Source organism: Rhodanobacter sp. FW510-R10 (genome assembly GCF_058781105.1).
Genome location: NZ_JBYSWL010000001.1, coordinates 1264388 through 1322058, shown reverse-complemented (window position 1 = coordinate 1322058; position 57671 = coordinate 1264388). Strand labels below are relative to the sequence as shown.

46 protein-coding genes, 1 other RNA gene, 1 pseudogene and 1 riboswitch (2 of these 49 running past the window's edge) are annotated in these 57671 nt (G+C 68.2%); of the genes and pseudogenes, 18 read left to right on the top strand and 30 right to left on the bottom strand.

The features are described 5' to 3' along the window. Positions 1–1657, bottom strand: partial view of a preprotein translocase subunit SecA gene (gene secA, locus AC3WJB_RS05550; protein WP_492679516.1) — the 5' portion only. The gene continues 1085 nt to the left of window position 1, outside the view; 1657 of the gene's 2742 nt are visible here — the first part of the coding sequence; its start codon is at positions 1655–1657; its stop codon lies off the left edge, out of view. 233 nt (positions 1658–1890) lie between these two features. Here secA and AC3WJB_RS05545 point away from each other — a divergent pair, with 233 nt between their 5' ends. After that, positions 1891–2388 carry a DciA family protein gene (locus AC3WJB_RS05545; RefSeq protein WP_492679514.1) on the top strand — a complete coding sequence of 166 codons (498 nt, stop codon included), beginning with the start codon at positions 1891–1893 and terminating at the stop codon, positions 2386–2388. 79 nt (positions 2389–2467) lie between these two features. Here the strand turns inward: AC3WJB_RS05545 and lpxC are convergent, their stop codons facing one another. The 16 genes from lpxC to rnpB form a co-directional block, all read right to left on the bottom strand. Continuing rightward, positions 2468–3382 carry a UDP-3-O-acyl-N-acetylglucosamine deacetylase gene (lpxC, locus tag AC3WJB_RS05540; RefSeq protein WP_492679512.1) on the bottom strand — a complete coding sequence of 305 codons (915 nt, stop codon included), beginning with the start codon at positions 3380–3382 and terminating at the stop codon, positions 2468–2470. A gap of 338 nt (positions 3383–3720) precedes the next feature. Further along, positions 3721–4902, bottom strand: coding sequence for a cell division protein FtsZ (gene ftsZ, locus AC3WJB_RS05535; protein ID WP_492679510.1), 1182 nt, complete (start codon positions 4900–4902; stop codon positions 3721–3723). Between the two features lie 148 nt (positions 4903–5050). Further along, the gene (gene ftsA / locus AC3WJB_RS05530; RefSeq protein WP_492679508.1) at positions 5051–6283 is read right to left on the bottom strand and encodes a cell division protein FtsA; all 1233 of its coding nucleotides are present in this window, start codon (positions 6281–6283) and stop codon (positions 5051–5053) included. Beyond that, positions 6280–7014: a cell division protein FtsQ/DivIB gene (locus AC3WJB_RS05525; protein ID WP_492679506.1), complete on the bottom strand. Its 735-nt coding sequence runs from the start codon at positions 7012–7014 to the stop codon at positions 6280–6282. Before AC3WJB_RS05525 ends, ftsA begins: the two co-directional genes overlap by 4 nt. Continuing rightward, entirely contained in the window at positions 7011–8009 is a 999-nt protein-coding gene (locus AC3WJB_RS05520) for a D-alanine--D-alanine ligase (protein WP_492679504.1), read from the bottom strand. The genes AC3WJB_RS05525 and AC3WJB_RS05520 overlap by 4 nt, the downstream gene beginning before the upstream one ends. Next, on the bottom strand, positions 8006–9445 hold the full coding sequence (murC, locus tag AC3WJB_RS05515) for a UDP-N-acetylmuramate--L-alanine ligase (protein WP_492679502.1): 1440 nt from the start codon (positions 9443–9445) through the stop codon (positions 8006–8008). Before murC ends, AC3WJB_RS05520 begins: the two co-directional genes overlap by 4 nt. After that, positions 9442–10530, bottom strand: a complete 1089-nt coding sequence (gene murG / locus AC3WJB_RS05510) for an undecaprenyldiphospho-muramoylpentapeptide beta-N-acetylglucosaminyltransferase (RefSeq protein ID WP_492679500.1) — start codon at positions 10528–10530, stop codon at positions 9442–9444. Before murG ends, murC begins: the two co-directional genes overlap by 4 nt. Further along, on the bottom strand, positions 10527–11759 hold the full coding sequence (gene ftsW, locus AC3WJB_RS05505; RefSeq protein ID WP_492679498.1) for a putative lipid II flippase FtsW: 1233 nt from the start codon (positions 11757–11759) through the stop codon (positions 10527–10529). The genes murG and ftsW overlap by 4 nt, the downstream gene beginning before the upstream one ends. Before the next feature lies 1 nt (position 11760). Continuing rightward, entirely contained in the window at positions 11761–12861 is a 1101-nt protein-coding gene (gene mraY / locus AC3WJB_RS05500; RefSeq protein WP_492679496.1) for a phospho-N-acetylmuramoyl-pentapeptide-transferase, read from the bottom strand. Continuing rightward, a complete protein-coding gene (locus AC3WJB_RS05495) occupies positions 12851–14224 on the bottom strand; it encodes a UDP-N-acetylmuramoyl-tripeptide--D-alanyl-D-alanine ligase (protein WP_492679494.1) in 1374 nt (457 codons plus the stop codon). The genes mraY and AC3WJB_RS05495 overlap by 11 nt, the downstream gene beginning before the upstream one ends. Next, complete coding sequence (locus AC3WJB_RS05490; protein ID WP_492679492.1) at positions 14221–15759, bottom strand: UDP-N-acetylmuramoyl-L-alanyl-D-glutamate--2,6-diaminopimelate ligase; 1539 nt, start codon at positions 15757–15759, stop codon at positions 14221–14223. The genes AC3WJB_RS05495 and AC3WJB_RS05490 overlap by 4 nt, the downstream gene beginning before the upstream one ends. Next, complete coding sequence (locus AC3WJB_RS05485; RefSeq protein WP_492679490.1) at positions 15756–17570, bottom strand: peptidoglycan D,D-transpeptidase FtsI family protein; 1815 nt, start codon at positions 17568–17570, stop codon at positions 15756–15758. The genes AC3WJB_RS05490 and AC3WJB_RS05485 overlap by 4 nt, the downstream gene beginning before the upstream one ends. Then, complete coding sequence (ftsL, locus tag AC3WJB_RS05480) at positions 17567–17839, bottom strand: cell division protein FtsL (RefSeq protein ID WP_492679488.1); 273 nt, start codon at positions 17837–17839, stop codon at positions 17567–17569. The genes AC3WJB_RS05485 and ftsL overlap by 4 nt, the downstream gene beginning before the upstream one ends. Then, positions 17836–18783, bottom strand: coding sequence for a 16S rRNA (cytosine(1402)-N(4))-methyltransferase RsmH (rsmH, locus tag AC3WJB_RS05475; protein ID WP_492679486.1), 948 nt, complete (start codon positions 18781–18783; stop codon positions 17836–17838). The genes ftsL and rsmH overlap by 4 nt, the downstream gene beginning before the upstream one ends. A 32-nt stretch (positions 18784–18815) precedes the next feature. Next, positions 18816–19271: a division/cell wall cluster transcriptional repressor MraZ gene (mraZ, locus tag AC3WJB_RS05470; protein ID WP_492679484.1), complete on the bottom strand. Its 456-nt coding sequence runs from the start codon at positions 19269–19271 to the stop codon at positions 18816–18818. Positions 19272–19618: 347 nt separating this feature from the next. Next, positions 19619–19984, bottom strand: an RNA gene (gene rnpB, locus AC3WJB_RS05465) — RNase P RNA component class A. 190 nt (positions 19985–20174) lie between these two features. Here rnpB and dsbG point away from each other — a divergent pair. After that, a complete protein-coding gene (dsbG, locus tag AC3WJB_RS05460) occupies positions 20175–20999 on the top strand; it encodes a thiol:disulfide interchange protein DsbG (protein WP_492679482.1) in 825 nt (274 codons plus the stop codon). Positions 21000–21359: 360 nt separating this feature from the next. Here dsbG and rsmI read toward each other — a convergent pair whose 3' ends face one another. Then, a complete protein-coding gene (gene rsmI, locus AC3WJB_RS05455; protein ID WP_492679480.1) occupies positions 21360–22208 on the bottom strand; it encodes a 16S rRNA (cytidine(1402)-2'-O)-methyltransferase in 849 nt (282 codons plus the stop codon). Between the two features lie 77 nt (positions 22209–22285). On the opposite strand from rsmI, the gene AC3WJB_RS05450 reads away from it, so the two are divergent. From AC3WJB_RS05450 to AC3WJB_RS05410, 9 genes and pseudogenes are all read left to right on the top strand, one after another. Continuing rightward, on the top strand, positions 22286–24178 hold the full coding sequence (locus tag AC3WJB_RS05450; RefSeq protein ID WP_492679478.1) for a penicillin-binding protein activator: 1893 nt from the start codon (positions 22286–22288) through the stop codon (positions 24176–24178). Further along, positions 24178–24540: a YraN family protein gene (locus AC3WJB_RS05445; RefSeq protein ID WP_492679476.1), complete on the top strand. Its 363-nt coding sequence runs from the start codon at positions 24178–24180 to the stop codon at positions 24538–24540. The genes AC3WJB_RS05450 and AC3WJB_RS05445 overlap by 1 nt, the downstream gene beginning before the upstream one ends. Positions 24541–24604: 64 nt before the next feature. After that, the gene (gene dusB / locus AC3WJB_RS05440; protein WP_492679474.1) at positions 24605–25591 is read left to right on the top strand and encodes a tRNA dihydrouridine synthase DusB; all 987 of its coding nucleotides are present in this window, start codon (positions 24605–24607) and stop codon (positions 25589–25591) included. A 347-nt stretch (positions 25592–25938) separates the two neighbouring features. Beyond that, on the top strand, positions 25939–28230 hold the full coding sequence (gene metE / locus AC3WJB_RS05435) for a 5-methyltetrahydropteroyltriglutamate--homocysteine S-methyltransferase (RefSeq protein ID WP_492679472.1): 2292 nt from the start codon (positions 25939–25941) through the stop codon (positions 28228–28230). A 204-nt stretch (positions 28231–28434) separates the two neighbouring features. Continuing rightward, positions 28435–29691: a GGDEF domain-containing protein gene (locus tag AC3WJB_RS05430; RefSeq protein ID WP_492679470.1), complete on the top strand. Its 1257-nt coding sequence runs from the start codon at positions 28435–28437 to the stop codon at positions 29689–29691. 191 nt (positions 29692–29882) lie between these two features. Beyond that, positions 29883–31121 (top strand): methionine adenosyltransferase, encoded by a 1239-nt coding sequence (metK, locus tag AC3WJB_RS05425; RefSeq protein WP_492679468.1) that lies wholly within the window; start codon positions 29883–29885, stop codon positions 31119–31121. Positions 31122–31235: 114 nt separating this feature from the next. Then, the gene (locus tag AC3WJB_RS05420; RefSeq protein WP_492679466.1) at positions 31236–33098 is read left to right on the top strand and encodes an ATP-binding cassette domain-containing protein; all 1863 of its coding nucleotides are present in this window, start codon (positions 31236–31238) and stop codon (positions 33096–33098) included. Positions 33099–33171: 73 nt separating this feature from the next. After that, positions 33172–33801, top strand: a complete 630-nt coding sequence (locus tag AC3WJB_RS05415) for a glutathione S-transferase family protein (RefSeq protein WP_492679464.1) — start codon at positions 33172–33174, stop codon at positions 33799–33801. A gap of 7 nt (positions 33802–33808) precedes the next feature. Further along, positions 33809–34066 (top strand): annotated as a pseudogene (locus AC3WJB_RS05410) (GIY-YIG nuclease family protein); the annotation flags it as partial. A gap of 80 nt (positions 34067–34146) precedes the next feature. On the opposite strand, the gene AC3WJB_RS05405 reads toward AC3WJB_RS05410, so the two are convergent. From AC3WJB_RS05405 to ppc, 4 genes are all read right to left on the bottom strand, one after another. Beyond that, positions 34147–35346, bottom strand: coding sequence for an efflux RND transporter periplasmic adaptor subunit (locus tag AC3WJB_RS05405; RefSeq protein WP_492679462.1), 1200 nt, complete (start codon positions 35344–35346; stop codon positions 34147–34149). A gap of 10 nt (positions 35347–35356) precedes the next feature. Continuing rightward, positions 35357–37723 (bottom strand): ABC transporter permease, encoded by a 2367-nt coding sequence (locus AC3WJB_RS05400; RefSeq protein WP_492679460.1) that lies wholly within the window; start codon positions 37721–37723, stop codon positions 35357–35359. Next, positions 37720–38451 (bottom strand): ABC transporter ATP-binding protein, encoded by a 732-nt coding sequence (locus AC3WJB_RS05395; RefSeq protein ID WP_492679458.1) that lies wholly within the window; start codon positions 38449–38451, stop codon positions 37720–37722. The genes AC3WJB_RS05400 and AC3WJB_RS05395 overlap by 4 nt, the downstream gene beginning before the upstream one ends. Before the next feature lie 195 nt (positions 38452–38646). After that, entirely contained in the window at positions 38647–41355 is a 2709-nt protein-coding gene (gene ppc / locus AC3WJB_RS05390; protein ID WP_492679456.1) for a phosphoenolpyruvate carboxylase, read from the bottom strand. A gap of 105 nt (positions 41356–41460) precedes the next feature. Beyond that, positions 41461–41560, top strand: a riboswitch (S-adenosyl-L-homocysteine riboswitch). Positions 41561–41632: 72 nt separating this feature from the next. Between ppc and ahcY the strand changes: the two genes are divergently transcribed. Next, a complete protein-coding gene (gene ahcY / locus AC3WJB_RS05385; RefSeq protein WP_492679454.1) occupies positions 41633–43075 on the top strand; it encodes an adenosylhomocysteinase in 1443 nt (480 codons plus the stop codon). Between the two features lie 110 nt (positions 43076–43185). Here ahcY and trmB read toward each other — a convergent pair whose 3' ends face one another. Continuing rightward, entirely contained in the window at positions 43186–43893 is a 708-nt protein-coding gene (trmB, locus tag AC3WJB_RS05380) for a tRNA (guanosine(46)-N7)-methyltransferase TrmB (RefSeq protein WP_492679452.1), read from the bottom strand. 196 nt (positions 43894–44089) lie between these two features. Between trmB and AC3WJB_RS05375 the strand changes: the two genes are divergently transcribed. After that, positions 44090–44299 (top strand): hypothetical protein, encoded by a 210-nt coding sequence (locus tag AC3WJB_RS05375; RefSeq protein WP_492679450.1) that lies wholly within the window; start codon positions 44090–44092, stop codon positions 44297–44299. 25 nt (positions 44300–44324) lie between these two features. Here the strand turns inward: AC3WJB_RS05375 and sppA are convergent, their stop codons facing one another. Further along, positions 44325–46202 (bottom strand): signal peptide peptidase SppA, encoded by a 1878-nt coding sequence (gene sppA / locus AC3WJB_RS05370; RefSeq protein WP_492679448.1) that lies wholly within the window; start codon positions 46200–46202, stop codon positions 44325–44327. Positions 46203–46479: 277 nt separating this feature from the next. Beyond that, positions 46480–47877, bottom strand: coding sequence for an MATE family efflux transporter (locus AC3WJB_RS05365; protein WP_492679446.1), 1398 nt, complete (start codon positions 47875–47877; stop codon positions 46480–46482). A gap of 535 nt (positions 47878–48412) precedes the next feature. On the opposite strand from AC3WJB_RS05365, the gene AC3WJB_RS05360 reads away from it, so the two are divergent. After that, a complete protein-coding gene (locus AC3WJB_RS05360) occupies positions 48413–50590 on the top strand; it encodes a primosomal protein N' (RefSeq protein WP_492679444.1) in 2178 nt (725 codons plus the stop codon). A 150-nt stretch (positions 50591–50740) separates the two neighbouring features. On the opposite strand, the gene tatC is transcribed toward AC3WJB_RS05360, so the two are convergent. From tatC to AC3WJB_RS05340, 4 genes are read right to left on the bottom strand one after another with little or no spacing between them, the layout of a single operon-like run. Further along, on the bottom strand, positions 50741–51487 hold the full coding sequence (gene tatC, locus AC3WJB_RS05355) for a twin-arginine translocase subunit TatC (RefSeq protein ID WP_492679442.1): 747 nt from the start codon (positions 51485–51487) through the stop codon (positions 50741–50743). Then, the gene (tatB, locus tag AC3WJB_RS05350) at positions 51474–52007 is read right to left on the bottom strand and encodes a Sec-independent protein translocase protein TatB (protein WP_492679440.1); all 534 of its coding nucleotides are present in this window, start codon (positions 52005–52007) and stop codon (positions 51474–51476) included. Before tatB ends, tatC begins: the two co-directional genes overlap by 14 nt. Before the next feature lie 9 nt (positions 52008–52016). Beyond that, entirely contained in the window at positions 52017–52286 is a 270-nt protein-coding gene (gene tatA / locus AC3WJB_RS05345) for a twin-arginine translocase TatA/TatE family subunit (protein WP_492679438.1), read from the bottom strand. 56 nt (positions 52287–52342) lie between these two features. Beyond that, positions 52343–53032 (bottom strand): lipid-binding SYLF domain-containing protein, encoded by a 690-nt coding sequence (locus AC3WJB_RS05340; RefSeq protein ID WP_492679436.1) that lies wholly within the window; start codon positions 53030–53032, stop codon positions 52343–52345. A gap of 91 nt (positions 53033–53123) precedes the next feature. Here AC3WJB_RS05340 and hemH point away from each other — a divergent pair, with 91 nt between their 5' ends. The 4 genes from hemH (at position 53124) to AC3WJB_RS05320 (ending at position 57489) form a co-directional block, all read left to right on the top strand. Beyond that, on the top strand, positions 53124–54185 hold the full coding sequence (hemH, locus tag AC3WJB_RS05335; protein WP_492683083.1) for a ferrochelatase: 1062 nt from the start codon (positions 53124–53126) through the stop codon (positions 54183–54185). Continuing rightward, positions 54182–55090 carry an alpha/beta fold hydrolase gene (locus AC3WJB_RS05330; protein ID WP_492679434.1) on the top strand — a complete coding sequence of 303 codons (909 nt, stop codon included), beginning with the start codon at positions 54182–54184 and terminating at the stop codon, positions 55088–55090. The genes hemH and AC3WJB_RS05330 overlap by 4 nt, the downstream gene beginning before the upstream one ends. A 115-nt stretch (positions 55091–55205) precedes the next feature. After that, the gene (locus tag AC3WJB_RS05325; protein WP_492679432.1) at positions 55206–55709 is read left to right on the top strand and encodes a DUF1993 domain-containing protein; all 504 of its coding nucleotides are present in this window, start codon (positions 55206–55208) and stop codon (positions 55707–55709) included. 145 nt (positions 55710–55854) lie between these two features. Then, positions 55855–57489 carry an NAD(P)/FAD-dependent oxidoreductase gene (locus AC3WJB_RS05320; protein ID WP_492679430.1) on the top strand — a complete coding sequence of 545 codons (1635 nt, stop codon included), beginning with the start codon at positions 55855–55857 and terminating at the stop codon, positions 57487–57489. A gap of 48 nt (positions 57490–57537) precedes the next feature. On the opposite strand, the gene AC3WJB_RS05315 is transcribed toward AC3WJB_RS05320, so the two are convergent. Beyond that, positions 57538–57671, bottom strand: the 3' end of a protein-coding gene (locus AC3WJB_RS05315) for a putative bifunctional diguanylate cyclase/phosphodiesterase (RefSeq protein WP_492679428.1). It continues 2869 nt past the right edge of the window; the window shows 134 of its 3003 coding nt (coding positions 2870–3003); its start codon lies beyond the right edge, outside the window — the gene reads right to left on this strand; it ends in the stop codon at positions 57538–57540.

The window sequence follows — 57671 nt, the reverse complement described above, 5'->3', positions numbered from 1 at the left end:
CAATGTGCAGGCCGCCGGCAGCCACGACCTTCTCATGCTCGACACGCCAGTGCTCGCGCACCTGCTCGCGCTCGTCCTCTGTCGCTTCCGGCGGCAAGGCGGCGAGCGCAGCGTCCAGGCTGCCGCCCAGCACGATGTCGGTGCCGCGGCCGGCCATGTTGGTGGCAATGGTCACCTGCCCGTAGGCACCGGCTTGGGCCACGATGATGGCCTCACGCTCATGCTGCTTGGCGTTCAATACCTCGTGCGCAATGCCGGCGTCGTCGAGCTCCTTGGACAGCAGCTCGGAAACCTCGATGGACGTGGTACCGACCAGGACCGGCTGGCCCGCTGCATGGCGCGACTTGACGTCCTCGATGACGGCGCGGTACTTGGCCGCCGTGCTGAGGAAGATCATGTCCTGGTTGTCGACGCGGATCATCGGCTTGTGGGTCGGAATGACCACCACGTCCAGGCCGTAGATGCTGTTGAACTCGAAGGCCTCGGTGAACGCCGTGCCGGTCATGCCCGAGAGCTTCTTGTACATGCGGAACAGGTTCTGGAACGTGACCGTCGCCATGGTCTGGTTTTCGCGCTGGATCGGCACGCCCTCCTTGGCCTCGACCGCCTGGTGCAACCCGTCCGACCAGCGCCTCCCGGGCAGGGTACGGCCGGTGAACTCGTCGACGATGATGACCTCGCCGTCGCGCACGATGTAATCCACGTCACGCTGGTAGATGCCCTGCGCGCGCAGCGCCGCATTCAGGTGGTGCACCACGGCCAGGTTCTTCGAGTCGTAGAGGGCGCTGTCCGCGCTGAGCACGCCGGCATCATGCAGCAGCTCCTCGGCGTGCTGCATGCCGGCCTCGGACATGTGTACCTGTTTCTGCTTCTCGTCGACCCAGAAATCGCCGGGACCGTCCTCCTCCTTTTGCCGCACCATGTGCGGCACGATCTTGTTCACCGCCAGGTACAGCTGCACCGACTCCTCGGCCGGGCCGGAAATGATCAGCGGCGTACGCGCTTCGTCGATCAGGATCGAGTCCACTTCGTCGACGATGGCGAAATTCAGTCCGCGCTGATAGCGCTGCTCCTTGCTCAGGGCCATGTTGTCGCGCAGGTAATCGAAGCCGAACTCGTTGTTGGTGCCGTAGGTGATGTCGGCGTTGTACGCAGCCGCCTTGTCGCCCTGGTCCATGCCCGGGTAGACCACGCCAACGGTCAGCCCGAGAAAGTTGTATAGCACGCCCATCTGCGCGGCATCACGCCGCGCCAGGTAATCGTTGACGGTGACCACGTGCACGCCGTCACCGGCGATGGCATTGAGGTAGACCGGCAGGGTGGCGACCAGGGTCTTGCCTTCGCCGGTGCGCATCTCGGCAATCTTGCCCTGGTGCAAGACCATGCCGCCCACCAGTTGGACGTCGTAATGGCGCAGACCCAGCTTGCGCTTGGAAGCCTCGCGCACCACCGCGAACGCCTCGGGCAACAGCTTGTCCAGGGACTCTCCGGCTGCATAGCGCTGCTTGAACTCGTCAGTCTTGGCGCGCAGCTCTTCGTCGCTCAATTTCTCGCAAGCCGGCTCCAGCGTGTTGATGCGGGCGGCAGTCCGGTTGAGTTGGCGCGTGACGCGCTCGTTGTGGCTACCAAACAAGGACTTCAAGGAGCGACTGAGCATCGGTCTTCCGCTTGGGTGTGAGCGCCCGCCGGCTCGCGGGCCAATCGCGCATGTTACTACACGCACTTGTGCCACCCGCGCGGGCGTAGCCTGCAGGCGGCACGACATGGGGCCCGGCGGGCGGGCCCAGCGAATCACGCCGGGTATCTCCGAATGGCGTCGCCACCGCGCCTATTCAAGGGCGGTAAACCACCGCGGCCGTCCCCGGCCACGCACCCGCGTATCATCCCCACATGGAGAAACCCGCCAGCAGTACGCGCGGCGCCGCGCGGCGTGTCCCCAGGCCATCGCGCCCTGCGCCCCAGGCCCTGGCCGAGTGCGGCTCATTCGCGCAACTGGCGCGACGCGCGCATGCCCTGGAAGCGTTGGATCGCGCGCTGCGGCAGACCTTGCCGCTGCCTTTGCGTGACCAGGTCCGCTTCGCCGACGTACGCCAGGGACGCCTGGTATTCCTGGCCAACTCACCGGCCTGGGCGTCGCGCCTGCGCCTGGCTCAGGGCCAGATCCTGGCGTGCGCGCGCGCGATCGGCGTCGCCGCCGCCGCAATCAGGGTAAAAGTGGTGACGCCGTCCACCACGGTGACGGCATCAATAGCGCCGGCCATGTCGATCTCACCGGCAGCGGCAGCGCACCTGCGGGCCGCGGCTGGCGGCCTTCAAGATCCGGAGCTGCGCTCGATGTTCCTCGCGCTGGCCGCGCAGGCCGACCAACGCCTGGCCAAAGATCCCTGAGCTGGCAGCCTGACACGGCGCCAACCGGTGCAATCCAGGATCGAAGCCCCCATGCCGGCTGCCCGGCGCCGGACGCGGCCTAGATGGCCTGGGCCGGATGCGCGTAGGAGATCGGCGACACCGCCGGATCATCCTGGTAACTGACCTCTTCCCATGCCGAGGTGTCCGCAACCAGGGTGCGCAACAGCTTGTTGTTGAGTTCGTGGCCGGATTTGTGGGCGTGGTAGGCACCAATCAGGCTATGCCCGAGCAGGTACAAGTCGCCGATCGCGTCCAGGATCTTGTGCTTGACGAACTCGTCTTCGTAACGCAGCCCGTCCTCATTGAGTACCCGGTAATCATCCAGCACGACCGCATTGTCCATCGAGCCGCCCAGGGCCAGGTTCGCCTCGCGCAGGACCTCGATGTCGCGCATGAAGCCGAACGTGCGTGCGCGGCTGACTTCCTTGACGTAGGAGGTGGTGGAGAAGTCGATCTCGCTGTGCGAGGTGCGCTTGGAAATGATTGGATGGTTGAAGTCGATCGAGAAGCCGACCTTGAAGCCTTCGAACGGGGCGAAGCTGGCCCACTTGTCGCCATCCTCCACCCGGATCGGCTTGCGGATACGGATGAAGCGCTTGGCGGCGTTCTGCTCCTCGATACCGGCCGATTGCAGCAGGAACACGAATGGCCCTGCACTGCCGTCCATGATCGGCACTTCCGGAGCCGAGAGGTCGACGTAGGCATTGTCCACACCCAGCCCAGCCATTGCCGAGAGCAGGTGCTCGACCGTAGCCACCCGCGCGTCGCCGTTCACCAGCGTGGTCGAAAGCCGCGTATCGCCGACGTTGTCCTGGCGCGCGTGGATATCCACGGGCGGATTGAGGTCGGTGCGACGGAACACGATACCCGTATTGGGTGCCGCCGGGCGCAGCGTCATGTAGACCTTGTCGCCGGTATGCAGACCGACGCCAGTGGCCCGTATGACATTTCTCAGCGTGCGCTGCTTGATCATGGGAGGTAGGTCTCGTGGCGGCAACCGATTCGGCGCGGATACTAACACAGTCTTAACCAACCGCAATAGCAAACCGTACTGTACAGTATGACTAAGCGTGACGTGCGTTCATCTTTGCCAGATGGCTGGATGGTCCCAACCTGGAACCTGGGGCATATGGACGATGCGTCGAGGCTGCGGCAGGTTCCCAGCCTGACCGTCGCCCACGTCCTTGGTTCGCCGCTGTGATGCCGAATCTCGTCACCTCCTCGTCACGCCATGGGCCGCACTGCCCGTCGGATGCGTCATACGCGTCGTCTGGACGCCGCCGCTCCCGCGCTGACACGGCGCCCGCCTGATCAGTCGGCCTGCCGCCGCAGGAAGGCGGGAATGTCCAGGTAGTCAAACCCAGGTTCACTTTTGCCCGTCGACGCGGCATCGGTACCCACGCCCGTCTGCGGCCCACGCTCACGTTGCGCGTAATCGACCACCTCATTGCCGGTCCCCGTGCGCAGCAACACCGGGCGCGGACGCTCGATGACCGGCTCGACCAGTTGGATCGGCGGCCGCGCGCGCGAGGCGTCTGCACGATTGAGGCCGGTGGCAACCACCGTCACCCGCACGTCGTCCTGCATATCCGGGTCCATCGAGGTACCGATGACCACGGTCGCGTCTTCGCTGGCAAAATCGTGGATGATGCGCCCAATTTCGTCGAACTCGCGCATCGTGAGGTTGGGTCCGGCGGTGACGTTGACCAGGATGCCGCAGGCGCCGTTGAGATTGACGTCCTCCAGCAACGGGTTCTTGATCGCCGCCTCGGCTGCGGCCTGGGCGCGGTCGTCGCCGCGGGCAGTGCCCGAGCCCATCATGGCCTGGCCCATTTCCGACATCACCGTGCGCACATCGGCAAAATCGACATTGATCAGGCCTGGCGCCGTGATCAGGTCGGCAATGCCCTGGACCGCGCCCTGCAGCACGTCGTTGGCGGCCTTGAACGCGTTCAGCAACGTGACCTCGCGGCCGAGCACGTTGAGCAGCTTCTCGTTCGGCACGGTAATCAATGAATCGACGTGCTGCGAGAGATCCTCGATGCCCTTCAGTGCCACCTGCATGCGCCGCCGACCCTCGAACGGAAACGGCTTGGTGACCACGGCCACGGTAAGGATGCCCTTTTCCTTGGCGAGCTGCGCCACCACCGGCGCCGCGCCGGTACCCGTGCCGCCGCCCATGCCCGCGGTGATGAACACCATGTCCGCGCCATCGAGCATGGCCTCGATCTGCTCGCGGTCCTCCAGCGCCGCCTGGCGGCCGACCTCCGGGTTGGCGCCGGCGCCAAGGCCCTTGGTCACGTTGCCGCCAAGCTGCAGGTGCATGCGCGAACCGCAGGTGGTCATGGCCTGGGCGTCGGTGTTCGCGACCACAAACTCGACCCCCTCGATATTGGCGTCCAACATATGCGCCACGGCATTGCCGCCACCGCCGCCAACCCCGATCACCTTGATGATCGCGTTGGGAGAAAGCTTTTCGATCAATTCAAACATGTCCCGTCCTCCGTCGTTGTTTTATGACCCGCGCCGACCTGGCATCGATTGCGGGCGCCGGGCTGTATCCCTGGAATGCCCTGGCAATGCATCCCGCATCGCCCTGAAACCGGATGGCCGTTGCCGGCCACCATGCCGCCACCACCATTCAAAAATTCCGCGCCACCCAACCGCGCAAGCGGCCAACCAGCGCATCCGTACTGCCGGCTGAAGTGCGGCCGCTACGCTGGCTGCCGACCCGCGCGCCATGCAGCAGCAGGCCGACTCCGGTCGCATGCAAGGGGCTGGTCACCACATCGCCCAGGCCCTCGACCTGCTGCGGCACGCCGATGCGCACCATCTTGTGGAAGATTTCCTCGGCCAGCTCCAACGCGCCTTCCATGCGCGAGGCGCCGCCAGTCAGCACCACGCCGGCCGCGACCAGGCTCTCGTAGCCGGAGCGCCGCAGCTGGTCCTGCACCATCTCGAAGATTTCCTCGTAACGCGCCTGCACGCTCTGCGCGAGCGACTGGCGCGCCAGCCGACGTGGCGGGCGATCGCCGACGCTGGGCACCTGGATGGTTTCCTCCGCGTGGGTCAGCCCGGTTTGCGCGCACGCGTACTTGATCTTGATTTCCTCGGCGTGCGCGGTGGGCGTATGCACGCCATAGGCAATGTCATTGGTCACCTGGTCGCCACCGACCGGAAGCGAGGCGGTAAAGCGGATTGCGCCCTGGGTGTAGATCGCCACGTCGGTGGTGCCGGCGCCAATGTCGACCAGGCACACGCCGAGTTCGCGCTCGTCATCGGTGAGCACGCTCATTGCGCTGGCCAGGCCGGACGGCACGAGGCCGTCGACCGTGAGGCCGCAGCGCTGGATGCACTTGGTAATGTTCTGCACCGCGGCCGCGGCGCCAGTCACCAGGTGCACGCTTGCCTCCAGCCGCACCCCACTCATGCCCACCGGGCGGCGGATGCCGTCCTGGCCGTCGATGCGGTATTCCTGTGATTCCTTGAACAGCACCTTGCGGTCGGCCGGGATGGCCACCGCGCTGGCCGCCTCGAGCACCTGCTCAAGGTCGCCCGCCGTGACCTCATGGTCACGGATTGCAGCGCTGCCGTGCGAGTTGCGGGTTTCCAGGTGACTCCCGGAAATCGAGGCGAACACCGAGCGGATGTCGCAGCCGGCCATCAGCTCGGCTTCCTCCACGGCATGCTGGATCGAGTGCACGGTCGATTCAATGTCCACGACCGAGCCACGCTTCATGCCGCGCGACACGTGGGTGCCAAGGCCGATCACGGTGATTGGCTGCTCGGGCTCGTACTCGCCGACGATCGCCACTACTTTCGAAGTGCCAATGTCCAGCCCGACCACGAGTTGCTTGTCGTTGTGGGTTCTCATGCGGGCGGCGTGCCTCCGGCGGTGGGTGGCGTCGCCGGGGGCCAAAGCACGGCAAAGCCATTGGTGTAACGCAAGTCGGCGTAGACGAAGGTGCGATCGTGGCCGGTCATCAATTGCGGCAACACGTCCAGGAAGCGGTGCAGGCGCGGCGCCGCCTGGGCACTGTCCCCAATCACGACCCGAGCGCCATCACCGATGCGGATGCTCCAGCTGCCGCGATCGGTCAGGGTCAAGCCCTGGACCTGTACCCTGGCGCGGGCAAACGCCTTGCGCGCCTCGCTGTAGAAACTCACCACTTCGGCCAGGCGCGCGTCCGGGCCGCGCAAATCGGGCAAGGCAGGCGCGCCGGCCGGCAGGACGGCATTGAACACGACACCCTTGCTGCTGATCAGTTGCTGCTCATTCCAGTGCGCAAACGGCTGGCGCTCGTGTACGCGCAGCACCAGCGTGTCCGGCCAGCGCTTGCGCACCTCGACCGCCTCGACCCAAGGCAAGGCTGCCACGGCCCGCTGCACCGCACCCAGGTCCAGCGCAAAGAAGCCCTTGTCCACGCGCGGCGCCACCGCGGCACGGATCTGCGCCGCGTCCACATATTTGAAGTGGGCCTGCACCACCAGCCGTGTCACCGGCCAGCTTTGCGCCGCAAACCAGCCGCGCAACACGCCAACCATGGGCAGCGCCACCAGCACGATCGCCAGGCACCAGGCCAGCAGGCGCACCGAGCCCCTCATGACTGGCCTCCAGCGGGGACGGCCTGGTTGGCGGGCGGCGGCAGCACGCTGCGCATGCTGGTCTCGAGCACGCGCCAGCACAATTCCTGGTAGTCCATGCCGGCCACCGCCGCAGCCTTGGGCACCAGCGAATGCGAGGTCATGCCTGGTGCGGTGTTGACCTCGAGCAGCCAGTTCTGTCCGGTGCGGTCGCGCATGACGTCGACCCGGCCCCAGCCGGCACAGTCAAGCGCGGTGAACGCCGACCAGGCCAGCTCGCGCAGGGCCTGTTCCGCGGCACCCTCCAGGCCCGGGCAAAGGTACTGGGTATCCTCGGCGACATACTTGGCGTCGTAGTCGTAGAAATCGGCATGCGGCACGATGTGGATGCTCGGCAGCACCTCGTTGCCAAGCACGCCGACCGTGAGCTCCTCACCCTCGATCAACCGCTCGACCAGCAGCGCCCCGGGGTAGCGCGAGGCCAGGGCTGCGGCCGCATCGAGCTGCGAGTCGGCAAACACGCGGGTCACACCCACGCTGGAGCCCTCGCAGGCCGGCTTGACGATGAGCGGGAAGCCCAGCCTGGCCGCCGCTTCGTGCACGCTCTCGCCGTGCGCGACGGCCACGAATTCCGGCGTAGGCAGGCCCAGCGACTGCCACACCCGCTTGGAACGCGGCTTGTCCATGGACAGCGCCGAACCGAGCACACCCGAACCGGTATACGGCACGCCGAGCGCTTCCAGCGCGCCCTGCAGCACGCCGTCCTCGCCACCACCATGCTGCCCGTGCAGGATGTTGAACACGCGGGCAAAACGCTGCGCCTGCAGCGCATGCAGCAGCGCCGGGATGCCGTCCACGGCCTCGGCATCGACGCCGCGCGCGTGGAGCGCGGCCAGCACGTTGCGTCCGGAGTTCAAGGACACCTCGCGCTCGGCGGAGGTGCCGCCCATGACCACGGCGACGTGGCCAAACTCGCGCGCGTCGGTGACACGCCTGGCGGGAGTCGTGACGTTCATGCGGCGTCCTCCGTCTTCAGGTGGCCGCGGCCGGCCAGTGCCGTTGCCGCCGTGCCGATGTCGCCCGCGCCAAGCAGCAACACCATGTCACCGTCACGCAGCAGGGCGGGCAGGGTCGCGGCGAGTTCGCGTGGATGGTCGATGAACACCGGATCGACCTTGCCGCGCGCGCGCACGGCGCGGGCCAGCGAGCGCCCGTCGGCGCCGGCAATCGGCGCCTCGCCCGCGGGATACACGTCGGTCAGGACCAGGACATCGGCCTCGCACAACACGCCGGCAAAGTCGTCCAGCAAGTCGCGGGTGCGCGTGTAGCGATGCGGTTGGAACACGATCACCAGGCGCCGCCCAGGCCAACCGTCGCGTGCCGCCTGCATCACCGCCGAGAGCTCGCGCGGATGGTGGCCATAATCGTCGACCAGCAGCACCTTGCCGTCGTCGATCGGCAGCTCGCCATTGATGTGGAAGCGCCGGCCGACGCCCTGGAAGCGCTCGAGCGCACGGGCGATCGCGAACGGTTCGACGCCGAGATGCCAGCCAATCGTGGCCGCAGCCACGGCGTTGAGTACGTTGTGCCGCCCTGGCAGGTTCAGCGTGATCGGCAACGGCGGCTGGCCCGGCAGCAACAAGTCGAAATGGGTGCGTGCGCCCTCGGCCCGCAGGTTCTCGCCACGCACGTCGGCCGCGTGCTCGATGGCGTAGGTCAGGGTCGAGCGCGCGGTGCGCTGCGCCAGCTCGGCGACCTCCGGGTTGTCCACGCACAGCACCGCCAGGCCGTAGAACGGCAGGCGATGCAGGAAATCGGCAAAGGCCTGCTTCAGTTCCGCGAAATCCTCGTGGTAGTGGTCGAGATGATCGGCGTCGATATTGGTGATGACCGCAATCACCGGCGACAGCTTCAGGAACGAGCCATCGGATTCGTCGGCCTCGGCCACCAGGTAGGCGCCGGCGCCGAGCCGCGCATTGGCACCCGCCGACAGCAACTGGCCGCCGATGACAAAGGTGGGATCGTAGCCGGCCTCGGCCAGCACGCTGGCGATGAGGCTGGTGGTGGTGGTCTTGCCGTGGGAGCCGGCCACGGCAATGCCGCGGCGGAAGCGCATCAGCTCGCCGAGCATTTCGGCACGCGGCACCACCGGGATGCGCCGCGCCTCGGCGGCCTTGAGTTCGGGGTTGTCGGCCCGGATTGCGCTGGAGACCACGACGGCATCGACGTTGGCGACGTGCGCCGCGTCATGGCCGATGGCAACGTCCACGCCCATGCCGGCCAGCCGCGCGGTCACCGGCGAGGCCGCGCGATCCGAACCGGATACCTCGTAACCCAGCGTATGCAGCACCTCGGCGATGCCGCTCATGCCGGCGCCGCCGATGCCAATGAAATGCACGCGACGGAAGCTCTGCATGACGTCGCCATGCGGCGGCAGGCGGCGCGCGGTCATGCTCCCACCTCCACGCAGGCTCGCGCGATGACGTACGCGGCATCGGGCTTGGCCAGGGTTCGCGCCGCCTCGGCCATGGCCAGGAGCTGGGAGCGGCTGTCCAGCATCGCTTCCAGGGACGCCGCCAGCGCCTCGGGGTCCAGGGCCTGCGCGGCATGCCGGTCTTCACCCATCAGCCGCGCGGCGCCCGCGGCGACCAGGGCTTCGGCGTTGCGCGTCTGATGATCATCCACCGCGTACGGAAACGGCACCAGCAGCGCCCCAAGCCCCACTGCGGTCAGTTCGGCCAGGGTCAGCGCGCCTGCCCGGCACACCGCCAGGTCGGCCCAGGCATAGCGTGCGGCCATGTCGTCGATGAAGGCCAGAAGTTGCACCTCGACCGCGGCCGCAGCGTAAGCCGCTCGTGCCTCGTCCAGGCCACGCGTCCCGCACTGGTGCACCACGTCCGGACGCTGCCGGGGTGGGATCGTGGCCAGCGCGCGCGGCACGGCCAGGTTGAGTGTACGCGCGCCCAGGCTGCCGCCCAGCACCAGCAGGCGTGGGCGGCCGCTGCGCGCGGCGAAACGCTGCGCCGGCGGCGGCACCTGGGCAATCGCCTCGCGCACCGGATTGCCGACCCAGCGCGCGCGCGGCAGCACGTCTGCAAAACCGGTCAGGACCTCCCGCGCCACGGGCGCGAGCAGGCGGTTGGTCACCCCGGCGATGCGGTTCTGTTCGTGGACCACCAAGGGCACGCGCAGCAGCCAGGCCGCGATGCCTCCCGGGCCGGCGGCATAGCCGCCCATCGAGAGCACGCTGCGCGGCCGCAGCTTGCGCAGCACGCGCCAGGCGGCGAACAGCGCGCGAAGCAGCATGACCGGGGCGAGCAGGCGCTTGCCCCAGCCCTTGCCGCGCAAACCGCCGACCGCGATCAGGTGCAGCGGAATCTGTCGCGCCGCCACCACCTCCGCCTCCATGCCGCCGCGGGCGCCGAGCCAAGCCACCGGCACGCCCTGCCCGCGCAGGCGTTCGGCCACGGCGAGGCCGGGGAAGATATGCCCGCCGGTGCCGCCGGCCATGATCAGCACGGGTGCGGAGGCGTTCATGCCGCCTCCAGTTCGCGCGCATGCGAGGCGAGGCCGGCATCGACAGCAGTGACACCGGCCGGCAAGTGTTCGCGCGCCGCGCGGATGTCCAGCGCGCGGTTGATCTCCAGTGTCGCGCGCAGCAGCAGGCCGGCCATCATGCAGGTCAGTACCATCGAGGAGCCGCCATAGCTGATGAGTGGCAGGGTCAAGCCCTTGGTAGGCAGCACGCCCAGGTTCACGCCAATGGAGACGATCGCCTGCAAGGCCAGCATCAGGGATGCGCCAAAGGCAACGTGGGCGGCAAACAGGCGGTTCACCTCCACCCCACGCAGCGCCAGCAGCAGGCCGCGCCAGACCACGAGCGCAAACAGGCCGATGACCAGCAGCACGCCGGCCAGGCCGAGCTCCTCGCCAATCACGGCAAAGATGAAATCGGTGTGCGCCTCGGGCAGGTAAGAGAGCTTGAGCACGCTCGAACCCAGGCCGACGCCATCCCATTGCCCGCGGCCGATCGCCATGAGCGACTGCGTGAGCTGGAAGCCGTCATTGAACGGGTCCTTCCACGGATCCAGGAACGAGGTCAGCCGCTTCATGCGGTAGCTCTCGCCGGTGGCGGCGACGTACAACAAGGGCATCAGCGGCAAGCCCATGAGAAACAAGTACAGCGGCCGGGCGCCACCAAACCAGACCATGGCGATCGTCACCGCGATCACCAGGGTGGCCGAGCCAAAATCGGGTTGCGCGAGCAGCAGCAGCACGATCAGGCCAGCCACCAGCAGCGGCTTGAACAGGCCGAGGAGCCGGGTTTCCACGTTGTCGCGATGGCGCACGAGGTAGCTGGCCACGTACACCACCAGGATCAGCTTCACCGCCTCGACCGGCTGGAACGTGGTGACGATGAGGTTGAGCCAACGCCGCGCGCCATTGATGCGCATGCCCAGGTGGGGTACGAACACCGCCACCAGCAGCACGAAACCAATGGCCAGCAGCGGCAGCGCCCAGGTCTCGAAGCGCTTCAGGTCGATGCGCACCACGAGCACGGCACCGAACACGCCCAGGACGAGGAACACGAGCTGGCGCTTCAGGAAATACAGCGCGCCCAGGTGCTGGCTGTCGGCCACCGCAATCGAGCTCGAGGTGATCATCACCACGCCGATGGCGGCCAGGCCGACCAGGCCGACCAGCAGCCATGCGTCCACGCGGCCGCGCGGTTGCTGGCGTCTGGTGGCTTGCATGGCGTCGAACATCTCAGCGCACCTTCAACGTAGCCAGGCCGATCAACACGAGCACCACCGAGATGATCCAGAAGCGCACGATCACCCGTGGCTCCGGCCAGCCCTTGAGCTCGAAGTGGTGGTGGATCGGCGCCATGCGGAAGATGCGCTTGCCAGTCAGCTTGAAGCTGCCCACCTGCAGCATCACCGAGGCGGTTTCCATCACGAACAGGCCGCCCATCACCAGCAATACGATCTCCTGGCGCACGATCACCGCGACGCAGCCCAGCGCCGCGCCGAGTGCGAGCGCGCCGACGTCGCCCATGAACACCTGGGCCGGATAGGTGTTGAACCACAAGAAGCCCAACCCCGCGCCCGCCAGCGCACCGCAGAAGATCGACAGCTCGCCGGCGCCGGGAATGGAGGGGATGCCCAGGTATTCGGAAAACACCCGGTTGCCCGCCAGGTAGGCAAACACGCCCAGCGCGCCGGACACCAGCACCACCGGCATCACCGCCAGCCCATCCAGGCCGTCGGTGAGGTTCACCGCATTGGAGAAGCCCACCATCATGAAGTAGGCGACGACCACGAAGAACCCGCCCATGGGGACTGCGACCTGCTTGAACAGCGGCACGTACAGCGCGGTCTCGGCGACCGGCAAGCTGCCGAGCACGGCCGGCGCGGTGTGGTAGAGGAACAGCGCGGCGCCCAGGCCGCACGCCGATTGCCAGAAATATTTCCAGCGCGCCGGCAGGCCGCGGCTGTTCTTCAGCACCAGCTTGCGGTAGTCGTCGACGAAACCGATCACGCCGAAGCTCAGGGTGACCGCCAACACCACCCAGACGTAGCGGCTGTGCAGGTTCGCCCAGAGCAGCGTGGCCACGGTCACCGCCAGCAGGATCATGGCGCCGCCCATGGTTGGCGTGCCGGCCTTGACCAAGTGCGTCCGCGGGCCGTCCGAACGCACCACCTGGCCGGCTTTCAGCGCCGCCAGCTTGCGGATCATGGCCGGGCCCATGAGCAGGGACATGACCAGGGCGGTGAGCGCCGCCATGATGGTGCGGAAGGTGATGTACTGGAACACGTGCAAGGCGGTGAAGCGGCCTGCGAGCCAGTTGGCGAGCTCAAGCAGCATGCGCGTCCCCTCCTGCCGCGGTGCCCGCGCCATCCCGCAGCGCCTCGACCACGCGCTCCATGCCGGCCGAGCGCGAACCCTTGACCAGGCAAGTGACTCCGGCATGCAGCTGCGGGCGCAACACGGCCACCAGGCTCGGCTGGTCGACGTAGTGCTCGCCGCCAGCGCCGAACGCCTGCACCGTCTCCAGACCCAGCGGTCCGGTGGCGAACAGGCGCTCGACACCGCGCTCGCGCGCGTGCCGGCCGAGCGCGGCGTGCAGCGCGCGCGCCTCGGCGCCAAGCTCGGCCATGTCGCCCAGCACCAGCCAGTGCTCCCCAGGCGCCAGCAACAAGGTGTCGATCGCCGCGGCCATCGAGCCCGGATTGGCGTTGTAGCTGTCGTCGATGAGCGCCCAGCCACCGGCCGCGGGCTCGCGCTGCAGCCGACCGGGTACGCCCTGGACACTTTCCAGCCCAGCCACGATGGCCGCCAGCGGCACCTGCAGGGCGGTGGCCACCGCAGCGGCGGCCAGTGCATTCATGACGTTGTGCCGTCCTGGCAAGGGCAAATGCAGCTCGACCTCGCCTTGCGGCGTCCGCAACACGAAGCGCGAACCCCCGAGGGTGGAACGAATGTCGCGCGCGCTGATCGCCGCAGCGTGCTCCAAGCCGAAAAGCAACACCTGCCGCCCGGCGGCCAGGCCGGTGAAGAACGCGGCAAAGCGGTCATCGGCATTGATGACAGCCACGCCGTCGCGCGGCAGCCCCTCGTAGAGCGCGCCCTTGATGCTGGCGACGCCCTCCACGCTGCCCATGCGCTCGAGATGGGCTGGCGCGACCAGGGTGACCAGGCCGACATCGGGACGGGCGATGCCGGCGAGGTAGGCAATGTCACCCGGCTTGCCCGCGCCCATCTCGAACACCGCATATTGCGTATCGGCCGGCATGGCCAGCACGGAGAGCGGCAAGCCCAGCTCGTTGTTCTGGTTGCCGGCGCTGACGTGCGTGCGGCCGTGGCGGCGAAGGATCGCAGCCACCAGAGTCTTGGTGGTGGTCTTGCCGTTCGAGCCGGTGATGCCGACCACGCGCACATCGCGTTGGGCGCGCACGGCGCTGGCCAAGTCGCCGAGTGCCAGCGTGGTGTCGCTCACCAGCACCTGCGGCAGCGGGCTGTCAATGCGCCGGCTCACCAAGGCACCGACGGCGCCGTGGGCGGCCGCGGCCGGGAGGAAATCGTGGCCGTCGACGCGTTCGCCGGCAATGGCCACGAACAGGTTGCCTGCGTGCGCCTCACGGCTGTCCAGGGCGAAGCCAACCACCTCGGCATCGCTGCCAAACAGTTGCCCGTGCGCCCACATGGCGATGGCCGAGAGCCGCATCATGCCGACCGCTCCGGGAAGCGGCGACGCAAATCCGCGGCAGCCACCTCAAGGTCGCTGAAATGATGGCGGCCGGTGGCACCGTCCTGGTAGGTCTCGTGACCCTTGCCGGCAATGAGCACCACGTCGCCGGCGCCGGCACGCGCCAGGGCCAGGCCTATGGCCTTGGCCCGGTCGCGCTCGACCAGTGGCGAGGCCGTGGCAGGCATGCCGGCGACGATCTGCGCGACGATGGCGTCGCCGTCCTCGCCGCGTGGATTGTCGTCAGTGACGATCGCCACGTCAGCCAGGCGCGCGGCAATGGCGCCCATCAGGGGCCGCTTGCCGGCGTCGCGCTCGCCACCGCAGCCAAACACGCACAGCAGCCGGCCAGCGCAATGCTCGCGCAGCGCGCCCAGCGCCTGCTCAAGCGCGTCGGGAGTGTGCGCGTAGTCGACGACCACCAATGGCTGGGCGCCGACGCCGCCCAGCCGACTCATGCGCCCGAGCACCGGCTGCAACGCACCCAGCGCCGCGACGATGCGCTCGAAAGGCACGTCCAGCGCGCCCAGGCAGGCGGCCACCAGCAGCAGGTTGTCCACATTGAAGTGGCCAAGCAGGCCGCTCTCGACCACATGCACGCCCCAGGGCGTGTGCAGGGTGAAGCGCAGACCATTGCCGGAGGTGTCGACGGCGCTGGCCTGGATGGCCGCGCCGCTATCGGCGCGCTGGCTCACCGTCAGCAACTCGACCCCGGACGCCAATCCCTGCGCCAGCTCGACGCCAAACGCGTCATCGATATTGATCACCGCCACGCGCAGTCCCGGCCAGGCAAACAGCCGCGCCTTCGCCGCGCCATAGGCCTGCATGGTCCCGTGGTAGTCCAGATGGTCGCGGGTCAGGTTGGTGAACGCGGCCAACTCGAAATCCACGCCAGCCACGCGTTCCTGGGCCAGCGCATGCGAGGAGACTTCCATGGCCACGTGGCTGGCGCCGCGGTCGCGGAAGCCGGCCAGCAGGCCTTGCACGCTGATGACGTCTGGCGTGGTGCGCGCGCTGTCGCGCAAGTGTCCGGCCATGCCGCTGCCGAGCGTCCCGATGCTGGCGTTGGACAGGCCGAGGAAACTGAAGGCCTGGCCCAGGAGCTGCACACACGAGGTCTTGCCGTTCGTGCCAGTCACTCCGAGCACATGCATGGACTCGCTCGGTCGGCCGAAGTAGCGCGCGGCAATCTCGCCCAGCTGCTCGCGCAGCCGACCGATCCACAGCACCGGCACGCCATCGAGCATCGCCGGCAACTCGCCGGAGATTCCGGCGGCACCAGCACCAGGCAGTGGCGTTTCGGCCAGGATCACCGCCGCACCACGCTGCACGGCGCCGGCAGCATAGGCAAAGCCGTGCGCCTGCGTGCCGCCCAGGGCGACGAACGCCTCGCCGCGACCCACCTGGCGTGAATCCAGGCTCAGCCCGGAGATCACGATGCGGTTTGCGCCGGGATTGGCGGCCAACTCGCGATCGGCAATGCCGAGCAGCAACTGGTCGAGATGGCCGAGGCTCATGGCGGGCCTCCATCGACTGGCGCGTCATCGATCGCCGCCTCGCGTGGCGGCGCCGCGCCAGCCAGGCCGCCCGTGCCCTGCAGTGGACCGCCGACGTACCAGCGCCCGATGTTGTCCGGCGGCACGTCGAGCAGGCGCAGCGCCCCGGCCATCACGTGCGCAAACGCCGGCGCGGACACCATGCCGCCGTAGTAGCTGCCCTTGCTGGGATTGCTGATGATCACGACGCCGACCAGGCGCGGATTGCTCGCCGGCACGATGCCGGCAAACGCGGCAATGTAGTTGTTCCGGTCGTAACCGCCGGCGCTGGCCCGGTGCGCCGTGCCGGTCTTGCCGGCGACGCTGTAGTTCGGAATGCGCGCCTCTGGCGCGGTGCTGCCGGGGCCGGTCACCGTCTCCAGCATCCGCACCAGTTCGTGGGCCACCTGCGGCGAGACCACCTGCTTGCCGGGATTGTCGGCGCCATGGATGAAACTCGGCGCGCGCATGACGCCGTCGTCGGCCAGCGCGGCATAGGCGCTGGCCAGCTGCAGCACAGTCACGTTCAGGCCGTAGCCGTAGGCCATCGTGGCCTTCTCCAACGGCCGCCAGCCGTGTCCGACCTTCAGGTACCCGGAGGACTCGCCCGGAAAACCGCTGTTGGTGCTGTTGCCGAAGCCGAAGGCGCGGAAGGTGTCGTACATCAGGCTGGTGTCGAGCTGCATGGCGATCTTCGCCGCGCCCACATTGCTGGACTTGGTGATCACCCCGGTCGGCGTGAGCAGGCCGTAGTTGTGCGTGTCGTGGATGTCGTGGCCCTGGAAATACCAGTGTCCGCCGGTGGTGTCGATGATTGGCGTGGTCGGGGTGAACTTGCCGCTGGACAAGGCCGCCGCCAGCGTGAACGGTTTCATGGTCGAGCCGGGCTCGATGACGTCGGTCATCGCCCGGTTGCGGCGCTCAGCCGGCTTGCTCGCGGCCACGTCGTTCGGGTTGTAGGTCGGCAGGTTGACCATGGCCAGCACCTCGCCGGTCTTCACGTCCAGCACGACGATCGAACCCGAGTCGGCCTGGAATTTCTCCAGCGTGCTGCCCAGCTCGCTGTAGGCCAGGAATTGGATGCGGCGGTCGATGCTGAGCGTGAGGTCGCGACCGGGCTGGGGTGCGCGCAACTGCTCAAGGTTCTCCACCACGCGACCCAGGCGATCGCGGATCACCTGCTTGGAACCAGGCTGGCCGGACAACCAACCGTCGTAGGCCAGCTCGAGGCCCTCCTGACCGTGGTCGTCGATGTTGGTGAAGCCGAGCACGTGCGCGGTGACGTCGCCGGAAGGGTAATAACGCTTGAATTCGCGCTGGCTGTACACGCCCGGGATATTGAGCTGCAGCACCTCGTCGGCCGCCGCCGGACTCATCTGCCGGCGCAGGTATACGAATTCGCGGTCGGCGCGCTGCGCCAGGCGCTCCTTGAGCTCGGCCGCATTGACGCCCAGCGCGTGCGCCAGCGCGGCGACGCGGCTGTCGTCCTCCAGCACCTCGGAGGGATTGGCCCACAGCGAGGTGACCGGGGTGGACACGGCCAACGGCTCGCCATTGCGGTCGAAGATCGTGCCGCGCGACACCGGGATCGGCATCTCGCGCAGGAAGCGGGCATCGCCCTGGCGCTGGTAGAACTGCTTGCGCACCACTTGCAGGTCGAACGCGCGCGCGACCAGGCCAATCGAAGCCAGGCCGAGCATGCCGACCACCAGCACCATGCGCCGGCGGGCATCGGGCCCTTCGCGGCGACGGCCATGGCTGCCCGGCTTGCGCGGAGGCGTATGCCCGATCATCGGTGCAGCAGCCGGATGTCTTGCGGACGCGGCTGCAGCATGCCGAGCCGGCTGCGCGCCTGCTCGTCGATGCGCCGGGGCTCGGCGTAGGTGGCCTGCTCCAGCTCCAGCCGCCCATATTCAATGTTCAGGTCGTCGCGCTCGGCCTGTAGCGCGGTCAGGCGCACGAACAGAACGCGGCTCTCGTGGCGCGTCCACACCACGCCGATGGCACTGGCCAGCACGGCCACCAGGAGGCCGAGCAGCACGATGACGCCAAGCAGCTTCATGCGGCCACCGCCACGGGTAATTTCTCCGCCACGCGCAACACTGCCGAGCGCGCCCGCGGATTGGCGGCCAACTCGGCGGCACCCGGAAAGCGCGCCTTGCCCACCGCCTTGAGCCGCGCCACCGGCGCTGCCACCGGTGGCCCGCGCCGGCGGTTCTGCACGCGGCCCGACTGTGCGCGGATGAACTGCTTGACGCTGCGGTCTTCCAGCGAATGGAAGCTGATCACCACCAGTCGGCCGCCAGGACGGAGGGATTCGAGCGCAGCCTCGAGCCCAGCCTGCAGCGCCGCCAGTTCCCCGTTCACCTGGATGCGCAAGGCCTGGAAGCTGCGCGTCGCCGGATGCTTGCCGGGCTCATGCCAGCCCACCACGCGCTCGATCAGCGCGGCAAGCTGGGTGGTGCGCAGCAGCGGCCGCACCTCGCGCTCGGCGACGATCGCCCGGGCGATGCGCCGCGCATGGCGCTCCTCGCCGTATTCCCACAGCACCTGGGCAATCCCAGCCTCGCTCGCGCGGGCCAGGAAATCCGCTGCACTGGCGCCTGCGCCGGGATCCATGCGCATGTCCAGCGGCGCGTCATGCAGGAAGCTGAAGCCGCGTGCCGCCTCGTCCAGTTGTGGCGAGGACACGCCCAGGTCAAGCAGCACGCCATCGAGGCCCGGAGCCGTGGCCTCCCACGTGCCCAGGCTGGAGAAATTGGCCTGGCACATGGCCACGCGCGGATCGTCGGCAAACTCGGCACGTGCCGCGGCGATCGCCGCCGGATCGCGATCCATCAACAACAACCGGCCTTGCGCGCCAAGCCGCGACAGCACCACACGCGCGTGTCCGCCGCGACCAAATGTGCCATCCAGATATCGTCCGTCTGCGCGCACCGACAGACCCTCCACGACCTCGCCCAACATCACCGGGACGTGTCGCAATGGCTGTTCAGGATTCGCCATGCCGCACTCCCGCTCTCGTCTGACCGCACGCTTCAGAGGCGCAGGTTCGCCATCTCGTCGGTGATTCCGTTCTCGCCGATGACCTGCCGGATCTTGGCCAGGTGTGCCTGCTCGCTCCACAGCTCGAACTTGTTGCCCATGCCAAGCAGCACGGCTTTCTTCTCGATGCCCGTGGTGGCACGCTGGTTTGCCGGCAGCAGAATGCGTGCAGCGCCATCCAGCTCGACCACTGCCGCCGCGCCCACCAGCTTCATCTGCAGGTCCCGATGCGCCATCACCACCTTGGACAGGGCATTGACCTGGTCGCGTACCGGCTCCCATTCCGCATGCGGAAACAACCACAGGCAACCCGGTTCGAACGGGTTGTAGGTGATCACCAGCCGATTGCTGCACTCGCGGGCCACCAGCTCGCGATACGCGGTCGGTATCGTGAGGCGACCCTTGTCGTCCACGGTAATGGCGGTTTCGCCTTGGAACACCGGCTTCACTCCACGAAAACCCACAATTTCTCACTAAAGTCCACGATAACTGTGAGTCAAGCCGAATGTCAAGGAAAATCACTTGTGAATCAATGAGAAAGCCACACCTTTCGGAAGGCTACAGTGCTTTCTCACAACCACCCGCGAGGTGCTTGAATGCACGGACAATTATTTTTCAGAATCCACGCTCCCACGACGCCTCGACGATGGAAACCCATCGTGGGCGACAGTTTCAGTGCATTCTTTTGTGGGAGCCCGCTCGCGACCGCGGGAAGCCCTTGGTGGGCGGGCGATGCCTTTCGGTCACATGTGAAAAGGCATCGCCCTCAGCGGACTCCCACATATACATAAGGAAGAGGTGGAGTCGGCCTGTAAGCCGGGTTCTGTACGTCTTGCGACGCGACAGTCATTCCTCTCGGCCAGGCGTCGCCACCTGGCTCCAGCGACCTACCCGGGAACAACGCGGGCCGCGTTGACGTTCCCCTATTTGGTCTTGCTCCGAGTGGGGTTTACCGTGCCGTACGGCGTTGGCCCCGTACGCGGTGCGCTCTTACCGCACCCTTTCACCCTTGCCTGAGCCCCTCGCGGGGCCATCGGCGGTCTGCTCTCTGTTGCACTGGCCGTCAGCTCACGCTGCCCAGGAGTTACCTGGCACTCTGCCCTATGGAGCCCGGACTTTCCTCGACGCGCACACGGCGCGACGCGACTGTCCGGCCGACTCCACCGCCAGTGTAACGGAATGCCGGCTGCAAAGCCCTAAATGCGCGGCAAACCACCGCGCGGAGCCACTAGTGGCAACAGCTATACTGCACCGTGCCCATCCGGCCTTCCGCGCCGTACCACGCATCGGCAGCAAGGCTTCCCGGTCCCCCATCCCGCTGGCGCTCCAGGCGCGCGCCCCCGTGAGGTTGCATGAAGATTTCCGCGTTTCCCAAGGTCTTGTTGTGGGCCTGCGTGCTATCGGTGACCACGGCATGCAACGGCCAGGCCGGCGCCGCCGGCGAAGCCCGGTCAGTCGCTGCGGCGCCAGCCGCCGCCAGCACCGCGCGGCCGGCAGTGCTCGCGAAGATCGAGGCCCAGGGACTGGAGATCATGGGCGACTTCGACGCCCCGTCCGGCCTGCATGGCTACGCCGGCGTGGCTGGACAGGAGCCGCTCACCGTCTATACCACCGCCGATGGCCAACATGCCCTGGTCGGCGTGCTGGTCGACGCCAAGGGCAACGACGTCGGCGCCGACGCGCTGCGCCGGCTGGTGACGGTGCCCATGTCCAAGCGCCAGTGGGCTGCGCTGGAATCCAGCACCTGGATTGCCGACGGCGCCGCCAACGCGCCGCGCGTGGTGTATGCCTTCACCGATCCGAACTGTCCATATTGCCACCGCTTCTGGGAAGCGGCCCGGCCCTGGGTCGAATCCGGCAAGGTGCAACTGCGGCACGTCATGGTCGGCGTGATCCGGCCGGACAGTGCCAACAAGGTGGCCACGATGCTGACCGCCAAGTCGCCCTCCGCCGCGCTCGTGCGCAACGAGCAGACGTTTGACAAAGGCGGCATCGAGGCTGCCGCCAAAGTGCCGGAAGCCGTGCGTCAGAAGCTCGACGGCAACGAGAAACTGATGCTGCAGATGGGTTTCCAGGGCACGCCGGGTATCGTCTACCTTGACGCAAACGGCGTTCTGCAACGCCGCTCCGGCCTGCCCAGCTCCGACCAGCTGCCGGTGATCCTGGGGCCGCGCTGAGCGCACCCTCGTTCCGCCATGCCGCGCGACGCAGTCGCACGGCAAAGGCGCCGGGTTCCCGTTTGCGCGCACTGCAGTCCGGAACGTTTTTGGGAACTGCTGAGCCAAGGCGACGCCGCTGCCTCTGTTGTCATTACCGTGGAGCAACCCCTCGGCGTCTTTCCCACGAGCCCTCTGTCGTCATTCCCGCGAAAGCGGGAATCCAGGCGCTTTTTTGCATTCCCATCGCCAGCGGGAAAGCACTGGATGACCAGACATTCGTCTGTTGTAAAGCGCTTCCCGCTTTCGCGGGAATGACGCCGGGGAGGGTTGCGTCGCGGGGTGACGGTGTGGGGGGTGACCGGGGTGGCGGTGGTTCCGCTAGCGTTTAGGCTCGGGCTGATCGGTGGTGTACAGCACCTTGCGCGGCGCCCCACTGAGTGCAGCAGCCAGCCGCGCGGCCTTGGCCGGCGGCAGCTCCTCACGCAGCACGGCAAAGATGCGCCGGCCCTCGGCCAACTGCGCGTCGACCTCGTCGCCGCGGCCGGACACCAGCACCACGCATTCGCCGCGCTGCTGGTCCGGGTCGGCGGCGACGCGTGCCGCCAGGGCCTCCAGCGGCTCGCCCAGCACGGTCTCGAACACCTTGGTCAGCTCGCGCGCCAGCACCGCCTCGCGCGCGCCACCAAACACCTCGCGCATGTCCGCCAGGCTCTCGGCAATGCGGTGCGCCGACTCATAGAAGATGAGCGTACGTGGATCGCCGGCCAGCTCGCGCAGGCGGCTGCGACGGGCCGCGGATCGCGGCGGCAGGAAACCCTCAAATACGAAGCGGTCGCTCGGCAGCCCAGCCACCGACAGGGCGGCAATGGCAGCGCAGGCACCCGGCACGGGGATACAGCGGATGCCGGCCGCACGCGCGGCGCGGACCAGGCGAAAACCCGGATCGCTGACCAGCGGCGTGCCGGCATCGCTGATCAGGGCCACCGATTGGCCGCCCAGCATGCGCTCGACGAGGCCCGCCACCGCCTCGCGCTCGTTGTATTCGTGCAGCGCCAGCAACGGCGTGTCGATGCCGTGGTAGAGCAGCAAGGGCCGGCTGTGGCGGGTATCCTCCGCGGCGATCACACTCGCCGCGCGCAGCACCGCCACCGCACGCACCGACAGATCGTCGCGGTTCCCGATCGGGGTGGCGACCACATGCAGGCAACCCGTGGCGACATTCGTCATCCGGCAGACTCGACTCAAGCGCGAGGTGTGATCCGCTATCATCGCGCATTGCCGCCATGACGACCCGGAATCCTTCCATGCGCTTTGCGCGCCTTGCTCAGGCCATCGTCAGCGCACTGGTCATGTCGCTGGTGCTGGCGGCCTGCGCGCCGGTCAGCATGCGGCCATCGGCAACCGAGACGGCCGCCGCGCGGGATGCCGCGGCGCTGGCTGGCCGCGGCCATTTCGACGCCGCGGCCCAAGCCTACCTGGCGCTGGCCGACGCCGACCGGGCCCGAGCCGACCACTATCGCCTGCTGGCCGCGGAAAGCTGGCGCCAGGGCGGCGAGCTGGACCGTGCAGCACCCATCCTGCAGAAGATCGACCGCAGCAAGCTCGCCGGCGACGCACCCCTGCGCCTGGACTTGTTGCGTGCCGAGCGAGCCCTGGACACGCACAACCTGCCCGAGGCGCTGCACCTGACCATCGAGCCAAAGGTGGCCGTGCCCCCCGCCCTGCGGCCACGCCTGCTGGAGCTGCGCGCGCGCGCGCTGGCGGCCGACGGTGACCACTGGGGCAGCGCACGCACCCGCGCCGAGATGCAGGACCAGCTGAGCGGCTTCGACCGCCAACAGAACCAGCAGCAGATCGTCGAGCAATTGGCCATGCTCGGTACCGGCCCGCTCAAGCAGCGCGCCGCCGCCATGCAGGCCGGGGATCGCATGCTGCCATGGATCAATGCCGCCCTGGCCAGCCTTGGCGTCACCGTGGCGCAACCGCCAGCCCAATTGCAGCGTCCGGTCGGCACGCTGCTGCCTGGTGCCAACGCCAATGTGCGCGAAGGCTACAAGGTGCCGGACCACCTGGCCTTGCTGCTACCGCTCGATGGCGCCTATGCCGCGGTCGGCACTTCGGTCGCGGAAGGCTTCTTCGCCGCCTACTTCAATGCCGGACGCGAACAGGCCCCGCGCCCGGCCGTGCGCGTCTACAACACCCACAGCACACCCGAAATGGCACTCAGCGGCTACCAGCAGGCACTGGCTGATGGCGCGCAGCTGGTGGTCGGCCCGTTGACGCGCGATGCCGTGGCCGCATTGTTCAAGCAGTCCAGGCTGCCGGTGCCCACCCTGGCGCTGAATCACCCGGACAATCGTCGCCTGCCCGCCGGCGACGCCAGCGAATTTGGCCTGATGCCGGAGACCGAGGGCGCCCAGGCAGCGGCGCACATGATCGAGCGCGGCTTGCGCCACGCCTATACCATCGTCTCCAGCGTCGACTTTTCCCAGCGCGCGCTAAGCGCGTTCAAGGCCGAATACGCCGCGCGCGGCGGCACGCTGCTGGGCAGCGCCACGTTCGAGAGCGGTGGCACGGCGCTCGCCGGGCTGAACCTGGCCAATGCGCCCGAAGATGCCGGCGTGTTCATCAGCATGCGCCCGGCCCAGGCCCGCGTGCTGGTGCCGCAATTGCGCGCCGCCAAGATCCAATTGCCCGTGGTCGCCACCTCGCACGTCTACGACGGCTCCGACGATGCAGCCAGCAACCGCGACCTGGATGGCGTTGAGTTTTGCGATGCGCCATGGCTGTTCAACGCCCAGCCGGGCCTGCCGCCATTCGGCGACGTCGGGGCGCTGCTGCCTTCCGCGCGGGGCGCCACGGCACGTCTGTTTGCCTTTGGCATGGACGCCTGGAACCTGGTGCCCTATCTCAGCTGGCTGCGCAGCAATCCAGGCAGCTATCTGCCCGGCGCCACCGGGCAGCTCACCTCGGACCAGTTCGGGCGCATCCGCCGCGTGCTGACTTGGGCGGTGTTCGACAATGGCATTGCGCATCCGCTCGACGGCAGCCTGCAAATGGACAATGTGCCGTCGGCCGCGCCGCCCGAACCGGGACAGGTCCCGGCCTTGCCGGTACCGGCGTCCAGCGTGGCACCGCCAGCTGCCTCCAGCGTGGGTGCGCCGCCGCCTGCCGCGATCCCGGTACGCAACGGCTGATGATGCGCGAGCCCAGCGGCGCGGCTTTCGAGTACCGCGCGCGTGCTGCGCTCGAGGCGGCCGGCCTGCAGTTGCTGGCACACAACTACCTGACCCGGCGCGGTGAGCTGGACCTGGTCATGCGCGAGGGCGACACGATCGTCTTCGTCGAGGTGCGCTATCGCCGGCACGCCGGCCATGGCGATGCAACGGCATCGGTGACGGCACGCAAGCGCGGGCGCGTGATCCTGGCCGCGCGGCAATGGTTGGGCGCCCATCCCGAACACGCGCAGCGCCCATGCCGCTTCGACGTGGTGTGTTACGACGGACCCGCGGCGGGCGCGCGGCAGACCTGGCTGCGCGCGGCATTCGACGCCAGCTAGGCTCGGACCCGCATCCCGCGGTTGTGGGAGCTTGGGAAGGACGACCGCGCCGCTACAATGACGCATGCACATCGGTCCCTATCGCATCGACCCGCCCCTCGTCCTTGGCCCCATGGCCGGGGTTACCGACAAGCCGTTCCGCGTGCTGTGCAAGCAGCTCGGCGCGGGCTTGGCCGTGTCCGAGATGACCACGGCCGATCCCAGCCTGTGGCACACCAGCAAGTCGCTGCATCGCATGGACCACGCCGGTGAGCCGGAGCCGGTGAGCGTGCAGATTGCCGGCTACGACCCCGACATGCTGGCCGAGGCGGCACGCTTCAATGTCGCCAACGGTGCGCAGATCATCGACATCAACATGGGCTGCCCGGCCAAGAAGGTGTGCAACGTCTGGTCCGGCTCCGCGCTGCTGCAGGACGAACCGCTGGTCGCGCGCATCGTCAAGGCCGTGGTCGAGGCGGTGGAGGTGCCGGTCACCCTGAAGATGCGTACCGGCTGGGACCGCGAACACCGCAACGCGGTGCACATTGCGCACATTGCCGAGGACGCCGGCATCGCAGCGCTGGCCGTGCATGGCCGCACGCGTGCCGACCGTTATGCCGGCGAGGCCGAGTACGCCACCATCGCGGCGGTAAAGGCAGCCGTGCGCATCCCGGTGCTGGCCAACGGCGACGTGACCACGCCGCAGCAGGCGCGGCAGGTGCTCGCTGTCACCGGCGCCGATGCCGTGATGATCGGCCGCGGCGCCCAGGGCCGCCCCTGGATCTTTCGCGAGATCGCGCATTTCCTGGAGCGCGGCGAGCTGCTTGCGGAGCCCACGCCGGACGAAGTGGGGGCCATCCTGCTGCACCACCTCGAACAGCTGTACGCGTTCTACGGCGAAGAATCCGGCGTGCGCATCGCACGCAAGCATCTGGGCTGGTACGCCAAGGATCGCCCGGAAAACGCCGCCTTCCGCCAGGTGGTCAATCGCGCCGGTTCCGCCAGCGAGCAACTGCGCCAGACGCGCGACTATTTCGCCCTGCTCGCCGGGCAGCCCGCGCTCGCCGCCTGAACGCTTGGTCGCCAGCCACCGTGGCGGCCATCTGACTCACCCTCAGCCCACCCCAGTCCGGCGGCCAGTCTGCCGCCCATTGACTCGCGCCGATACTCGCCGTAATGTCCGCTTTTGCTCCAGATATCTCTCCATCCGCATATACCGATGAATAGGCGAGAGCCCGCGTCGGACCTTCGGCGCTGATGCATCGCTACGGCAGCCATTGAAGGCAAGCCGGCGCGCGACATTCCAGCCTGATCGGCTGCTGCGGTGTCCCGGACAGGGCAGCGGCCGGCGCCGATCCCGGCAAGCACTACCGCCACCCACTCGTTCAACATCGACATCCGATCCCAGAGGAACACTCCATGGCACAGGTCACCTTTCTCGGCTTTCCGCGCATCGGCCTCAAACGCGAACTCAAGCGCGCGCTGGAAACGTATTGGCGCGGCAAGACCGGCGCATCCGACCTGCTCGAAACCGCGCGCACGCTGCGCCGGCGCCATTGGCAGCTGGCCCGTGACGCCGGTGCCGATGTCGTGGCCTGCAACGATTTCAGCCTGTATGACCAGGTGCTGGACACTGCCGTGCTGTTCGATGCCATCCCCCAGCGCTACCGGCCGGCATTCGCCAAAAGCCACCTGGACGGTTATTTCGCGATGGCACGCGGCCGCAAGGACGACACGCTCGACGTCCACGCCATGGAAATGACCAAGTGGTTCGACACCAACTACCACTACATCGTGCCCGAGCTCGATGCCGGGCAGAAATTTGCCCTGCGCGGCGACAAGCCGGTCGCCGAATTCCTGGAGGCCAAGACGCTCGGCCATGTGGCGCGCCCGGTCGTGCTCGGTCCGCTGTCATTCCTGCTGCTGGCCAAGACCGTGGACGGCAGCGCCCCGCTGGCCCTGCTTGATGCGCTGCTGCCGGCGTACGTCGACCTCCTGCAGAAGCTTGCCGCCGCCGGCGCCGAATGGGTGCAGCTGGACGAGCCGTGCCTGGTGCTCGACCAGGATGCGGCGACCGGCGAGGCCTATCGCCGCGCCTACACCGCGCTGGCCGCCGCGCATGGGCCGAAGCTCCTGCTGGCCACCTATTTTGGCGCACTCGGCAATAACCTGGCACTGGCAACCAGCCTGCCGGCAGACGGTCTGCACGTCGACCTGGTGCGTGCACCGGCCCAGCTCGAGGCCGTGCTCGGCGCGTTGCCCGCCCACGCCGTGCTCAGCGCTGGCGTCGTCGACGGGCGCAACGTCTGGCGCAGCCACCCGGATCGGGTCCTGCCCCTGCTGCGCAAGGCACTGGCGGCGGTCGGCAGTGAGCGGCTGTGGTTGGCGCCATCGTGTTCGCTGCTGCACACGCCGATCGATCTTGCCGCGGAAAACGCGCTCGATCCGGCGCGGCGGGCCACCATGGCGTTTGCCCGGCAGAAGATCGAGGAATTGCGCGTCTACGCCGATGCCCTGGACGGTAACACCGCGGCGACCGCGACGCTTACCGAACAGCAGGCCGAACTGAGCGCGCATTTGCAAGCCCCCGGCATCACCAACCCGGCCGTGCGCGCGCGCCTGCACGCGCTCAGCCCGCAGAGCACGCTGCGCCGCTCGCCGCATGCCAAGCGCGCCCTGACCCAGGCCGAAGCCCGCCCGCTGCCGCTGCTGCCCACCACCACGATCGGCTCGTTCCCGCAGACCGACGAGCTGCGCAAGGCCCGCGCCGGACACCGCGCCGGCCGACTCGACGACGTCGCCTACGATGCGTTGCTGAAGCGGGAAGTGGAGCACGTCGTACGCTTCCAGGAATCGATTGGCCTGGACGTGCTGGTGCACGGCGAGCCCGAGCGCAACGACATGGTCGAGTACTTTGGCGAGCAATTGGACGGCTATTTGTTCACCAAGCTTGGCTGGGTGCAGAGCTACGGCTCGCGCTGCGTGAAACCGCCGGTCATCTGGGGCGACATCGCCCGCCCCGCACCGATGACCGTGGCCTGGTCGACCTATGCGCAGTCACTCACCACCAAGCCGATGAAGGGCATGCTGACCGGCCCGGTGACCATGCTGCAATGGTCCTTCGTGCGCGACGACCTGCCGCGCGAGACCGTATGCCGGCAGATGGCGCTCGCCCTGCGCGACGAGGTGCACGACCTGGAGGCGGCCGGTATCGGTGTGATCCAGATCGACGAACCGGCGTTGCGTGAAGGCCTGCCGCTGCGCCGTGCCGACTGGGCCGGCTACCTGGCCTGGGCGGTGGAGTGTTTCCGCATCACCGCCGGCGGCGTACGCGACGCCACCCAGATCCACACACACATGTGCTATTCGGAGTTCAACGACATCATCGAGGCTGTGGCCGCCATGGACGCCGACGTGATTTCGATGGAGACCAGCCGCTCGCGCATGGAGCTGCTCGACGCGTTCGTGAAGTTCCACTACCCGAACGATATCGGCCCAGGCGTGTACGACATCCATTCGCCGCGTATCCCCGACCAGGCCGAGATCACCGACCTGCTGCGCCGCGCGCTTGCGGTGCTGAAGCCTGGGCAGCTCTGGGTAAACCCGGACTGCGGATTGAAGACCCGCGGCTGGCCCGAAGTGGAAGCGGCCCTGCGCAATATGGTGGCCGCGACCCTGCAGCTGCGCAGCGAGCTCAAGCTCTCCGCCTGACTCCGCGCCACCGGAGAATTTGTGGGAGCCCGCCTGCGGGCTCCCACAACCACAACCAGCACGCGTGCGTTCGCAAATCGAGTCACGTAATATCGTGCCAAGGAACCCGCTTGTGCGTGCGTATTCCGCTGGAGAACGCGCTCGATGCATGACGTCATCGACCCTAGGGAACCCAACGCAGTGCAATGGCCACGCGTGGATGTGATGCTGCGTATCCTTGCCACTCGGCTCACCCATGCCGCCGAAGGGCGCTCACCGCCGCTCGACGCAGCCTTGGGCGAGCTGCGCCAAAGCCTGCGCGAACCGCAAGACGAGGAGTCCCTGCAAGCCCAGGTGCACGCGCTGACCATGGCCATGCGCTCGCTGGAGGCGGACCCCTGGCCCCTGCCGGTGGAGGCTGCGCCGCTCAACCAGGCCGACCAGCCCAGCAGCGCCAGAGCGACGCTGCTGGACCTCATCGACCAGCTCGAACCCGACCAGTCCACGTGTGCCGAATGGCACCGGCTGCGCACCGAAATCGCGGCCAGCAGCGATCCGGACCAACTGCCCGCGCAGTCGGCAACGCTGGCCCAGCTGCTCAACCAGACCCAGCAGCAACGGTCGACGCAACTGGCTGCCGTCCAGGTGCTGCTGACCCAGGTGACCACCCAACTGGGCGAATTTGCGCAATACCTCGAGCGCGCCGATGCCGACCAGGCTGACGGCACCACCGCCCGCCAGGCATTGGACCGCAACCTGACCAGCGAGATGGATGCCCTCGGCACGCGGCTGCAGGCGGTACCGGAACTGGACTCGCTGCAGACCGAGATTCAGCAGCGCATGCAGGCGATCTCGGCGCACCTCAAGACCTTCCATGCGCAGGAAGATGCGCGCGCCCGCGTCTGGCAGACCCGTTCGGAGCAGATGGACCACCGCATCCATGAGCTTGAGCGCTCCGCCCAGGACATGGAGATCAGCCTGCGCAAGGAACACCAGCGGGCCACGACCGATCCACTGACCGGGATCGCGAACCGCCTGGTCTTCGAGCAGCGCATGGCCGAGGTGTGCCAGCAGGCGCAGGCAGGCAAGGTCGCCAGCCTGCTGATCCTCGACATCGACCACTTCAAGCGCATCAACGACGACTATGGCCACGCCGCCGGCGACCGTGCCTTGTGCATCGTCTCGCGCCAGTTGGCCACGGTGCTGCGGCTGGGTGACGTGCTGGCGCGTTACGGCGGCGAGGAATTCGCGGTGATCCTCTCTGGCGCGAACCTGAAGATGGCCCGACAAAAGGGCGAGAGCCTGCGCAAGCAAATCGAGACCACGAGCTTTCTAGGCCGGCGGAAACCGGTGCGCATCACGCTGTGTTGTGGGGTTACCGAGGTGCGCGCTGGCGATACCCCGGCCACGGTGTTTGCGCGCGCCGACCGGGCCCTGTACCTGGCCAAGGATCGCGGCCGCAACCGGGTCGAAGCCGAGTGAGGCCTGCCGCGTCATGGCGGCCCGGTCGGCAAGGCTGGCGACGGCAAGCACCCGGGCCCGACCAAATGGAAGGCTGAAACACGACCAAAATCGGCGCCTGTGCCGCCCGCCCCGACGGCTGTAAAGCCGGCCCCGTCGCAGTATCATGGCACCCTCGTATCTTTGTATCCGCAACGAAGGATATTCCCCCGATGTCGAACTACCTGTTCACCTCCGAGTCCGTATCCGAAGGCCATCCGGACAAAGTCGCCGACCAGATCTCGGATGCGGTGCTCGACGCCGTCATTGCCAAGGATCCAGCCGCGCATGTGGCCTGCGAGACCATGGTCAAGACCGGCGTGGCGATCGTCGCCGGCGAAATCACCACCAACGCCTGGATCGACCTCGAGGCGATCACGCGCAAGGTGATCCTGGACATTGGCTACAACTCCAGCGACGTCGGCTTCGACGGCGCCACCTGCGGCGTGCTGAACCTGATCGGCAAGCAGTCGCCCGACATCAACCAGGGCGTGGTGCGCAGCCGCGCCGAAGACCAAGGCGCCGGTGACCAGGGCCTGATGTTCGGCTACGCGACCAATGAAACCACGGACATGATGCCGGCGGCGATCTACTACTCGCACCGGCTGGTCGAGCAGCAGGCCAAGGTACGCAAGGCGAAAAAGTCGCCACTGCCGTGGCTGCGGCCCGACGCCAAGAGCCAGGTCACGTTGCGCTACGAGGACGACAAGGCGGTGGCGATCGATGCCGTCGTGCTCTCCACCCAGCACGATCCAGACGTCAAGCAGAAGGATCTGATCGAGGCCGTACACGAGCTGATCCTGAAGCCGGTGCTGCCGGCGCGCCTGCTGCACAAGGGCACCAAGTACCACGTCAACCCGACCGGCAAGTTCGTCATCGGCGGTCCTGTCGGCGATTGCGGCCTGACCGGCCGCAAGATCATTGTCGACACTTACGGCGGCTGGGCCCGGCATGGCGGCGGCGCCTTCTCCGGCAAAGACCCGTCCAAGGTGGACCGCTCGGCCTCGTACGCCGCCCGCTACGTGGCCAAGAACATCGTCGCCGCCGGCATTGCCGCGCGGTGCGAGGTACAGGTGAGCTACGCCATTGGCGTGGCCAAGCCGACCTCAGTGTCGGTCACCACCTTTGGCACCGGCAAGATCAGCGACGAAAAGATCGAGCAGCTGATCCGCAAGCACTTCGACTTGCGCCCCTACGGCATCTTGCAAATGCTCGACCTGATCCATCCGATGTACCAGGCGACCGCCAGCTACGGCCACTTCGGCCGCGCGCCCAAGCCCAACACCACCTATGAGTGGGAAGCCCTGGAAAACGGCAAGAAGGTGAAGAAGCGCACCGAGCCGTTCACCGCGTTTTCCTGGGAACAGACCGACCGCGCCGAGGCGCTGCGCAAGGACGCCAAGCTGAAGTAAAAAGAGGGGACGTGGCAAATTAAATCACGAACCCGCTGTCCGGCCTCGGCGAAGGCTATCCCCGGGTCCAGTTTGCCACGTCCCCTTTTTTAACGTCCCCGATACAATAGCGGGATGTCCCTGGTCCAACTACTCAACGTCGACTACAGCATCGGCGGCCCGCTGCTGCTCGATGACGTGAATCTCGCCATCGAGGCCAACGAGCGCGTCTGCGTCGTCGGGCGCAACGGTGCCGGCAAATCCACCTTGCTGCAGCTGATCAGTGACGAACTCCACGCCGACGACGGCGAGGTGCGGGTACAGAGCGGGGTAGTGGTTGCGCGCATGGCACAGGAGGTGCCACAGGACCTCGCAGGCAGCGTGTTCAGCGTAGTGGCCGAAGGCCTGGGCGACCTCGGCCGTTTGCTGGGCCGTTACCACCGGCTGCTCGCGCAGGACGACCTGGCCGCCTTGGGCGAGGTGCAGACCCGCATCGAGGCTCAGCATGGCTGGGATCTCGACCGCCGCGTGGAACAGGTGCTGACCCGGCTCGAACTGCCGGGCGAGGCCGACTTCGCAGCACTCTCCGGCGGCATGAAGCGCCGCGTGCTGCTGGCCCAGGCGCTGGTCCGCAATCCCGATGTCCTGCTGCTCGATGAGCCGACGAACCACCTGGACATCGGCGCCATCGAGTGGCTGGAAACCTTCCTCAAGCAGTTCCCCGGCAGCATCGTCTTCATCACCCACGACCGCAGTTTCCTGCGCGCGCTGGCCACGCGCATCGTCGAGATCGACCGCGGCGCGCTCACCGATTGGCCCGGCGATTACGACAACTACCTGCGCCGCCGCGAAGAGCGCCTGCACGCCGAGGCGCAGGCCAACGCGCTGTTCGACAAAAAGCTGGCGCAGGAGGAAGTATGGATCCGCCAGGGCATCAAGGCCCGACGCACGCGCAACGAAGGTCGCGTGCGCGCGCTCGAGGCGCTGCGTCGGGAACGCGGCGAGCGCCGCAATCTCGGCGGAAACGTACGCATGACCCTGGGCCACGCGCATGCCTCGGGCAGGAAGGTGATCGAGCTCGAGCATGTCACCCATGGCTACGCCGGCCGCACGCTGATCGACGATTTCAGCACCACGGTGCTGCGCGGCGACCGCGTCGGCATCATTGGCCCGAACGGCGCCGGCAAGAGTACCTTGCTGCGCATCATGCTGGGTGAACTCGAGCCACAGCGGGGCGGCGTCAAACTCGGCACCGGGCTGCAGGTCGCCTATTTCGATCAGCACCGCCTGCAGCTGGACGAGACGCTGAACGCGGTGGACAACGTCGCCGGTGGGCTGGAATACATCGAGCTCAACGGCCAGCGCAAGCACATCATCGGCTACCTGCAGGACTTCCTGTTCTCGCCCGAGCGCGCGCGCGCGCCAATCACGCGCCTGTCGGGCGGCGAGCGCAACCGCCTGCTGCTGGCCAAGCTGTTCTCGCAGCCATCCAACCTGCTGGTGATGGATGAACCCACCAACGACCTGGACGTCGAGACCCTGGAGCTGCTGGAGGAGTTGCTGGCCGATTATCGCGGCACCTTGCTGCTGGTGTCCCACGACCGCAGCTTCCTCGACAACGTGGTGGCCAGCACCCTGGTGCTCGAAGGCGACGGCCGGATCGGCGAATACGTCGGTTACGTAAAGGGGACGTGGCAGGTCAAATCGCAAGAAGCAACCGTCGGGCCCACCGGTCCGGCTCCCGATTTGGTTTGCGACGCCCCCATTGCCTCCACCAGCAAACGCAAGCGCAGCTTCAAGGAACAGTACGAACTGGATCAATTGCCCCGCAAGATCGAATCGCTGGAAACCGACCTGGCCATCCGCACGCAAGCCATGAACGAGCCGGGTTATTTTCAGCGGGATGGCCAGGCGATCGCCGACGCCACGCAAGCATTGACCGCGGTCCAGACTGAGCTCGACCGCGCCTATGCCCGCTGGGCCGAACTGGAGAAATAAAGGGGACGTGGCAAATTGATGACTTGCCACGTCCCCTTTATTTACGTTTTTCGCACGCAACCAAGGACTCGCCATGTATACGCTTTATTTCAGCCCCGGCTCCGCCAATCTCGTCGTGCACCTCACCCTGGCGGAGCTGGGTGTGCCGCACGCGCTGGAGCGGGTGGACCTGGATGCCGGACAGCAGCGCAGCGCCGCCTACCTGGCGTTGAATCCCAAAGGCGTCGTGCCCACCCTCCTCGTCGACGGCGTGCCGCACAACGAGGCGGCGGCGCTCACCATGCTGCTGCTCGAACGCCACGCCGATCGTGGCCTGGCACCGGCGCCCGGCAGCCCGACGCGCGCCGACTTCCTGCAATGGATGTTTTACCTGGCCAACACGCTGCAGCCGCTGTTCCGCCAGTGGTTCTATCCAGGCGACTACCTGCCCGCCGCCGCCGACCGCATCAAGGAGGCTGCGCGCATCGGCATTGAAAAGGCGTGGACGCACATCGATGCGCAACTCGCGGCCAAGGGTCCGTACCTGCTCGGCGCCGACTTCAGCGCGGTCGACCTGTATGCGCTCATGCTGATGCGCTGGTCACGCAACATGCCACGCCCGGCAACGACCTGGCCGCACGTCGCCGCACTGGCCGCCCGGCTGAAGGCACGCCCATCCTGGAAGCAGGTGTGCGAGGCCGAAGGGCTGGTCGAGTGGGCCTGAGCCACGCATGACGCAGGCGCCGAACGGCGAGGCCTGGGCCGTCTATCTGCTCGAATGCGCGGACGGCCGCGTATATACCGGGATCGCGCGCGACCCCGGGCAACGCTATGCCAAGCACCTCGCCGGCAAGGGCGCGCGTTTCACCCGCGCCAACCCGCCGCGGCGCCTGCTCGGCTGGGTCTGGGTCGCCGACCACGGTACAGCGCTGCGCCTGGAGCTTGCCTGGAAGCATCTGCCGCGCGCGCAGCGCATCGCCGCGCTGCACGCCCATCCTACGATGAACCCGCAAGGACCCGTTTCTACGGCGGATTCAACCCCCTCCGTTCCGGTTTCCGCGGTTTCCGGTCACGGCGACACGGCCAGCGGGCGCACGCGCAGGCCATCGGCCAGGCGGTCGTCCGGATAGGCGATCACCCGCTCGCCCTGGCGCAATCCCGCCAGGATCTCCGTCGAAGCATCGCCCTGCATGCCTGGGGTAACCAAGGTCAGGCGCGCGCGACCGCCCTCCACGCGATATACCGCCCAACGCCGGCCGTCGCGGAACAGTGCGCTGGACGGCACCTGCAGCACGTCGGGTCGACGCGCCACCTCGAACTCCACCTCGACCCGGTAGCCATCGCCCAGTTGCGCCCACTGCGCGCGCGGCGCGGCAATCTCCAGCCAGACCCGCGTGCGCTGCTCCTCCACGCCCAGTGCCGATACCTTGGTGAAACCGCCCGGCTCGATCCGCGTCACCCGCGCCGGCAGCGCGCCTTCGCCGCCCCAGCGCAGGATCCGCGCCGACGAGCCCGGCCGCAGCGCGATCGCCTGTTGCGACAGCGCCTGCACCATCACCTGCAACCGACCCAGGTCGCCGAACTCCAGCAAGGGCTGGCCCGCCTGCACCGGCATGGCGCTCTCCTGGTAACGATGCAGCAACACGCCGTCGATCGGCGCGCGCAATTCGATTTGTTGCCCACCGCTGCGGCCCTGTCCGCGCAGCAGTGCCGCCAGCGCCGCACGCTGCTGGTCGGCCGCGCGTCGCTCCGCCTGCGCCGACGCAGCCCCCGCCTGTGCCCGGGCCAGGCGCGCCTCCGCTGCCTCCAGTGCCGCAACGCTCACCACGCCCGACGCGCCGAGCGTGCGCATGCGGCGCGCGTCGCGCATGGCCAGCCCGGCATCCGCCTGTGCGGCCGCCAGCCGCTGCCCTGCCGCCTGCATGGCAGCGCGAGCGGCCTGTTCTTCGGCCAGCAGACGATCGCGGTTGGCCGGATCCAGCAGGCCGCCCTGCGGTGGCTCGATCGCCCCCACCACCTGCCCGGCCTTGACCGCATCGCCCTGCAGCAGGTCGATCCGCCGCAACGTGCCGGTGATCGGCGCCGACACCACCCAGCGTCGCGGCAACTCGGTGCGGCCCTCCTCCTCGAAGCGCTGCACCAGCGGACCGCGGGTGACCCGCGCCACCTCGAGCGTGCGCGGCGCGGCCTGCAGCGCCCACCACACAACGGCCGCGACGGCGACTGTCGCGGCGGCAGCGATGATCCAGTGGCGGCGTTTCATGCTCATCGGACGGCCCTCATTCACGGGTCTTCAACACGGCAATCAGGTCCAGCCGCGCGATGCGCCGGCGCACCAGCAGCGCGGAGACCACGCTGGCGCCCAGCACCATCAAGCCGGCGAACGCGTAAGTGGCGGTGGTCAGCCGGATCGGGATGCGGAACAGCTCGGATTGGAAGCCCTGTACCATCAGCCAACACAAGCCCCAGCCCGCGGCGAAGCCGAACGGCAGCGACACCACCACCAGCTGGCCCAGCTGGCCCAGCAGCAGCGCGCTCACCTCGCCCTCGGTCATGCCCAGCACGCGCAGGCTGGCCAGTTCGCGGCCGCGCTCGGACAGGCTGATCCGCGCCGCGTTGTAGACCAGTCCGAAGTTGATCACCCCGCCCAGTAGCGCCGCCACCCAAGTGAACACCAGCAGGCTCTCGCCCATGGTGGCGTAGAAACTGCGCACCGAGGCCAGCCGCGAACTGACGCCGGCGACCCACGGGCCCCGGTCCAGCCGCGCATAGAGATCCGACTCGGCGCCCGGCAGCACGCCCAGCAGCACGCCGGAGACCACGTCGCCGTCGCCGAGCAGCCGGTTCAACGCGTCCAGATCCATGTAGCCCTGCGCGCCGATCGACTCGTGTACGAAGCCGGCCACGCGTACACGGCGCACGTGACGATGACCTTCCAGCGCCTGGACCTCGATCTCGTCGCCAGGCGCTAGCGCCAGCATGCCCTGCAGATAGTCGGTCAGCAGCACGCCATCGGCGGATGGAATGATCGGCCGCAGTTGCGCATCCAGCGGCCGGCGCAGGCGCGCATCCGGCGTCAGCCCCTCGATCGTCGTGCGATAGCTGCGGTGGCCGTGCACCAGCCGCACTGGCGCCATCCGCACCGGCTCGGCCAAGCGCACGCCGGGTAGCGCAGCCAGCTCGAACAGCACCCGCCGCGGCGCCGGCTCGATGAAGCTCACCGCCAGGTCGTGGTGCTGCGCGATGCTGAGTTGGGTGTCGACCATGTGGTCGATCGCATCGCCCTGGAAACGACCCACCATGATCACCGCGCAGGCCAACGCCAGTCCCAGCACGGTGAACGCGGCACGACCGGGGCGGCGCTCCAGGTCGCGCAGCGCCATCCGCGCGGGTTGCGACAGCCAACGCTGCAGGCCCAGCCGCTCGATCATGGTGGGTCCGAAGTGTGCCGGCGCCGGCGCGCGCATCGCCTCGGCTGGCGGCAGCCTGGCCGCCGCGCGCAGCGCCATCAACGCGCCGGCGGCCGCGGCCGCCAGGCTCACCGCCACGCCAGTGGCAACCGCCTGGATGCTCAGCCGATAGGCAAGGAACGGAAAGCGGTAGATGCCCTGGTAGACGTGCGCCAGCCAGCGCCCCAGCCCCCCGCCCAGCGCGATGCCGAGCACCGCGCCGAGCAGCGCGATCGCCGCGGCCATGCCCAGGTAATGCAGCGCCAGCGCGCGATGGCTGTAGCCGAACGCCTTGAGCACGCCGATCTGGTCGCGCTGGGTGCCGACCAGGCGCATCAGCACGACGTGCAGCAGGAATGCGGCCACGCCAAGGAAGATCGCCGGGAACAGCCGCGCCATCGTCTGCAGCTGGCGCATCTCCTCCTCCAGGTAGCGCGCCGAGGTCTGCTCGTGGCGGCCGTAGGCGCCCACGCCGCCATAGCGCGCCAGCAGGCGGTCGAGTTCAGGGATCACCGCAACGGCGCGCGCATCGGGCAGCAGGCGCAGCGTCACGTTGTCGAATGCGCCGTCCATGTTCAGCGCCTTTTCCATCGCGTGACGGTTCATCCACAGCACCGCATAGCGCTTGAAGTCGGGAAACACCGCGCCCGGCGGGCTCTGGTAGACGTACTCCGGCGAGGTGCCCACACCCACCACCTGCAGCCAACGCTGGCGCCCACGCAGGGTCAGCCGCAGCCTGTCGCCGACACGCAATGCCTGCGCCGCCGCAAAGGCCTCACCCACCACCACCTCGTTGTCGCGCTGCGGGTCCGGCAGCCGCCCACTGCGCAGCTGCACCCGGTTGAGCAGCGGCTGGCCCCCGTCCAGCGGCAGCGACACCACCTCGGCGCGCACCGGCTCGTCGAAGCCGGGCACGCCCAGCGTGCCCAGCGCCAGCAACCGGACCTGCGCGGCCTGTACGCCGGGAATCGCGGCCAGCTGCGGCAGCAGCGTGTCGGGTGCGCGCTTGAGCGGCGCCCACAGGTCCGCCAGCGCACCTTGGCGGTAGAACTGCTCGCGCGTGGCCGTGAGCGACTCGTAGGTGGACTGCGACATCACCAGCGTGGCGACGCCGCCGGCAATCACCAGCGCGATCGCCAGCGCCTGCCCGCGCAGGTGCCACAGGTCGCGTACCGCCTTGCGGCCCAGCGCACTCACCAGTGCAGCTCCGTTGCCGGCATCCGCTGCGCATTGCGCTCCTCGCGCACGATGCGGCCATCGCCCAGGTACAGCACGCGATGGGCCATGCGCGCGATGTCGGCGTTGTGGGTGATCACCACGGTGGTGGTGCCGAGCTCCGCGTTGACCCGCTCCAGCGCCTCCAGCACGCGCACGCCGGTGGCCGAATCGAGCGCGCCGGTGGGCTCGTCGCACAGCAGCACCGCCGGCCGCTTGGCGATCGCGCGGGCGATCGCCACCCGCTGCTGCTGGCCACCGGACAGTTGTGCGGGAAAGTGATCCATGCGGTCGGCAAGATCCACCCGCGCCAGCGCCTCCTCGGGCGTCATCGGCTGCCCGGCCAGCTCGGTGACGATCGCCACGTTCTCGCGCGCGGTGAGGCTGGGAATGAGGTTGTAGAACTGGAACACGAAGCCGACGTGTTCGCGGCGAAACAGCGTGAGCTCGCGCTCGCTGGCACCCGTGAGGTGATGCCCCTCGTACCAGACCTCGCCGGCCGTAGGCACGTCGAGCCCGCCCAGGATGTTCAGCAAGGTCGACTTGCCGCTGCCCGAGGGGCCCAGCAGCACCACGAACTCGCCGCGGTACAAGTCCAGGTCCACCCCGCGCAGCGCCGATACCTCGACCTCGCCCATACGGTAGGTCTTGGTGAGGCCGCGGGCGCGGAATACCGCCTCCGCGGCAGGCAACGGTGTGGCCAGGGCCATGCGTGCGCTCCGCTCAAGAGCCGCCCGGGGGCAGCAACGAACTCAAGCTAACGGCATCAGGGGCATCGTTTGATGATCTTGGGCAACTCCGATGGTCTGGTCGAGACCGGGCCGGCAAGTGGCTAATTCAACCAGGGGCCAGTTCGATGAATCAATCGGTTGCAGTCCCTGATTCAATTAGCCACGCCCCCTTTATCAGCCGGTGTTCTGCAGGCCCTGGGAGACGCCGTTGACACTGGCGACAAGCGCGTGCAACAGGTCGTCGTCCATGCGGTCGCCGGCGCGCCAGCGCCGCAGCAGGTCGACCTGCAGCAGGCTCATGGGATCGACGTAGGGGTTGCGCAGGCGGATCGACGCGGCCAGGCGCGGCTCGCCGGCGAGCAACGCCTTGCTGCCGCGGAGCTGCAGCAGGCCGCCCCGCGTGCGGTCGAATTCGGCGCGGATCAGGACAAAGAAATCTTCGTGCAGTTCACCGGACAGCGCCGAGAACGCCTCGGCAATGTCCAGGTCACACTTGGCCAGCACCATCTCCACGTCGTTCAGCGCGTTGGCGAAGAACGCCCAGTCGCGCGCCATCTCACCCATGGCCTCGGCACCGTAGCGTTCGAGCCCATGCGCCAGCGCGCTACCCAGACCATACCAGCCGGAGATGATGGCGCGGCATTGGGTCCAGGCAAACACCCAAGGAATGGCGCGCAGGTCCTCCACGCCGTGCATGCTGCGGCGGCTCGCCGGCCGCGAACCGAGCGTCATGCGCTCAATCACGTCGATCGGCGTCGCACTGCGGAAATACTCGACGAAGCCGTCGCGTTCAATGAGCGCGCGGTAGGCCTGGCGGCTGCATGCGGAGAGGACGTCCATTTGTCCGCGCCAGCGCTCTTCGCGCGGCTCGGCGGCGCGCGGACGCACGCTCGCCCGCAAGGTGGCGCCGACGGTCTGCTCGAGGTTGCGCAGCGCCAGCGCGCGGATGCCGTATTTGCGATGGATCACCTCGCCCTGCTCGGTCACGCGCAGGACTCCGTCGACCGCGCCGCGCGGCGCCGACATGAGTGCCGGCATCATGCGCGTGCCACCGCGACTGGCCGAGCCGCCACGGCCATGGAAGAACGCGAGGCGGATATGTGCCGCCCTGGCCACTTCCAGCAGCCGTACCTGGGCGCGCTGCAGGCCCCAGCGCGAGGCCAGGGTGCCGCCGTCCTTGCCGCTGTCGGAGTAGCCCAGCATCACCCATTGTCGGTCGCCGCGCGCGGCCAGGTGGCGCCGGTAGACCGGATCGTCCAGCAGGGCCTGCAGCGTGGCCGGGGCATGCTGCAGGTCATCCACTGTCTCGAACAGCGGCGCGATGTCCAACGGCACGTCGGGCGGCGCATCGTTCTCCAGGCCCGCGCGGCGCGCCAGGGCGAGGACGGCGAGCACGTCCGCAGCCGAGCGCGCCATGCTGATGACGTACAGACCAGTTGGCGCGTCGCCATGCCGGTGCCGGCTGTCGCGCAAGGCGGTGAACACGGCCTGCAAATGCTCGGCCATCGGCTCGGCACAGGGTCCGAACTGGTGCTCGCCATTCGCATACGGCCGCAGCTTCGCCGCACGCGTCGTGGCGTCGCGTCCGGCCCACGCGGGATCGTCCAGCAAGACGGCCAGCGCGTCATCGTGGGCGCGAGAATCCTGGCGTACGTCGAGGCGCGCCAGGTGGAAACCGAACGTGCGCACGCGCCAGATCATGCGCCCGACTACGTAGGTACCAGCGTGCAGCCCGCGGTTCGCGACCAGGCTGCCGGCAATCAGGCGCAGATCGTCCAACAGCTCGTCCGCGGAACCATAGGCGCCCGGCTCGGCCGCGGTCGCGGCACGCAGGCGCGCGCCCATCATGTGCAACAGGCAGCGGTACGGCATGTCGGCGTGGCGCGGCCTTATCCCCGCCGCCGCCCTTGGATATTCGGCCATATAGGCGTCCAGGCGTTCACGCAGCGCCGGCGTCACCGCGACGCGATCGTCGGTCTGGCTGAGCGCCCTGGCCAACGCAGCCACATCTTCGACATAATGCTCAAGGATTTGCGCGCGCTGCGAGGCCAGGCAGGCCGCCAGCGTGTCGGCGCCCACGTTCGGGTTGCCGTCCATGTCGCCGCCGACCCAGCTCGCAAACCCCAGCAGCCGCGGCAGGCGCGCCGCCACGCCATACACTTCGCGCAGCGCATCCTGCAGCGACTCGTACAACGCGGGCACGATGCGGTACAACGGGTTGGCCAGGTAGAAGCCGACGTGTTCGTATTCGTCCTGCACGGTGGGCCGTACGTCCGAGGCCTCGGCAGTCTGCCAGCCGGCGGACAGCGCGACCACGATGCGTTCGGTATCTTTGGCGCGCTCCTGAGGCGTGCGTTCCGGATCGAAGCCGTCAACCAGCGAGCGCACGATGGCCTGCTCCTTCTCCAGCAGCGAGCGGCGTACGGCTTCGGTCGGATGCGCAGTAAACACCGGCTCGACCCACAGGCGGTCCAGCCAGCCGAGCAGCTCGTCGGCACCGACGCCTTCGGCCTTGAACTCCGTCAGCAGGGCGCGCAACGACTCCGGCTGCGGTCCGCTGCCCTCGCGCTGGTAGTCGCGGCGCCGGCGGATGCGGTGGACGCGCTCGGCCAGGTTCACCACCTGGAAATAGGTGGCAAACGCCCGCGCGAGCGCCTGTGCCATCGCCGCGTCCAGGCCGGCCAAGGACGCGGCCAAGGCGCGAATCGGGGCGCCCTCGCGGCGGCGGCGGATGGCCGCCAGGCGCACCTGCTCCACGCGGTCAAACAGCACTTGGCCGCCCTGCTCGACCAGCATCCGACCGACCAGGCTCCCGAGGCGGCTGACATCCTCGCGCAGCGCGTCGTCGGGCGGCAAGAATTCGGCGGTGGCGTCTTCGGCCATGCGAGAGGCTCCGCAAGGAATGTAAAGGACACCGCCCCAGCATACGCGGTGAACTGCATGCCGGATGTCGACCCGCGTCTCCGGCTACAATAGAAAACTGTCCCGCCCGTCGAGGGGCGTTGCGACCATGCGCCCCGCAGTCCATCCTGCGAATCCGCGCCTGGCCAGGCTCGACGCGGCATCTTTCCAACGGCGCCCGGTTGCTCACATGCGAGCTGCCCCTCGGGTCTGGATTCCGGCACCCGTGAAGGCCGCCTCGTACTAACCGGAGAAATGCATGAACGCAGTCACCACCGAAACGCCGTCGCAGGACTTCAAGGTCGCCGACCTCTCGCTTGCCGGCTGGGGCCGCAAGGAGCTGGACATTGCCGAGCACGAGATGCCCGGCCTGATGTCGATCCGCCACAAGTATGCGCCGCAGGCACCGCTCAAGGACGTGCGTATCACCGGCTCCCTGCATATGACGATCCAGACCGCGGTGCTGATCGAGACGCTCAAGGATATTGGCGCGGACGTGCGCTGGGCCTCGTGCAACATCTTCTCGACGCAGGACCACGCCGCCGCAGCCATTGCCGCGACCGGCACGCCGGTGTTTGCCTGGAAGGGCGAGACGCTGGAGGAGTATTGGGACTGCACGCTCAAGGCCATGAGCTTCCCCGACGGCAAGGGCGGCTATCTCGGCCCCCAGCTGGTCGTGGACGATGGCGGCGACGCCACGCTGCTGATCCACAAGGGCTACGAGCTGGAAAACGGCAACACCTGGGTGGACGAGCCCGCCGCCTCGCACGAGGAACAAGTGATCAAGAACCTGCTCAAGCGCGTGGCCAGGGAGCGGCCGGGCTACTGGCACGTCGTGGTCAAGGACTGGAAGGGCGTGTCCGAGGAAACCACCACGGGCGTGCACCGCTTGTACCAATTGGCGGCGTCAAAGCAGCTGCTGGTGCCTGCGCTCAACGTCAACGACTCCGTCACCAAGTCCAAGTTCGACAACCTGTACGGCTGCCGCGAATCGCTGGCCGACGGCCTGAAGCGGGCCATGGATGTAATGCTGGCCGGCAAGGTCGTAGTGGTATGCGGCTACGGCGATGTCGGCAAGGGTTGCGCACATTCCATGCGCGCCTACGGTGCCCGTGTCGTGGTCACCGAGATTGATCCGATCAACGCGCTGCAGGCGGCCATGGAGGGCTTCGAGGTCAACACCGTCGAGAGCACGCTCGGCCGCGGCGACATCTACGTCACCACAACCGGCAACCGTGACGTGCTCACCATCGAGCACCTCAAGGTGATGAAGGACCAAGCGATCGTGTGCAACATCGGCCATTTCGACAACGAGATCCAGGTCGACGCGCTGAACGCGCTGGCCGGCGTAAAGAAGCTCAACATCAAGCCGCAGGTCGATAAATACGAGTTCGCCGATGGCCACGCCCTGTTCCTGCTCGCCGAGGGCCGCCTGGTGAACCTGGGCTGCGCCACTGGCCACCCCAGCTTCGTGATGTCCAACTCGTTCTCCAACCAGACGTTGGCGCAGATCGACCTGTGGCAGCACAAGGACGTCTATACGGCCAAGGTGTACCTGTTGCCGAAGAAGCTGGACGAGGAAGTGGCGCGACTGCACCTGGACAAGATCGGCGTCAAGCTGACCACGCTGACGCCCGCGCAGGCCGAATACCTCGGCGTGCCGGTGGAAGGCCCGTACAAACCCGAGCACTACCGCTACTGACCGCAGGTAAAGGGGACGTGGCGAACTAAATCATCGGCGGAAGCTTGCGCTGGCGCCGTGGCTCCCCATCGATTCAAGTCGCCACGCCCCCTTTATTGCTACGTCTCCTTTTACTGCCTGCGATACAGCAGATCGGTCACCATGTGGCCAAGCTTCAAGCCGCGGCGTTCGAAGCGCGTTTCCAGCCGCCACGGTGGCCGCCCGCCCGCATCGCCGGCCGGCGGCAATTCCCGCTGCCACTCAGGCGCGGCATCGAGCACCTCGACCATGTGTTCGGCATAGGGTTGCCAGTCGGTAGCCAGGTGCAGCAGACCGCCCTTGGCCACCCGCGTAGCCAGCAAGGCAACGAACCCGGGCTGGATCAGGCGGCGCTTGTGGTGGCGCTTCTTCGGCCACGGATCGGGGAACCAGATCCGCACCTCGCCCAGCGCACCCGGCGCAATGTCGTCGCGCAGCACGTCCACCACATCATGGCGATACACGCGCACGTTGTCCGCGTCACGTGCCGCCAGCGCGTTCAACAGCCGGCCGACGCCCGGGCCATGCACCTCCACGCCGATGAAATCGCGCGCACCGTCCTGCTCGCTGGACCAGGCCAGGGCCTCACCGTTGCCAAAGCCAATCTCCATGACCAACGGCGCGGTGCGGCCGAACACTGCCGCGAAATTCCGTGGCGCGCCGGTCGGCTCCAGGCCATAGCGCGACCAGTGCTCGGCAAACGCACGCTCCTGGGCTGGCGTCATACGCCCCTCGCGCAGCACGAAGCTGCGGATGCCGCGATGGCGCGCGGCAAGCTTGGGTTCGTCACGGTCGGTCATGGCTCTGCCTGGAAGTGGGCCCGCAATTGTAAATGGCGCCCGCCTCATCGAGCCCAATGCAAAGGCAACGCCGGGCGCCGTTCCGCCCTCCCCATGGACCGGGCGGTCGCGGCCGCGGGTTCCCCGCGCGCGCCAGTTGCGGGGCGGACCGGCGGATCGCACACTGGATGACGACCGGGCTGACTGGGAGACGCCGATGAAATGCCTGACGCTGGGTTTGTGCGTAATGGCCCTGGTTGCCTGCACGGACAAGCCGCCGCCGGAGCAGCCCAAGCCGCCCCAGCCTGTGAGCAGCACGCCGTTCGACACCTTGCGAGCCACCGAGCAGCGCGCGAAGAACGTGCAGAAGATCGTGGATGACGCGGCCGCCAGGCAACGCAAGGCGATCGACCAGCCGCAGCAATGAGCTGCGATCGTTCAAGGTGTTCCTGCTACAGCCGGCAGAGGCAGTCGGCGTAGATGTTCGGGGTGCCGGGCTTGGCGTGGCGCAGCCAGGCGAGCGGGGGCAGCAAGGCGGGTGCGGCGGCGAGCCAGGCAGGCGGCAGGCGCAGGCCGGCTGAGCGCAACACATAGGCACTCGCGCTCTGGTTGAAGCTGAGCAGCAGCCGCTCGACACCGCCCAGGGGCGGCTCGGCATAGCGCACGGGGTAGCCCTTGCCCAGGTGCGCGAGCCCGGCCGCGTAGTTGGTGGCCGCGCCGAGGCCACCCAGGGTGTCGACCAGGCCGCGCTCCAGCGCCTGCTGGCCAGTCCAGACACGGCCCTGTGCCACGGCGTCGATCGCTGCGGTACTTTGCTTGCGCGCCTTGGCCACGTTGCCGACAAAATCGCGGTAGCCCTTGTCGATGATGGCCTGGATCAGCGCGCCGACCTTGGGGTCGAGCGGCCGGCTGATATCGAACGCACCAGCCATCGGCCCGGTGCCGATGCCGTCGCTGTGCACGCCGAGCTTGGCCAGGGTGTCGGGCAGCGTATAGAACAGGCCGAAGATGCCGATCGAGCCGGTGATGGTGTTGGGCTCGGCGTAGATGCGGTCGGCGTTCATGCCGATCCAGTAGCCGCCGCTGGCGGCCACGTCGCCCATGGACACCACCACCGGGATGCCGGCCTGGCGGGTGAGCACGATTTCGCGGCGAATCTGCTCGGCGGCATACACCTCGCCGCCGGGCGAATCGACCCGCAGTACCAGGGCCTTGGTCTTGCGATCCTCGCGTGCGGCGCGGATCAGCGCCGCGGTGGACTCGCCGCCGATCGTGCCGGGTGGCTGCTTGCCGCCCGTGATCTCGCCCGCGGCGACGACGACGGTGACTCCAGGGGTCGCGCCGCGGTGACCGGCATCGTGCGGCGCATACTCGGCCAGGGTGACGTGGCGGAAGCCGTGGCCCTGCCTGCCGGCTGGCACACCGGCGTGGCGCAGCTCGGCAATGAGCTGGGCGCGGGTGGCCAGGCCATCGGCCAGGTGCTCGTTGACCGCGAGTTGGGCCAAGTCGCCCTGGGTGGCGGCGACGCGTTGCGGCAGGCTGTCGACGTCGGCACGCAACACGGTCGGATCGAGCTTGCGCAGCGCGCCCACCTCGTCCAGCCAGGTATCCCACAGGCCACCCAGCCAATAACCGTCGGCGCGCTTGGCGTCATCCGAGGCGTGGTCGAGGATGTAGGGCTCGGCGGCGCTCTTGTACTCGCCGACGCGGAACAAGTGCACGTCCACGCCGAGCTTGTCCAGCAGGTCCTTGTAGTACAGGCGGTAGTTGGCCAGGCCGGTGAACATGAGCCCGCCCCGCGGGTCGAGCAGCAGGCGGTCGGCATGGGCGGCGAGGTAATACTGGCTTTGGTCGAGGTTGACGCCCCAAGCAAGCACCGGCTTCCCGGTGGCGCGGAAGCGGTCGAGCGCGGCGCCAACCTCGCGCAACGCGGCAAAGCCGCCGGCCTGCAGCTCGTCGGGCATGAGCAGGATGCGGCTGATGCGGCTGTCGCGTGCGGCGCGGTCGATGCTCGCGACCAGGTCGCGCAACTGGATCTGGCGCGGGCCGTCGCCGGAGAAGCCACGCATGACCCGTTGCAGCGGATCGATGCTGTATTGCTCGACCAGCGCGCCCTGCGGCTGCAGCACCAACACGCTGCCATCCTGCACTATGCGCCCGGCGCGCGTGCCGACGATGCCGGCGGTGATCAGCAGCACGATCAGCGCCAGCACCGCGAAGAACACCAGGTTGATGATGATCAGGCGCAGCAGGTTGATGCCGCGGCCGAGGTCACGCAGGAAGCCGACAAAACCGCGACGACGCGGCGGAAACGGTGGTGGTGGTGACATGCAGCGGCAATATTTGGCGGGGATGCCACCAATCTATCAAATCGCCATGGTCGCGATGCAAGAAAGAACACCCTATCGCCATTCCCGCCCCCCTTTCCGTCATCCTCGCAAAAGCGGGGATCCAGTGCTTTCAGGTGGTTCACAAGGGCCAAAGCACTGGATTCCCGCTTTCGCGGGAATGACGACAGGGCGTGGGAATAACCACGGCGCACGAGGAGTGGGGGTGGGAAGGCGAACGAGGGCGGGACGGACGGGCGGCGGGAATACGGCGGCTGGCTCAGGCGTACCCGGTCTTGGCGCCCGCCGGCAGCGGCGGCAGGCGCCAGCGCAGCTTCCAGGCGCTGCGGCAAAAGCGCGTGAAGAGCAGCACCGCGGCCACCGAGAGTCCGGCAATCAGGCCCATCCACATGCCATGCGCGCCGAGGCCACGGTGGATGCCGAGCCACCAGCCCACCGGCATGCCTACGAGCCAGTACGCAAACAAGGTGATGGCCATGGGCACGCGGGTGTCCTTGAGCCCGCGCAGCGCGCCATTGGACGCAACCTGGACGCCATCGGAAAGCTGGAACACGCCGGCCAGCATGATGAGCTGCGCGGCCAGCGCCAGCACCACCGGATCGCGCGTGTACAGGCTGGCAATGGTGTGCGGCAGCCCGAGCATCGCGCTGGCTGAAACCAACTGCGTCACCAGGGTCAGGGCAATGCCGCACAGGCCGGCGTAGCGCACGCCACGCTCGTCGCCGCGGCCAACCGCATTGCCGACGCGCACGGTGATGGCCATGGCCAGCCCCAGCGGGATCATGAAGAACACTGAGGCGATGTTCATCGCCACCTGGTGGCTGGCAATCACGTCCTCGCCCAGCGTGCTGATGATGAGCGCCGTGGCCACGAACAGGCCGGCCTCGGCGAGCAGGGTCATGGCGATTGGGCCACCGATCCGCGCCAGGGCACCGATGCGCGCGAAGTCCGGACGCTCGAAGCGGGCAAACAGGCCGAGCCCCCGATAGTTGCGGTGGCGCCGCATGTAGATGGCAAAGCCCAGCGCCTCCAACCACAGGGCCAGCGCGGTGGCGACGCCGCAGCCGTGCGCGCCCTGCGGCGGGACGCCGAGCTTGCCGAACATCAGCACGTAACCCAGTGGAATCAGCACGAGCAGGCCGCCCAGGCTGAAGTACATGGATGGCCGGGTGAGCGACAAGCCCTCGGAGAGTCCGCGCAACGCGAAATACAAGGTGAGCGCCGGGGCTCCCCAGCTGATGGCCAGCAGGAAACGCTGCACATCGTGGCGCAGGCTGGGCGTCACCCCGATCAGGTCGATCAGCGGACCGGCGTGGCGTACCGCGAACCACAGCAGCATGCCCATGCCCAAGGCCAGCCACAGTGCCTGGTGGAACACGCCGCCGACCTCGGCCCTGCGACCGGCGCCGTCGAGCTGGGCCACGGCCGGCGGCACGGCCATCATCAGGCCGATGCCGGTGACGATGGCCAGGGTCCAGATGCTGGCGCCCACCGCCACCGCGCCCAACACGTGCGCGCTGACGTGGCCTGCGAGCACGGCATCGACCACGTTGCTGCCCATGGCGGCGAGCTGCGCGCAGATCAGCGGCAGGGCCAGGCGCACGGTGGCGCGCACCTCGCTGACGAAGCGGGCACGCTCGGGCAGGAGCAAGTTCATGGGACAGGACACAGGCAGACGTGGCTTATTCTAGCCGACCACGTGCCGCGAGACGCCGCCGGCGAACCGTCACCGGGGCACGCGGGCGACAAGGTTTCGGCAAACAGCCGTCGAGCCGTCCAGACGCCTGCCGCGTGGCGGGTTTTGCACAACGCCCGCGGCGCAATCGCGCAATGTCAAGCAACCGTCAAGGGCGCCTGCACCGTTCCTGAACGTATTTTGCAGACTATTGAATCTAAAGAACTTTGGCAGTTGCTCAAAACGTCACCAAGGCGTCCCCAGAGCCCGTCACAGCGCGCTTTGCGGGGTGCTACGCGACGCGCGTCCACAGACTTATCCACAATTCGTGTGGATAACACCAAAACCTCACCAGCCATAGCAGCTTACCGTCCATTCCTCAGGCTCACGGCCAGCAAGGGTTGCTAAGCATGCAGCACGTCCTACGACAACAATAAAGCCACGACACGAGCACGACACAAGCCGCCCCCGCCGGGACCGCGCCCAGTCGCGGGTACACTGCGGGGACGAGGAGAACATGCCCGTCATCCTGCACGTCGCCCTGCCGGTACCCCTGCCGCATGTGTTCGATTACCTGCCCCCCGCACACGGTCAGGCGCAGGTGGGTTCGCGCGTGGTGGTGCCGTTTGGGCGCGGCCGACAGGTCGGCATTGTGGTGGCCGTCGATGGCGCGAGCCAGGTCGCCGCGTCGCGGCTGAAGCCCGCCCTCGCCTTGCCCGATGACGCCCCCTTGCTCGACGCCGAACTCATGCGCACCCTGGCCTGGGCCGCCGACTACTGGCTGGCCCCACCTGGTGAGGCTTACGTCACGGCCCTGCCGCTGGCGCTGCGCGGCGCACGCCCCTTGCCGGCGACCGGTGCCGAATACTGGGCGCTGACCGGAAGCGGCCGGCAGGCCCTGCAGGCCGGCACGCGCCGCGCCAGCAGCGCGGCCTTGCTCGCGGCGCTGGCCGACGGTGGCCTGAGCGCGGCGGAACTCTCTGTGCGCCTGCCCGGCTGGCGCGCCGCGGCGCGGCGGCTCGCCACCGCCGGCTTGCTGGAACGCAGCGAGCAATGGCCCGCCCACACGGCCGCCGCCGTCTCCGCCGCGCCGGCATTGAACGCCGAACAAACCCAGGCCGTGGCCGCGGTCGGCGCCAGCCTCGGGCGCTACCAGCCCTTCCTGCTCGATGGCGTGACCGGCAGCGGCAAGACCGAGGTGTACCTGGCGCTGATACAACAGGTGCTGGCCCGCGGCCAGCAAACCTTGCTGCTGGTGCCGGAGATCGGCCTGGCGCCACAGGCCCTGCTGCGCTTGCGCGAACGCCTCGGGGTGGCAATCGAAGTGCTGCACTCCAACCTGGCCGAGGGCGACCGCGCGCGCGCCTGGCTGCGCGCCAGCAACGGCAGCGCCAAGGTGATCCTGGGCACGCGCTCGGCGGTGTTCACGCCGCTGCCGAACGCCGGACTGATCGTCGTCGACGAGGAGCACGACGCCGCGTTCAAGCAGCAGGACGGCTTCCGCTACCACGCGCGCGACCTGGCCCTGGTGCGCGCCCGCGCCCTGGGCGTGCCGGTGCTGCTCGGCTCGGGCACGCCATCGCTGGAGTCGCTGGCCAATGCCGCGGCCGGACGCTACCACCTGCTGCACCTGCGTGCCCGACCCGGTGCCGTGCGCCCGCCGCAGGTGGACGTGATCGACATGCGCGCGCAACGCCTGGAACACGGCATGTCGCCGGCCCTGCTCGGCGCCGTCACCGACACGCTGGCCCGCGGCGAGCAGGTTCTGGTATTCCGCAATCGCCGCGGCTACGCGCCGATGCTGCTGTGCCACCAATGCGGCTGGCATGCAGAGTGCGCGCGCTGCGAGCGCCCTCTTACCTTGCATGCGCGCACGCGGCGCCTGGTCTGCCACCACTGTGGAGCGCAACGTGCGGTGCCAGTGGCCTGCCCCGCCTGTGGCGCGCCGGGGCTCAGCGCCCATGGCCAGGGCACGGAACGCCTGGAAGAAGCGCTGCTCGCGCGCTTCCCGGACGTGCCAATCCGCCGCGTAGACCGCGAGACCATGCAGCGCCGCGACGCCTTTGCCGAGCTGCTCGCCGGCCTGGGCGAGGAGGAGCCGGCGATCCTGGTCGGCACGCAGATGCTGGCCAAAGGCCATGACCTGCCCAACCTCACCCTGGTGGCGATCGTCGGCGTGGATGAAGGCTTGTTCAGCGTGGATTTTCGCGCCAGCGAACGCCTGGCCCAACTGGTGGTGCAGGTGGCCGGCCGTGCCGGCCGCGCGCGCAAGCCGGGGCGGGTCATCCTGCAGACCCACCTTCCGGAGCATCCGCTGCTGCGTGACCTGCTTGCCCACGGCTACGCCACGACCGCCCAGGAGCTGCTGGACGAGCGACGTGCGAGCGCCTTGCCGCCGTATGGCTATCAGGCGCTGCTGCGCGCCGAAGCGCCGAAGCGCGACGCCGTGGATGGCTTCCTGGCTGCCGCACGTGCGGCCCTGCCGGCCGAGCTCGGCACGATCCAGGTGGCCGGTCCAATGCCGGCGCCCATGCCGGTACGCGCTGGCCGCCAACGCGGTCAACTGCTGCTGGAGGCCCCGCGTCGCGCGTCCCTGCACGCCATCCTGCGGCCCTGGTGGCTGGCCCTGCACGAGCTGCCTACGGCCCGGCAGGTGCGCTGGTCGCTCGACATCGACCCCATCGACCTGTACTGACCCGCGGCCGCGCCGGACGTCCAGATGCCCGCTTACCCCCTCTCCCCCTGCGGAGCCAGGGGAGAGAGGGCCAAGGCCGCCGCTGCCCGGATGTTGCTTACGCCCTCCCCTGGCTTGTCAGGGGAGAGGGGCTAGGCCTGCGGCGGAAGATCAGGGCTGGCCGGCGCGGAGCCAGCGCACGGCAAGGATGCCGAGTTCGTAGAGCAGGCACATGGGAATGGCCAGCATGATCATCGAGGTGATGTCGGGCGGCGTGATCAACGCGGCAATGGCGAAGGCGCCGACGATGGCGTAACGCCTGGCGCTGCGCAGCTTGGCCACGTCGACCACGCCGACCGCGGCCAGGATCACCACGGCCACCGGCACCTCGAAGCACAGGCCAAAGGCAAAAAACATCAACATCACGAAGTCGAGGTAGTGGGTGATGTCGGTCATCATCTCCACGCCCTCGGGGGTGACCGCGGTGAGGAAGCGGAACGCCGCCGGCAACACCAGGAAATACGCAAACGCGCAACCGATGTAAAACAGCAGCAGGGCCGCAACGAGCAGCGGTCGGGCCAGGCGCTTTTCCTTCTTGTACAAGCCCGGACTGACGAACGCCCAGAGCTGGTACAAGATCACCGGCATGCAGATGAACAGGGCGGTATAGGCGGCCAACTTGAGCGGTGTAATGAACGGGCTGGCGACTTCGGTGGCAATCAGGTGCGCGCCCTTGGGCAGGCGCGCGACCAGCGGCGCGGCGAGTTCGGTGTACAGGCGGTTGGCAAATGGCACCAGCGCAATCAGCACGACGAACACGCTGAGCGCGGCCTTCAGCAGCCGCGAGCGCAGCTCCAGCAGGTGCGAGAACAGGCCCTGCTCGAGGTCGACGCCGGCATCCGGGTCAGGCGATGCCATCGACGCGCTCCGCAGGGGCTGCGGCTGCAGCATCCGCTGGTGGCGCAGCGGAGGTGCCGGCAAACAGGTCGCCGGTGCGCGTATCGGCAGGCGCGGCTGGCGCATCGACCGCGGCCGATGCCGCGGGCGATGCCACGGCGGGCGGCTCGCGTACAGGCTGCCCGAGGCCGGACGTATTGGCCACGGCGGACTGGTCCATGGCGGCCGGCTGGTCGGCAGCCGCCGGCGCCGCGCCACCGATGCTGGCGACGTCGTCAGCGACCTCGCGCACCTGCTTGAGCGTCGCGTCCAGCTCGGCCTGGGCGGCATCCATGCGCGCCACGCTCTCGCGTGCGGTGCGGCGGATCTCCTCCACCTGCAGCTCCCGCTCGACCTCGGCGCGCACGCTGTCCCAACTGCCGCGCAGGCGACGCACCAAGGCGCCGGCGGTGCGCGCAGCGGTGGGAAGTTTTTCCGGGCCCAGCACGATCAACGCAATCAGCGCGAGCAACAGCAACTTGCCGAAGCTGATCTCGATCATCGCCGCGGATTACTGGCGTGGCGCGTCGTCGTGTTGCTGGTTCGCGGCCTTGGCGGTATCAGCACGCGGCGCGTCGTTGCGCGCCGCCTCGGGACGCGGCGGATCGGCGCGCAGACTCTCCGGCTGGACCGGCTTGGCGGCAGGCTCATCGTCACCGTTCATGCTTTTCTTGAAACCGCGAATGGCGGCGCCAAGATCGGGACCGATCTTGCTCAGCTTGCCGGTGCCGAACACCACCACGACGACCACCAGCAGAATGATCAGATGCCAAATACTCATGTTTCACCTCATCGACGGTGTTGGCGCAATCACGCGCTCGCCATCAGGCGTCCGCATCAACGGACAGTGTACTCTTCGAGCTGGTCGCGAAACTTCACCACGGCAGCCGGCACGTTGTTCACGCCGCCTTCGAAGATGCGTCGCGGAGTCACGCCCGAACCATAGATCTCGGCGTTCGCATCGTAGTCGATGCGGAGCACCGAGCCATCCAGCGCCACGCCGGCAAACAGGCCCCGGCTGCGCGAGTAGGAATAGATTTCCGCCTTGAGCTGCCCGTCGGTCGCGGCCGTGGCAGTGCGGCCCACGGGACCTGCCGCCGCCGCGGCATCGGCACCCAGGGTGAACTTGCCATTGACGATGGAATCGACCCCCCGCTGGGTACGGAACACCAGGATCACGTCGGTGGAGGACACACCGGCCTGGAAGCCGATGCTGCCGCCGGTCATGGTGATGAAGCTGGGATCGGACCAGGTACCTTCGGGCGTCTTCACCGAGATCAGGCCTTCGCCCCGGCGGCCGCCAAAGATGAAACCGGCCTTGATCATGCCGGGAATAACGGCAATCGCGCGCGCGTCGCGCAGCAGGTCATGTGGGATCGACTTGTCCGGCGCCTGCATGATCTCGTTCAACACGCGCACGGCGTTGTCGGCACGCACCAGCGGCGGATCCTCGGCCTGCACCGCACCCAGCGGCAGCAGCAAGAGCAAGGTAGCCAGCAACAAATGGTGCAGCTTGGGCTTGGACATGGGTGGCTCCACGGTGGTGGGCAAGGTGGACGGCAACGACGGGCGAGGCAGCGAGCTGTGGCAGACTGGCACTCTGGAACGAACCCGCACGATGCCACACAAACCTCACTATACCGGCGTTGCCGCCGAATCCCATGCTATCGCCGCGGCCCCCGTTCAGGCAGCGCTGCTGCTGGTCAACCTCGGCACGCCGACCGCCCCGACCGCCGCGGCGCTGCGGCCTTACCTGGCCCAGTTCCTCAGTGACCGCCGGGTGATCGACTACCCGCGCTGGCGCTGGTGGCCGATCCTGCACGGTATCGTGCTGCGCGTCCGCCCGGCGCGTTCGGCGCGGGCCTACGCCAGGATCTGGAGCGCCGCAGGTTCGCCGCTGCGGGTCCACAGCGAAGCGCTGGCCGCCGCGCTGCAGGCCGAGCTGGAGGCGCAAGCACCCCAGACGCTGCGCGTGGAGCTGGCCATGCGCTACGGCGAACCGGCGGTGGAAGCCACCATGGCGCGGCTACAGCGCGAGGGCGTGCGCCGCCTGCTGGTGTTGCCGCTGTATCCACAATATTCGGGCACCTCCACCGGCTCGGTCCTCGACGCGGTGGCGGATGGACTCAAGGCCCTGCGTTGGCCGCCGGAACTGCGCGTGATCAACGACTACCACGACGATCCGGGGCACATCGAGGCGTTGGCCGCGAGCATCCGCGAGCACTGGCAGCGCCACGGGCGCGGCGAGCGGCTGCTGCTGTCCTTCCACGGCATTCCCGAGCGCTATGCGCAGCTGGGCGACCCCTATCCCGAGCGGTGCCGCCACACCGCCAGCCTGCTGCGCGAGCGGCTCGGCCTCGGCCCGGATGAGCTGCTGCTGAGCTTCCAGTCGCGCGTCGGCCGCGAGCGTTGGCTTCATCCGTACACCGACATGGTGGTACCGGAGCTGGCGCGCTCTGGAGTGCGCCGCCTCGACGTGGTCTGCCCCGGTTTTGCCGTCGATTGCCTGGAGACGCTGGAGGAAATCGGCATGCAGAACCGCGATGCCTTCCTCGCCGCCGGCGGTGGCGAGCTCCATTACATCCCGGCGCTCAATGCCGGCGACGGGCAGGTGCGCAGCCTGGCGGCGCTGGTCCGCCGCCACCTGCAGGGCTGGCCGGAAGCCGGCGGCGCGGCTTGAGCGCGCCACCCCAGCCCCGCGAGCGCGTCATTGAGCTGCCGCACCTGAAGCTGGCGGCCCAGGTCTGGGGCGAGGACGGCCTGCCGTCGCTGCTCGCCGTGCACGGCTGGCTGGACAACGCCGGCAGCTTTGCCCGGCTGGCACCGCTGCTGGCCGGGCGCTTCCAGGTGCTCGCGCTCGATCTCCCTGGCCACGGGCATTCCGGGCACCTGCCGCCCGGCATGGGCTACCACTACAGCGATCACGTGCGCAGGCTGCTGCAAGTACTGGACGTGCTCAAGGCCGAACGCATCAGCGTCCTCGCCCATTCGCTGGGCGCCGGGATCAGCTCCCTGGTCGCCGCGGCGGCGCCAGCGCGCATCGAGCACCTGTGGCTGATCGAGGGCTTGGGCCCGCTGGCCGACGACGGCAGCCGCACCTTGCCACGCTGGCGCGAGGCCCTGGCCCCGTCACCGGCGCGCCAGCGGCGGCCGCTCCGCCTGTTCACCAGCATCGAGCAGGCCGTGGCGGCGCGCGTTGCCGCCAGCGGCCTTGCCGCCGAACTGGCACGGCCCATCGTCGAGCGTGGCCTGCTGGCCGTGGACGGCGGCTGGCGCTGGCGCAGCGACCCGCGGCTGACCCGGCCCTCGGCCATCCGCCTGGCCGAGAGCCAGGTGCGCAGCCTGCTGGTCGGCATCGCCACGCCCACCGCCCTGCTCCTGGCGCAGCCCGAAACGCCCTACCTGCCCGGCGCCCTGCTGCGCGAACGGGCCGCCTGCGTACCGGACATCGCGGTCAGCTGGATGGCTGGCTGCCATCACCTGCACCTGGAACACCCGCAGGCCGTCGCCGACTGGATCCTCGGGCGAAATGGTGTCAGGGACAATTACGCCGGGGACCGGCAAGGGCCCATCACGCGGAAGTAATTGTCCCTGACACCATTTCACCGTCTTATCATGGCTGGCCAGCGCGCCTGCACCCCACGCCGTGACGGGCTTGCCGGGCACGCGCGCCGCATTCATCCCCCAAAGGAGCAAGTCCATGTCGCTTTCCATGTATCAGGCCAGCGTGCCGGTGTTGTCGCGCGCACTCACCAACCTCGCCCACGTGCTGCACAAAGGCGGCGAGCACGCCAAGGCCAAGGGCGTCAGCGATGAGGTGTTGCTGCAGTTGCGCCTGACGCCGGACATGTTCTCTCTGGTGCGCCAGGTGCAGACCGCAACCGACATGGCCAAGGGTGGCGTGGCCCGCCTGGCCGGGGTCGAGCCGATGAAGATTGCCGATGACGAAACCACGCTCGCCCAGCTGGACGCGCGGATCAAGCGTGTCGTCGAGTATTTCGGCACGTTCAAGCCCGAGCAGATCGACGGCAGTGAGGAGCGCCCGATCGTGCTGCACATGCGCAGCGGCGAGCACCACTTCCTCGGCCAGCCCTACCTGCTGGAATACGTGCTGCCGAACGTGTTTTTCCACTGCACCACGGCCTACGACATCCTGCGCCAGATCGGCACCGACATTGGCAAGAAGGATTTCCTCGGCGTCTGAGCCGAGCAAAAGCCGGGGTTGAAAAGTGGTGTCAGAGTGGAATGGCATTTACTTCGGCGCAAAACTCTACATTTCGTCATTCCCGCTTTCGCGGGAATGACGAGCTCAAGTAAGTGCCATTCCACTCTGACCCCAGCTTTTGACCATGCTGCGACTGACTGACCTGCGCCTGCCGCTCGCGCACCCGCCCGAGGCCTTGGCGGCGGCGGTCGCGCGCCGCTTGCACCTTGCCCCGGCGGCGCTCATCCGCTGCACGGTGGCCCGGCGCGGCATCGACGCGCGCCGGCGTGGCGCGATCATGCTGATCTATGCCGTGGACGTGGAAACCGCTGACGAAGCCGCCGTGTTGCAGCGGTTTGCCGACGATCCCCACATCCGACCGACACCGGACACCAGCTATCGCCCGCTGCACCCTGCCGGCCCGGCCTCCCGCCTGCGCCCGGTCGTCGTCGGCACCGGGCCGTGCGGCCTGTTTGCCGCGCTGATCCTCGCCCAGGCTGGGCTGCGCCCCCTGGTGCTCGAGCGCGGCAAGGCGGTACGCGAGCGCACCAGGGACACCTGGGATCTCTGGCGCAAGCGCACGCTGCACCCCGAGTCCAACGTGCAGTTTGGCGAGGGCGGCGCCGGCACGTTTTCCGACGGCAAGCTGCACAGTCAGATTCGCGACCCGCAGCACCATGGGCGCAAGGTGCTGGAAGAATTCGTCAAGGCCGGCGCGCCGGAAGAAATCCTTTATCTGAGCAAGCCACACATCGGCACGTTCCGCCTGGTGGGCATGGTCGAGCACATGCGCGGGACGATCCAGGACCTGGGCGGCGAGGTGCGTTTCGGCTGCCGCGCCGATGACCTGCTGCTGGCTGGCCGTATGGATGGCCAGATGCGTATCCGCGGCCTGCGCCTGGCCGACGGCGCGGAGGTGCGTGCCGACCAGGTCGTGCTGGCGGTCGGGCACAGCGCGCGCGACACCTTCGCCATGCTGCATGCGCGTGGCGTGGCCATGCAGGCCAAACCCTTCTCCATCGGGCTGCGCATCGAGCATCCGCAGTCGGCGATCGACGCGGCGCTGTGGGGCGCGCAAGCCGGCCACCCGGTGCTTGGTGCGGCCGACTACAAGCTGGTGCATCACTGCACCGGCGCAGCAGCCGGGCGCACCGTGTACAGCTTCTGCATGTGCCCCGGCGGCACCGTGGTGGCGGCCACCAGCGAGGCTGGCCATGTGGTCACCAACGGCATGAGCCAGTACTCGCGCAACGAGCGCAACGCCAACGCGGCGCTGGTGGTCGGCATCGATCCGGCCGACTTCGAGCCCTACGATGGCAGTGGCAGTCCGCTGGCCGGGATCGCCCTGCAACATGCGCTGGAGACGCAGGCCTTCCGCCTCGGTGGCGGGAACTACAACGCCCCGGCGCAACTGGTCGGCGACTTCCTCGCCGGGCGACCCTCGCATGCGCTCGGCGCGGTGCAAGCCTCCTATCACCCGGGCGTGAGCCTGGGTAGCCTGGACGCGGCCTTGCCGGATTACGCGCTGGCCGCGATCCGCGAGGCGCTGCCGGCGTTCGAGCGGCAACTGCCGGGCTACGCCATGGCCGACGCTGTCCTCACCGGCGTGGAGACGCGCACGTCCTCGCCGCTGCGCATCCTGCGCGACGCCGGCCTGCAGAGTGCGAACGTGCGCGGCCTGTATCCGGCCGGCGAAGGCGCCGGCCATGCGGGCGGCATCTTGTCGGCCGCCGTGGACGGCATCCGTGTCGCCGAGGCCCTGCTGGCCACCCCACCGTAGGGCGTCACCAGGCGTTTCAAGCCCGGCGCAAGCCGGACAAGGAGCGAGTCAGCTTCGGCCGCGGGCCGCGTGAGTGCGCGTCTGCAGGCGCTTGCCAACCACGCGTTGCAACACGCGTGGGTACAGATCGCGCCAGCGCTTCTTGGCTGCCGGCCGGCCGAGCAGAAAACCTTGACCAATGC

Bases quoted from the DNA above. Each gene is read 5' to 3' on its own strand.
- AC3WJB_RS05495 (WP_492679494.1), bottom strand. From the start codon at position 14,224: ATGATGCGGCTCTCGGCCATCGCCATGTGGGCGCACGGGCAACTGTTT.
- AC3WJB_RS05450 (WP_492679478.1), top strand. From the start codon at position 22,286: ATGCGCTTTGCGCGCCTTGCTCAGGCCATCGTCAGCGCACTGGTCATG.
- dusB (WP_492679474.1), top strand. From the start codon at position 24,605: ATGCACATCGGTCCCTATCGCATCGACCCGCCCCTCGTCCTTGGCCCC.
- AC3WJB_RS05520 (WP_492679504.1), bottom strand. From the start codon at position 8,009: ATGAACGTCACGACTCCCGCCAGGCGTGTCACCGACGCGCGCGAGTTT.
- ftsL (WP_492679488.1), bottom strand. From the start codon at position 17,839: ATGAAGCTGCTTGGCGTCATCGTGCTGCTCGGCCTCCTGGTGGCCGTG.
- murG (WP_492679500.1), bottom strand. From the start codon at position 10,530: ATGAACGCCTCCGCACCCGTGCTGATCATGGCCGGCGGCACCGGCGGG.
- lpxC (WP_492679512.1), bottom strand. From the start codon at position 3,382: ATGATCAAGCAGCGCACGCTGAGAAATGTCATACGGGCCACTGGCGTC.
- tatB (WP_492679440.1), bottom strand. From the start codon at position 52,007: ATGATCGAGATCAGCTTCGGCAAGTTGCTGTTGCTCGCGCTGATTGCG.
- AC3WJB_RS05365 (WP_492679446.1), bottom strand. From the start codon at position 47,877: ATGAACTTGCTCCTGCCCGAGCGTGCCCGCTTCGTCAGCGAGGTGCGC.
- tatA (WP_492679438.1), bottom strand. From the start codon at position 52,286: ATGAGTATTTGGCATCTGATCATTCTGCTGGTGGTCGTCGTGGTGGTG.
- tatC (WP_492679442.1), bottom strand. From the start codon at position 51,487: ATGGCATCGCCTGACCCGGATGCCGGCGTCGACCTCGAGCAGGGCCTG.
- AC3WJB_RS05320 (WP_492679430.1), top strand. From the start codon at position 55,855: ATGCTGCGACTGACTGACCTGCGCCTGCCGCTCGCGCACCCGCCCGAG.
- hemH (WP_492683083.1), top strand. From the start codon at position 53,124: ATGCCACACAAACCTCACTATACCGGCGTTGCCGCCGAATCCCATGCT.
- sppA (WP_492679448.1), bottom strand. From the start codon at position 46,202: ATGTCACCACCACCACCGTTTCCGCCGCGTCGTCGCGGTTTTGTCGGC.
- AC3WJB_RS05405 (WP_492679462.1), bottom strand. From the start codon at position 35,346: ATGAGCATGAAACGCCGCCACTGGATCATCGCTGCCGCCGCGACAGTC.
- trmB (WP_492679452.1), bottom strand. From the start codon at position 43,893: ATGACCGACCGTGACGAACCCAAGCTTGCCGCGCGCCATCGCGGCATC.
- AC3WJB_RS05340 (WP_492679436.1), bottom strand. From the start codon at position 53,032: ATGTCCAAGCCCAAGCTGCACCATTTGTTGCTGGCTACCTTGCTCTTG.
- AC3WJB_RS05445 (WP_492679476.1), top strand. From the start codon at position 24,178: ATGATGCGCGAGCCCAGCGGCGCGGCTTTCGAGTACCGCGCGCGTGCT.
- AC3WJB_RS05360 (WP_492679444.1), top strand. From the start codon at position 48,413: ATGCCCGTCATCCTGCACGTCGCCCTGCCGGTACCCCTGCCGCATGTG.
- AC3WJB_RS05395 (WP_492679458.1), bottom strand. From the start codon at position 38,451: ATGGCCCTGGCCACACCGTTGCCTGCCGCGGAGGCGGTATTCCGCGCC.
- mraY (WP_492679496.1), bottom strand. From the start codon at position 12,861: ATGCTGCTTGAGCTCGCCAACTGGCTCGCAGGCCGCTTCACCGCCTTG.
- dsbG (WP_492679482.1), top strand. From the start codon at position 20,175: ATGAAGATTTCCGCGTTTCCCAAGGTCTTGTTGTGGGCCTGCGTGCTA.
- metK (WP_492679468.1), top strand. From the start codon at position 29,883: ATGTCGAACTACCTGTTCACCTCCGAGTCCGTATCCGAAGGCCATCCG.
- AC3WJB_RS05430 (WP_492679470.1), top strand. From the start codon at position 28,435: ATGCTGCGTATCCTTGCCACTCGGCTCACCCATGCCGCCGAAGGGCGC.
- AC3WJB_RS05485 (WP_492679490.1), bottom strand. From the start codon at position 17,570: ATGATCGGGCATACGCCTCCGCGCAAGCCGGGCAGCCATGGCCGTCGC.
- AC3WJB_RS05325 (WP_492679432.1), top strand. From the start codon at position 55,206: ATGTCGCTTTCCATGTATCAGGCCAGCGTGCCGGTGTTGTCGCGCGCA.
- ftsZ (WP_492679510.1), bottom strand. From the start codon at position 4,902: ATGTTTGAATTGATCGAAAAGCTTTCTCCCAACGCGATCATCAAGGTG.
- rsmH (WP_492679486.1), bottom strand. From the start codon at position 18,783: ATGGCGAATCCTGAACAGCCATTGCGACACGTCCCGGTGATGTTGGGC.
- AC3WJB_RS05375 (WP_492679450.1), top strand. From the start codon at position 44,090: ATGAAATGCCTGACGCTGGGTTTGTGCGTAATGGCCCTGGTTGCCTGC.
- AC3WJB_RS05415 (WP_492679464.1), top strand. From the start codon at position 33,172: ATGTATACGCTTTATTTCAGCCCCGGCTCCGCCAATCTCGTCGTGCAC.
- ftsA (WP_492679508.1), bottom strand. From the start codon at position 6,283: ATGAGAACCCACAACGACAAGCAACTCGTGGTCGGGCTGGACATTGGC.
- AC3WJB_RS05545 (WP_492679514.1), top strand. From the start codon at position 1,891: ATGGAGAAACCCGCCAGCAGTACGCGCGGCGCCGCGCGGCGTGTCCCC.
- AC3WJB_RS05490 (WP_492679492.1), bottom strand. From the start codon at position 15,759: ATGAGCCTCGGCCATCTCGACCAGTTGCTGCTCGGCATTGCCGATCGC.
- ftsW (WP_492679498.1), bottom strand. From the start codon at position 11,759: ATGTTCGACGCCATGCAAGCCACCAGACGCCAGCAACCGCGCGGCCGC.
- AC3WJB_RS05525 (WP_492679506.1), bottom strand. From the start codon at position 7,014: ATGAGGGGCTCGGTGCGCCTGCTGGCCTGGTGCCTGGCGATCGTGCTG.
- AC3WJB_RS05420 (WP_492679466.1), top strand. From the start codon at position 31,236: ATGTCCCTGGTCCAACTACTCAACGTCGACTACAGCATCGGCGGCCCG.
- murC (WP_492679502.1), bottom strand. From the start codon at position 9,445: ATGACCGCGCGCCGCCTGCCGCCGCATGGCGACGTCATGCAGAGCTTC.
- metE (WP_492679472.1), top strand. From the start codon at position 25,939: ATGGCACAGGTCACCTTTCTCGGCTTTCCGCGCATCGGCCTCAAACGC.
- ppc (WP_492679456.1), bottom strand. From the start codon at position 41,355: ATGGCCGAAGACGCCACCGCCGAATTCTTGCCGCCCGACGACGCGCTG.
- ahcY (WP_492679454.1), top strand. From the start codon at position 41,633: ATGAACGCAGTCACCACCGAAACGCCGTCGCAGGACTTCAAGGTCGCC.
- rsmI (WP_492679480.1), bottom strand. From the start codon at position 22,208: ATGACGAATGTCGCCACGGGTTGCCTGCATGTGGTCGCCACCCCGATC.